General features: G+C 71.3%; 50 protein-coding genes and 1 pseudogene. 16 read left to right on the top strand and 35 right to left on the bottom strand.

Annotation, left to right across the window (positions count from 1 at the left end; translation table 11 throughout):
* The first annotated feature begins 15 nt into the window (after window positions 1-15).
* Window positions 16-576, top strand: a complete 561-nt coding sequence (locus tag GUI43_RS24120; protein ID WP_112699850.1) for a hypothetical protein — start codon at window positions 16-18, stop codon at window positions 574-576.
* A gap of 452 nt (window positions 577-1,028) precedes the next feature.
* On the opposite strand, the gene GUI43_RS24125 is transcribed toward GUI43_RS24120, so the two are convergent.
* Window positions 1,029-1,868 (bottom strand): GNAT family N-acetyltransferase, encoded by an 840-nt coding sequence (locus GUI43_RS24125; protein WP_112605905.1) that lies wholly within the window; start codon window positions 1,866-1,868, stop codon window positions 1,029-1,031.
* Window positions 1,798-3,138, bottom strand: a complete 1,341-nt coding sequence (locus GUI43_RS24130; RefSeq protein ID WP_112699868.1) for an MFS transporter — start codon at window positions 3,136-3,138, stop codon at window positions 1,798-1,800. The genes GUI43_RS24125 and GUI43_RS24130 overlap by 71 nt, the downstream gene beginning before the upstream one ends.
* Before the next feature lie 112 nt (window positions 3,139-3,250).
* Here GUI43_RS24130 and GUI43_RS24135 point away from each other — a divergent pair, with 112 nt between their 5' ends.
* Complete coding sequence (locus GUI43_RS24135) at window positions 3,251-3,838, top strand: PadR family transcriptional regulator (RefSeq protein ID WP_091400331.1); 588 nt, start codon at window positions 3,251-3,253, stop codon at window positions 3,836-3,838.
* 140 nt (window positions 3,839-3,978) lie between these two features.
* Here the strand turns inward: GUI43_RS24135 and ispG are convergent, their stop codons facing one another.
* The 7 genes from ispG to GUI43_RS24170 all read right to left on the bottom strand — a co-directional run bounded on the left by ispG (window position 3,979) and on the right by GUI43_RS24170 (window position 14,220).
* Window positions 3,979-5,151, bottom strand: a complete 1,173-nt coding sequence (gene ispG, locus GUI43_RS24140) for a flavodoxin-dependent (E)-4-hydroxy-3-methylbut-2-enyl-diphosphate synthase (RefSeq protein ID WP_112588507.1) — start codon at window positions 5,149-5,151, stop codon at window positions 3,979-3,981.
* Window positions 5,152-5,160: 9 nt separating this feature from the next.
* Window positions 5,161-6,411, bottom strand: a complete 1,251-nt coding sequence (locus GUI43_RS24145; RefSeq protein ID WP_112605908.1) for a M50 family metallopeptidase — start codon at window positions 6,409-6,411, stop codon at window positions 5,161-5,163.
* A complete protein-coding gene (dxr, locus tag GUI43_RS24150; protein ID WP_112605911.1) occupies window positions 6,411-7,622 on the bottom strand; it encodes a 1-deoxy-D-xylulose-5-phosphate reductoisomerase in 1,212 nt (403 codons plus the stop codon). Before dxr ends, GUI43_RS24145 begins: the two co-directional genes overlap by 1 nt.
* Before the next feature lie 43 nt (window positions 7,623-7,665).
* Entirely contained in the window at window positions 7,666-8,313 is a 648-nt protein-coding gene (locus GUI43_RS24155; protein WP_112699851.1) for a Uma2 family endonuclease, read from the bottom strand.
* A gap of 128 nt (window positions 8,314-8,441) precedes the next feature.
* Entirely contained in the window at window positions 8,442-8,894 is a 453-nt protein-coding gene (locus GUI43_RS24160; protein WP_112605914.1) for a hypothetical protein, read from the bottom strand.
* 353 nt (window positions 8,895-9,247) lie between these two features.
* Window positions 9,248-13,219, bottom strand: coding sequence for a CARDB domain-containing protein (locus tag GUI43_RS24165; protein ID WP_112699852.1), 3,972 nt, complete (start codon window positions 13,217-13,219; stop codon window positions 9,248-9,250).
* 431 nt (window positions 13,220-13,650) lie between these two features.
* The gene (locus tag GUI43_RS24170; RefSeq protein WP_112605921.1) at window positions 13,651-14,220 is read right to left on the bottom strand and encodes a GNAT family N-acetyltransferase; all 570 of its coding nucleotides are present in this window, start codon (window positions 14,218-14,220) and stop codon (window positions 13,651-13,653) included.
* A 51-nt stretch (window positions 14,221-14,271) separates the two neighbouring features.
* On the opposite strand from GUI43_RS24170, the gene GUI43_RS24175 reads away from it, so the two are divergent.
* The gene (locus tag GUI43_RS24175; protein ID WP_112699853.1) at window positions 14,272-15,114 is read left to right on the top strand and encodes a YhjD/YihY/BrkB family envelope integrity protein; all 843 of its coding nucleotides are present in this window, start codon (window positions 14,272-14,274) and stop codon (window positions 15,112-15,114) included.
* Between the two features lie 72 nt (window positions 15,115-15,186).
* Here GUI43_RS24175 and GUI43_RS24180 read toward each other — a convergent pair whose 3' ends face one another.
* From GUI43_RS24180 to GUI43_RS24195, 4 genes are read right to left on the bottom strand one after another with little or no spacing between them, the layout of a single operon-like run.
* Window positions 15,187-16,377 (bottom strand): ABC transporter permease, encoded by a 1,191-nt coding sequence (locus GUI43_RS24180; protein ID WP_112699854.1) that lies wholly within the window; start codon window positions 16,375-16,377, stop codon window positions 15,187-15,189.
* Window positions 16,374-17,063 carry an ABC transporter ATP-binding protein gene (locus GUI43_RS24185; RefSeq protein ID WP_211326753.1) on the bottom strand — a complete coding sequence of 230 codons (690 nt, stop codon included), beginning with the start codon at window positions 17,061-17,063 and terminating at the stop codon, window positions 16,374-16,376. The genes GUI43_RS24180 and GUI43_RS24185 overlap by 4 nt, the downstream gene beginning before the upstream one ends.
* Entirely contained in the window at window positions 17,063-18,196 is a 1,134-nt protein-coding gene (locus GUI43_RS24190) for a hypothetical protein (protein ID WP_112699855.1), read from the bottom strand. Before GUI43_RS24190 ends, GUI43_RS24185 begins: the two co-directional genes overlap by 1 nt.
* Entirely contained in the window at window positions 18,183-18,797 is a 615-nt protein-coding gene (locus GUI43_RS24195) for a hypothetical protein (RefSeq protein ID WP_112605933.1), read from the bottom strand. Before GUI43_RS24195 ends, GUI43_RS24190 begins: the two co-directional genes overlap by 14 nt.
* A gap of 113 nt (window positions 18,798-18,910) precedes the next feature.
* Between GUI43_RS24195 and GUI43_RS24200 the strand changes: the two genes are divergently transcribed.
* The 3 genes from GUI43_RS24200 (at window position 18,911) to GUI43_RS24210 (ending at window position 23,258) form a co-directional block, all read left to right on the top strand.
* Window positions 18,911-19,606 carry a response regulator transcription factor gene (locus GUI43_RS24200; RefSeq protein WP_181518693.1) on the top strand — a complete coding sequence of 232 codons (696 nt, stop codon included), beginning with the start codon at window positions 18,911-18,913 and terminating at the stop codon, window positions 19,604-19,606.
* Window positions 19,596-21,485 carry a HAMP domain-containing sensor histidine kinase gene (locus tag GUI43_RS34970; RefSeq protein ID WP_283016241.1) on the top strand — a complete coding sequence of 630 codons (1,890 nt, stop codon included), beginning with the start codon at window positions 19,596-19,598 and terminating at the stop codon, window positions 21,483-21,485. Before GUI43_RS24200 ends, GUI43_RS34970 begins: the two co-directional genes overlap by 11 nt.
* 177 nt (window positions 21,486-21,662) lie before the next feature.
* A complete protein-coding gene (locus tag GUI43_RS24210; protein WP_112699856.1) occupies window positions 21,663-23,258 on the top strand; it encodes a phytoene desaturase family protein in 1,596 nt (531 codons plus the stop codon).
* Between the two features lie 91 nt (window positions 23,259-23,349).
* Here GUI43_RS24210 and GUI43_RS24215 read toward each other — a convergent pair whose 3' ends face one another.
* Window positions 23,350-24,930, bottom strand: a complete 1,581-nt coding sequence (locus GUI43_RS24215; protein WP_091400310.1) for a Rieske 2Fe-2S domain-containing protein — start codon at window positions 24,928-24,930, stop codon at window positions 23,350-23,352.
* Between the two features lie 198 nt (window positions 24,931-25,128).
* Between GUI43_RS24215 and GUI43_RS24220 the strand changes: the two genes are divergently transcribed.
* The gene (locus GUI43_RS24220) at window positions 25,129-25,350 is read left to right on the top strand and encodes a DUF2631 domain-containing protein (RefSeq protein WP_036412111.1); all 222 of its coding nucleotides are present in this window, start codon (window positions 25,129-25,131) and stop codon (window positions 25,348-25,350) included.
* An 87-nt stretch (window positions 25,351-25,437) separates the two neighbouring features.
* On the opposite strand, the gene GUI43_RS24225 is transcribed toward GUI43_RS24220, so the two are convergent.
* From GUI43_RS24225 to GUI43_RS24235, 3 genes are all read right to left on the bottom strand, one after another.
* On the bottom strand, window positions 25,438-26,601 hold the full coding sequence (locus tag GUI43_RS24225; RefSeq protein WP_112588480.1) for a DivIVA domain-containing protein: 1,164 nt from the start codon (window positions 26,599-26,601) through the stop codon (window positions 25,438-25,440).
* A 31-nt stretch (window positions 26,602-26,632) separates the two neighbouring features.
* The gene (gene rlmN, locus GUI43_RS24230) at window positions 26,633-27,790 is read right to left on the bottom strand and encodes a dual-specificity RNA methyltransferase RlmN (RefSeq protein ID WP_091400305.1); all 1,158 of its coding nucleotides are present in this window, start codon (window positions 27,788-27,790) and stop codon (window positions 26,633-26,635) included.
* 104 nt (window positions 27,791-27,894) lie between these two features.
* Window positions 27,895-29,283, bottom strand: a complete 1,389-nt coding sequence (locus GUI43_RS24235) for a phosphatidate cytidylyltransferase (RefSeq protein WP_112588478.1) — start codon at window positions 29,281-29,283, stop codon at window positions 27,895-27,897.
* Window positions 29,284-29,664: 381 nt separating this feature from the next.
* Between GUI43_RS24235 and GUI43_RS24240 the strand changes: the two genes are divergently transcribed.
* Window positions 29,665-30,108: a hypothetical protein gene (locus GUI43_RS24240; RefSeq protein WP_112699857.1), complete on the top strand. Its 444-nt coding sequence runs from the start codon at window positions 29,665-29,667 to the stop codon at window positions 30,106-30,108.
* A gap of 52 nt (window positions 30,109-30,160) precedes the next feature.
* On the opposite strand, the gene frr is transcribed toward GUI43_RS24240, so the two are convergent.
* From frr to GUI43_RS24265, 5 genes and pseudogenes are all read right to left on the bottom strand, one after another.
* A complete protein-coding gene (gene frr / locus GUI43_RS24245) occupies window positions 30,161-30,718 on the bottom strand; it encodes a ribosome recycling factor (RefSeq protein WP_088946658.1) in 558 nt (185 codons plus the stop codon).
* A gap of 73 nt (window positions 30,719-30,791) precedes the next feature.
* Window positions 30,792-31,559 (bottom strand): UMP kinase, encoded by a 768-nt coding sequence (pyrH, locus tag GUI43_RS24250; protein ID WP_030487501.1) that lies wholly within the window; start codon window positions 31,557-31,559, stop codon window positions 30,792-30,794.
* 161 nt (window positions 31,560-31,720) lie between these two features.
* Window positions 31,721-32,548: a translation elongation factor Ts gene (gene tsf, locus GUI43_RS24255; RefSeq protein ID WP_112588474.1), complete on the bottom strand. Its 828-nt coding sequence runs from the start codon at window positions 32,546-32,548 to the stop codon at window positions 31,721-31,723.
* Window positions 32,549-32,682: 134 nt separating this feature from the next.
* Complete coding sequence (gene rpsB / locus GUI43_RS24260) at window positions 32,683-33,603, bottom strand: 30S ribosomal protein S2 (protein WP_112588472.1); 921 nt, start codon at window positions 33,601-33,603, stop codon at window positions 32,683-32,685.
* Between the two features lie 381 nt (window positions 33,604-33,984).
* A pseudogene (locus GUI43_RS24265) lies at window positions 33,985-35,086 on the bottom strand (hypothetical protein).
* A gap of 166 nt (window positions 35,087-35,252) precedes the next feature.
* On the opposite strand from GUI43_RS24265, the gene GUI43_RS24270 reads away from it, so the two are divergent.
* The 6 genes from GUI43_RS24270 to GUI43_RS24295 all read left to right on the top strand — a co-directional run bounded on the left by GUI43_RS24270 (window position 35,253) and on the right by GUI43_RS24295 (window position 41,383).
* Window positions 35,253-35,612 (top strand): YraN family protein, encoded by a 360-nt coding sequence (locus GUI43_RS24270; protein WP_112699859.1) that lies wholly within the window; start codon window positions 35,253-35,255, stop codon window positions 35,610-35,612.
* Between the two features lie 30 nt (window positions 35,613-35,642).
* Window positions 35,643-37,163, top strand: coding sequence for a YifB family Mg chelatase-like AAA ATPase (locus GUI43_RS24275; RefSeq protein WP_112699860.1), 1,521 nt, complete (start codon window positions 35,643-35,645; stop codon window positions 37,161-37,163).
* Window positions 37,160-38,368, top strand: a complete 1,209-nt coding sequence (dprA, locus tag GUI43_RS24280; protein WP_112699861.1) for a DNA-processing protein DprA — start codon at window positions 37,160-37,162, stop codon at window positions 38,366-38,368. The genes GUI43_RS24275 and dprA overlap by 4 nt, the downstream gene beginning before the upstream one ends.
* A 198-nt stretch (window positions 38,369-38,566) precedes the next feature.
* Window positions 38,567-38,770 (top strand): hypothetical protein, encoded by a 204-nt coding sequence (locus GUI43_RS24285; RefSeq protein WP_146754573.1) that lies wholly within the window; start codon window positions 38,567-38,569, stop codon window positions 38,768-38,770.
* A gap of 400 nt (window positions 38,771-39,170) precedes the next feature.
* Complete coding sequence (locus tag GUI43_RS24290; RefSeq protein WP_112699862.1) at window positions 39,171-40,157, top strand: tyrosine recombinase XerC; 987 nt, start codon at window positions 39,171-39,173, stop codon at window positions 40,155-40,157.
* Window positions 40,158-40,201: 44 nt separating this feature from the next.
* On the top strand, window positions 40,202-41,383 hold the full coding sequence (locus GUI43_RS24295; protein WP_112699863.1) for an aminotransferase class V-fold PLP-dependent enzyme: 1,182 nt from the start codon (window positions 40,202-40,204) through the stop codon (window positions 41,381-41,383).
* Here the strand turns inward: GUI43_RS24295 and GUI43_RS24300 are convergent.
* The gene (locus tag GUI43_RS24300) at window positions 41,304-42,005 is read right to left on the bottom strand and encodes a murein hydrolase activator EnvC family protein (protein WP_112699864.1); all 702 of its coding nucleotides are present in this window, start codon (window positions 42,003-42,005) and stop codon (window positions 41,304-41,306) included. The genes GUI43_RS24295 and GUI43_RS24300 overlap by 80 nt on opposite strands.
* Before the next feature lie 244 nt (window positions 42,006-42,249).
* On the opposite strand from GUI43_RS24300, the gene GUI43_RS24305 reads away from it, so the two are divergent.
* The gene (locus tag GUI43_RS24305) at window positions 42,250-43,392 is read left to right on the top strand and encodes a sulfite oxidase (protein ID WP_112699865.1); all 1,143 of its coding nucleotides are present in this window, start codon (window positions 42,250-42,252) and stop codon (window positions 43,390-43,392) included.
* A 63-nt stretch (window positions 43,393-43,455) separates the two neighbouring features.
* Here GUI43_RS24305 and GUI43_RS24310 read toward each other — a convergent pair whose 3' ends face one another.
* From GUI43_RS24310 to proS, 12 genes are all read right to left on the bottom strand, one after another.
* Window positions 43,456-43,779, bottom strand: a complete 324-nt coding sequence (locus GUI43_RS24310) for a DUF2469 domain-containing protein (RefSeq protein ID WP_007075222.1) — start codon at window positions 43,777-43,779, stop codon at window positions 43,456-43,458.
* Complete coding sequence (locus tag GUI43_RS24315; RefSeq protein WP_112699866.1) at window positions 43,776-44,588, bottom strand: ribonuclease HII; 813 nt, start codon at window positions 44,586-44,588, stop codon at window positions 43,776-43,778. Before GUI43_RS24315 ends, GUI43_RS24310 begins: the two co-directional genes overlap by 4 nt.
* The gene (locus GUI43_RS24320; protein ID WP_112699870.1) at window positions 44,582-45,067 is read right to left on the bottom strand and encodes an NUDIX hydrolase; all 486 of its coding nucleotides are present in this window, start codon (window positions 45,065-45,067) and stop codon (window positions 44,582-44,584) included. The genes GUI43_RS24315 and GUI43_RS24320 overlap by 7 nt, the downstream gene beginning before the upstream one ends.
* A gap of 48 nt (window positions 45,068-45,115) precedes the next feature.
* Window positions 45,116-45,751 carry a signal peptidase I gene (lepB, locus tag GUI43_RS24325; RefSeq protein WP_112588428.1) on the bottom strand — a complete coding sequence of 212 codons (636 nt, stop codon included), beginning with the start codon at window positions 45,749-45,751 and terminating at the stop codon, window positions 45,116-45,118.
* A 10-nt stretch (window positions 45,752-45,761) separates the two neighbouring features.
* Window positions 45,762-46,631 (bottom strand): signal peptidase I, encoded by an 870-nt coding sequence (gene lepB, locus GUI43_RS24330; RefSeq protein ID WP_112605969.1) that lies wholly within the window; start codon window positions 46,629-46,631, stop codon window positions 45,762-45,764.
* Window positions 46,632-46,813: 182 nt separating this feature from the next.
* A complete protein-coding gene (rplS, locus tag GUI43_RS24335; RefSeq protein ID WP_030335223.1) occupies window positions 46,814-47,170 on the bottom strand; it encodes a 50S ribosomal protein L19 in 357 nt (118 codons plus the stop codon).
* A gap of 143 nt (window positions 47,171-47,313) precedes the next feature.
* Window positions 47,314-48,087, bottom strand: a complete 774-nt coding sequence (gene trmD, locus GUI43_RS24340; RefSeq protein WP_112588424.1) for a tRNA (guanosine(37)-N1)-methyltransferase TrmD — start codon at window positions 48,085-48,087, stop codon at window positions 47,314-47,316.
* Window positions 48,088-48,098: 11 nt separating this feature from the next.
* A complete protein-coding gene (gene rimM / locus GUI43_RS24345; RefSeq protein ID WP_112699867.1) occupies window positions 48,099-48,749 on the bottom strand; it encodes a ribosome maturation factor RimM in 651 nt (216 codons plus the stop codon).
* Entirely contained in the window at window positions 48,749-49,009 is a 261-nt protein-coding gene (locus GUI43_RS24350; RefSeq protein ID WP_172862164.1) for an RNA-binding protein, read from the bottom strand. The genes rimM and GUI43_RS24350 overlap by 1 nt, the downstream gene beginning before the upstream one ends.
* Entirely contained in the window at window positions 48,984-49,484 is a 501-nt protein-coding gene (gene rpsP, locus GUI43_RS24355) for a 30S ribosomal protein S16 (RefSeq protein ID WP_112588420.1), read from the bottom strand. Before rpsP ends, GUI43_RS24350 begins: the two co-directional genes overlap by 26 nt.
* Before the next feature lie 229 nt (window positions 49,485-49,713).
* The gene (locus tag GUI43_RS24360) at window positions 49,714-50,334 is read right to left on the bottom strand and encodes a ribonuclease FAU-1 family protein (RefSeq protein WP_112588511.1); all 621 of its coding nucleotides are present in this window, start codon (window positions 50,332-50,334) and stop codon (window positions 49,714-49,716) included.
* Between the two features lie 49 nt (window positions 50,335-50,383).
* Window positions 50,384-51,790, bottom strand: coding sequence for a proline--tRNA ligase (gene proS / locus GUI43_RS24365; protein WP_112588417.1), 1,407 nt, complete (start codon window positions 51,788-51,790; stop codon window positions 50,384-50,386).
* A 230-nt stretch (window positions 51,791-52,020) separates the two neighbouring features.
* Between proS and GUI43_RS24370 the strand changes: the two genes are divergently transcribed.
* The gene (locus GUI43_RS24370; RefSeq protein ID WP_112605999.1) at window positions 52,021-52,617 is read left to right on the top strand and encodes a TetR/AcrR family transcriptional regulator; all 597 of its coding nucleotides are present in this window, start codon (window positions 52,021-52,023) and stop codon (window positions 52,615-52,617) included.
* Window positions 52,618-52,703 lie beyond the last annotated feature (86 nt).

Here is a 52,703-nt window from a genome sequence, read left to right on the forward strand (position 1 = left end):
GAAGGAGCTACCCCCATGAACACGATCTTCCGTAAGAGCATGCTGTCTGTTGCTGGTCTCGCGTTCGCCGGTGGTGTGTTCGCCGGTCCGATCGCCGCCCACGCCAACCCGGTCGATGCCAAGCCCGTCGCCGTTGCTGTGCAGTCGGCAGCGCCGAAGCCCCAGGGCGAGCAGTCCCACATCAGCCTGAACGACGAGCAGACCGCCAACGTCAAGGCGATCATCGCCGCGACGAAGAAGGCCGGTCTGCCGGAGCGGGCCGCGGTCATCTCGATCGCGACGAGCCTGCAGGAGTCGAAGCTGGAGAACCTGGGCCACCTCGGCGACATGAACGACCACGACTCGCTGGGCCTGTTCCAGCAGCGCCCCAGCTCGGGTTGGGGCACCCCGGAGCAGATCACGAACCCGGAGTACTCGACGACCGCGTTCCTCAAGGGCTTGAAGCAGGTTGACGGCTGGCAGGACATGGCGCTGACCGACGCCGCGCAGACCGTGCAGGTATCGGCCTACCCGGACGCCTACGCCCAGTGGGAGCAGCAGGCCACCGACCTGGTCGGTCAGCACTGGAACAGCTGACCCCCACCACAGCAAGCCAGCACCACCGCACGACCGCGCCAAGGCAGCACCGCACACAGCACCACAGCACGACACCGACCGCTGGCCGGCACCCCCAACCCGGGGTGCCGGCCAGCGGCCTTTCCGTTGGAGCCAGACGCTGGCCGCCGGACGCTGGCCGCCGGCCGCCGGACGCTGACCGCCGGACGCCGGCCGCCGGACGCCGGCCGCCGGACGTTGGACGCCGGACGCCGGACGCCGGACGTTGGACGTTGGCCGCTGGACCCCAGACGCCGGACCCCGTTCCCAGAACGGGAGATCCCGCGGCGCCGGAGCCCTCACGGGATGTGAGTCGCGCCATCCAACCGGCATCTGCCCGCGAATCTTGGACACTTTCCGTTCAGCGCGAACGGAAAGTGTCCAAGATCTGTGGAGATGCGTCACCACACGCCGCGCGAGCCACCCCGCAGCGGTCAGAAGAGGACTGTGGCCAGGGTGCCGATCGGCTGGAAGCCGCAGCGCTCGTAGACGCGGCGGGCCGGGAGGTTGAAATCATTGACGTACAGGCTGACGGTGGGGGCGACCCGCAGCAGCGCGTCGCGGACCACGGCTGCCATGGCGGCGGTGGCGATCCCCCGGCCTCGCCACTCCGGTGCCACCCAGACGCCCTGGACCTGCGCCGTCCGCTTGGTCACCACGGCCAGCTCGGCCTTGAACACGACCTTGCCGTCGATGACGCGGGCGTACGCGCGACCGGTCCGGACCAGGTCGTTGACCCGCCGGCGGTAGCTGCGGCCGCCGTCCTCGGCCAGCGGGGAGACGCCGACCTCTTCGGTGTACATGGCGACCGCCGCCGGGAAGAGCCGGTCGACCTCGCCGGAGCGAACCTGGCGTACCTCCGGATCGGCCGGTACGGGCGGCAGCGTGTCGGTGACCAGCAGTGGCTGATTGGGGCGAACGTCTCGCGCTGGCCCCCAGGTGTCGGACAGGCGGTCCCACAGCCCGAGGACGGCATCGGCGCGGCCGACGATGGAGGAGCAGAGCCGCTCCTCGCCCGCGAGCAGGTCGGCGAAGGCAGCCACCGCGGCGTCACTGGCCAGCACCGGGGTCAGGTTGCCGCCGAGCCAGCAGAGTGACTCGAGGTTGCGGCGAGCCCCGTACCCCAGGATTCTGCCCTCGGCCCGCCACCAGGAGAGTCCGCGCGCGGCGATCCGCTCGGCGACCTGCGCGCCCGCGAACGGGTCATGATCGAGCAGTCGCTCGACCGCGCGGCGCTCCGATTCCCCCAGTTGGCGTACCGGCACCGTCAGCACGACTATCAGCCTGCCAGATCGACCCCCCGCTCCGCCGGTCGAGTGCCGAGGCCGGCACCGGTTCTGCGGGCCCACTGATCGGCCGGGTCCGCCCGGCCCACCGGACGACCGGGGGCACCAGGGCCCCGAGCAGGAGAAACAGGGCACCGAGCACGAGCCAACCAGGTACGCCCCAGCCGAGTGCGAGGCTGGTCACCACCACCGGTGCGAGCATCTTGCCCAGTTCGTAGCCCATGCCGTAAGTCCCCTGGTACTGCCCCTGGGCGTCCGCTGGTGCCAGCCCGAAGGAGATCCCCCAGCCGGCGGCGGAGTGCCACAGCTCCCCGGTGACGTGCGCGAGTGACCCGAGGCCGAGCAGGCCCACCGCGCCAGCGGTGGGCACCGCGCCGCTGGCGGCGAAGAGTACGCAGGCCAGGGCGATGGCCACGCCCGCTCGGCGGGCGGCCCGGGCGGCTCCGGGCAGGGTGGCGGCGGTGCCCGCGGCCCGTACCTGAAGGAGCACGACCAGCACTGTGTTGACCAGCGTCAACGCGGAGATCATCCAGGCGGGGGCCCGGGTGTGGCCGGCGATCCACAGCGGCAGGGCGATGGTGAGCAGGCTGAAGTGCATCGACATCAGCCCGTCGACCAGTGTGAAGGCGAGGAACGGGCGGTCCCGTAGGGCGACCAGCCGAGGGCCGTGCGTCGGGGCGGCGACCGGGGCGACGGCGGGCAGTCGGAGAAACACCACCGCTGCGGCCAGTGAGGTCGCCGCCGAGGCCAGGATCAGCGCGACGTAACCGGTTCGGGTGTCGGCGGCGATGGCGAAGCCGCCGAGGACGGCGCCGACGGAGATCCCGACGTTGGTGGTGGCGCGTAGGTAGGCCCGGGTGCGGACCCGCTGGTCGGCTGGGACGGCTCCGGCGATCAGCGCGCCGCGGGCACCGCGCTCAACCGCGTCGGCGAGCGCGGTCGCCGCTCCCACCAGCACGAACGTGGGGAACGACCGGACGGCGATCAGGCCGATGGTCAGGGTGCCGGCGACGAACAGCGCGCCGACCTGCACACCGCGTGGGCCGACGCGGTCGGCCAGGTAGCCGCTCGGGGCGCTGGCCAGGACACCGACCAGGGCAGAGATGGTCAGCCCGATGCCCACCTGGGTGGCCGACAGGCCGACCGACCGGGTGAGGAAGAGCGCGCTGGCGACGAGCCAGAGGCCCCGCCCGACGGTCTTGACCAGAGTGCCGAGGGTGAGGACCCGGGCCGGACCCGGCGGGGGAAGCAGGCGCATGACCGACACCGTAGCAAGACGTACGTACGGTTTGGTAGATCGGGGTTGTCGGCGATGCATTGCCGATATATCGTTGATGCATCAGCGATAGTCCTACGGAAGGAAGAACCCGATGAGGTTCCACCGACAGCACCACCCGATGCACGAAGCGCGGATGCGGGGGTTCGGCTTCCCGCCGGTTCCGCCCGGTCCGCACGGCCACGAGCACGGACACGGCGGCCCCTGGGGCGGCCGGGGCCGTGGACGGGGTCGGGGCCGACGCCCCAACGTCCGAGCCTCCGTGTTGGCCCTGCTCACCGAGCGGCCGATGCACGGCTACGAGATGATCCAGGAGATCGACTCCCGCACCGGCGGTGCGTGGCGGCCGAGCCCCGGCTCGATCTACCCCACCCTCCAGCTACTGGAGGACGAGGGCGTGATCGTCGCCAGCACCGAGGAGTCCGGTGGCGGGCGGAAGCGGTTCACTGTCACCGAGGCCGGTCAGGCGGAGGCCACCGAGGCCGCGCAGACCCCACCGTGGGCGGACGTCGCCCAGGGCACGGTGAGCAGCTGGCACGACATCCGTGACTCGGGCGCGCAGGCGATGAACGCGCTGCGCCAGGTGATGATGAACGGCACCGACGACCAGCGTGAGCGGGCCGCCCAGGTGCTCGACGAGACCCGGCGCAAGCTGTACGCGATCCTCGCCGAATCCGAGTGACGCCGGGCCGGCGCCACGGCACACCAAGGCACGGCGCAGCACTCACGGCACGGGCAGCACAGCGCGAGAGCGCAGGATCAGCACAAACGCACAGCGGCCGTTCCCCGCACGGGGAACGGCCGCTTTTTCCAAACGGAAAATCAGTGCACGGTGACGGTCGGGCCGGTGACCAGCCCGCGCAGCTCCTCGGGGAGCTCGGCGCCCATCTCGTCGGCGATCCGCAGCGCCTCCTCGATCAGCGTCTCCACGATCTGCGCCTCGGGCACCGTCTTGACGACCTGCCCCTTGACGAAGATCTGGCCCTTGCCGTTGCCGGAGGCGACACCGAGGTCGGCTTCCCGGGCCTCGCCCGGACCGTTGACCACGCAGCCCATAACGGCGACCCGCAGCGGCACCGGCAGCCCTTCCAGGCCGGCGGTGACCTCCTCGGCGAGCTTGTAGACGTCCACCTGGGCCCGGCCGCAGGACGGGCACGAGACGATCTCCAGGCCCCGCTCACGCAGGCCGAGGGACTCCAGGATCTGGTTGCCGACCTTGATCTCCTCGACCGGCGGGGCGGACAGCGACACCCGGATCGTGTCGCCGATCCCCTCGGCCAGCAGGGCGCCGAAGGCGACCGCCGACTTGATGGTGCCCTGGAACGCCGGCCCGGCCTCGGTGACGCCGAGGTGCAGCGGGTAGTCGCACTGCTCGGCGAGCTGCCGGTACGCCCGGATCATCACGACCGGGTCGTTGTGCTTGACCGAGATCTTGATGTCACGGAACCCGTGCTCCTCGAACAGCGAGCACTCCCACAGCGCCGACTCGACAAGCGCTTCGGCGGTGGCCTTGCCATACTTGCTCAGCAGGCGCTTGTCCAGCGATCCGGCGTTGACGCCGATCCGGATCGGCACCCCCGCCGCCCCCGCGGCACGAGCGATCTCCTTGACCTTGTCGTCGAACTGCCGGATGTTGCCCGGGTTGACCCGGACCGCCGCGCAGCCGGCGTCGATCGCGGCGAAGACGTACTTGGGCTGGAAGTGGATGTCGGCGATCACCGGGATCTGCGACTTCTTGGCGATCGCGGGCAGCGCCTCGACGTCGTCCTGGGACGGCACCGCCACTCGGACGATCTGGCAGCCGGACGCGGTCAGCTCGGCGATCTGCTGAAGGGTCGCGTTGATGTCGGAGGTGAGGGTCGTGGTCATCGACTGCACGGACACCGGCGCACCACCACCGACCGGAACCGAACCGACCATGATCTGGCGGCTGGCCCGACGGGGAGCGAGCGGCGGGGGCGGCACGGCGGGCATACCGAGACTGATAGCTGTCACTTCAGGCACTCACCTTGAGAAGAGCGTGATGGGGTTGACGACGTCCGCGGCGATGGTCAGCAGCGTGAACGCGCCACCGATCAGGATCACCACGTACGTGAAGGGCATCAGTTTGAGGTAGTCCACCCGGCCGGGGTCGGCCCGGCCGATCCGACCGTAGACCCAGGAGCGGGCCCGTTCGAACCAGGCGATGGCGATGTGGCCGCCGTCCACCGGGAGCAGCGGCAGCAGGTTGAACACGCCGATGAAGAAGTTCAGCGACACGAAGAGCATGAAGAAGACCAGCCAGGCGTTGTTCTCCACCGCCTCGCCGCCGAGTCGGCTGGCGCCGACCACACTGATCGGGGTGTCGACGTCCCGCTCGCCGCCGGTGAGGGCGGTCCACAGGGCGGGAACCTTCTGCGGGAGGCGCTGGAGCGCCTGGGCGGTGCCGACGGCCAGCTGACCGGTGAAGTCGGCGGTGGCGCCGAAGGCGCCGACCGGGCCGTACGTCACGCGGGTGGGCGTGCTGGGGACGAGCCCGACACCGAGCGCGGCCACCGGCGCGGCGGCGCCCTTGGGGTCGTCCAGCGGCGGACGCTGGGTCTGCGCGAGCACCGTGCTGGTGGTGCCCGGCTGCCCGTCGCGGACGTACGCGATCTGCGCGGTGTCGCCCGGCTTGAGCCCGCGCAGCGTGGTGAGCAGGTCGCCGTAGGAGTTGATCGGGGTGCCGTTGACCGAGGTGATCCGGTCCCCGTTGCGCAGTTGCGCCTGGGCGGCCGGGCTGGCCGCGTCGGCCGGGGTGCACGCCCGCACCGCGTTCTCCGGAACCACGCACTCACTGAGCTGGATGACGGCGGGCTCCTGGCGGGCCTGCGCGTCGGTGGTCGGGAAGTCGGGGTTGGGCAGGCCGGCGGAGACGGCGAGGATCCAGATGGTGACCAGGGCGAGCGCGAAGTGCGTGATCGACCCGGCGGCCATCACGATCGTCCGCTTCCAGACCGGGTAGCGCCACATCACCCGCGACTCGTCGCCCGGCTCGACGTCGTCGTCCTGCGGGGTCATCCCGACGATCTTGCAGAAACCGCCGAGCGGAATGCCCTTGACGCCGTACTCGGTTTCGCCGCGCTTGAAGGACCAGAGGGTGGGGCCGAAACCGACGAAGTACTTGGTGACCTTCATCCCGAACATCTTGGCGGTCAGCAGGTGCCCCGCCTCGTGCAGACTCACCGAGATGAGAATGGCCAGGGCGAAGAGGACCACCCCGAGCAGGTACGACATCAAGCTCCTTCCACCGAACCCGCGATGATCTCCTGCGCGTGCGCGCGTGCCCACGACTCGGCCGCGAGCACGTCCTCGACGGTACCTGGTTCGTCGAAGTCCGGAGCCTCCTCCAACACGCGTTCGAGGGTGTCGACGATGCCGAGGAACGGCAGTCGGCCCGCCACGAACGCGGCCACGCACTCCTCGTTCGCCGCGTTGTAGATCGCCGGGCGGCTACGCCCGGCCTCCCCGGCGGCCTTGGCCAGCGCGACGGCCGGGAACGCCGCGTCGTCGAGCGGCGCGAACTCCCAGGTGTGCGCAGCCGTCCAGTCGACGGCGGTGGCGGCCTCGGGCACCCGGTCCGGCCAGCCGATGCCGAGCGCGATGGGCAGCCGCATGTCCGGTGGGCTGGCCTGGGCGATCGTCGACCCGTCGACGAACTCGACCATCGAGTGGATCACCGACTGGGGGTGCACCATCACGACGATGTCGGCGTAGGGCACGTCGAACAGCTCGTGCGCCTCGATCACCTCAAGCGCCTTGTTGACCATGGTCGCGGAGTTGATCGTGACGACCGGCCCCATGTTCCAGGTCGGGTGCGCGAGGGCCTGCTCGGGTGTGACCTGCGTCAACTCGTCGCGCCGTCGACCCCGGAACGGGCCACCGCTGGCCGTGACGATCAGTCGACGCACCTCACCGCGCGAACCCGAGCGCAGACACTGGGCCAGCGCCGAGTGCTCCGAGTCGACCGGAACGATCTGCCCCGGCCTCGTCACAGCGGCCTTGACCAGCGGGCCGCCGGCCACGAGCGACTCCTTGTTGGCCAACGCGAGAGTACGACCACCGCGCAGCGCGGCCAGCGTAGGAGCAAGGCCCAGCGAGCCGACCACCCCGTTGAGCACGATGTCGCACGGCCACTGGGCCAGCTCGGTCATGGCGTCCGGGCCCGCCACGATCTTGGGAAGCTTGAAGTCACCGGTGGCCCACCCACGCCGGCTCGCCTCGGCGTAGAACGCGAGTTGCAGATCCTGCGCGGCGGAGGCCTTCGCCACCCCGACCGCCTCGACGCCCAGTTCGAGGGCCTGCGCGGCGAGCAGCTCGACGTTGCCGCCGCCCGCACCCACGGCGACCACCCGGAACCGGTCCGGGTTGCGCCGGACGATGTCGATGGCCTGGGTGCCGATCGAGCCGGTGGAACCGAGCAGAACAAGGTCGCGGGGGGTAGTCACCCGGCCATTCTTCCCCACCCTCGCTGCACGCTCGCTGGGAGCCTCAGCCCTCCCCCTCCGACGACGCTTCGGGCAGTGCCTCCTCGCCCAGCAGGTCGGCCGGATCAATGGAGAACTCGAACGGCTCCCGCATGACGAAGCGCGTCCCGGCCGCAGCGGCAGCCACCGGCCGGTACTCCCCCTCGGTCAGCTCGTACAACGCGATGGTGGGCACCCGATTGCGCAGGTCGACCCGGAGGAAGAAAGGCACGCGTGCGGCGGCGTACTCACGCGGGCGGTCGATAATGTCCTTGCGTCGGTTTCCGGGGGAGACGATCTCCCCGAGAAGCACGGCGTGCCCGATGTCCATCGTCGTGCGACCGCCGCCGGGCGCCTCGAGAATGACGATGTCCGGGATGAAGAGATCCTGGCCCGAGACGATGTTCGTCTCAAGATAGAGCCACAGCTTCGCCCGACGGGCCGCCTGCTTGAGGAGATAAGCCAGGCCCAACTCCGCGTCCTGATGGTCGTACCCGGCATGTGGTGTCACGACCACGCTTCCGCTCAGGACCTCAACCTTGGGGCCGTTGGTCTCCGGCAACAGGTCGAGGGCGAGCTGCGCAGTCCAGGGTTCGTCGTGCCACCGCAGTACGTCGAACGACGGCTCGGTGTGCTGCGGCGCCGGCTCCGGCGCGAACGCTGCCTGGGTCATCCGGGCTCACCCCCTCAGCGGACCATCCTGCTCACCTCAGCCTAGTCGCGCCGCCCCGCCCGGTACGGCATCGCACACACGGTGCGACAGATTGGGATATCGGCCTGATCCCCAGGTTCCGGCGGCGTTCAGACCGGGGCGACGCAGAACACGACGTCGAGGTAGTCGGAGCGTTTTGTCCAGTTCGAGTAGTGGTAATCCATGAAGCCGGGTGCCTGGGCCTCGCACACCGCATCGGCCTGCGCCTCGTCGGCGACGGCCTGTTCGATGCGAGCCAGCACGCGCCACGTCCCGGGACCACACGGGGAAATCTCGTACACCACGGTGGCCGCGCCACCGACGTTGCGCACACACTGGCCGGCCTGCACGAACTGCTCGTCGCCGCTCGCCGTGGCGGTGGGCGTGGCCACTGTCGGGCTCGCTCCCGCGCTGCTCCGCGCCTCTGGCGTGCCGCGCGAACCGGCCCATTCGATCACCTGGAACACCACGCCCACGATGCCGGCGATCGCGGCAGCGGCACCCAACCAGCGCAGTAGGGCCCGCAGCGGCCGGCTTGTGGTGGACCCGGTTTCGTCATCCATGCTCGCCTCCGACCCTGCTGCCGGGCAGCCACCGCGATCGCGGCTCCGATCCACCTTCCACATTGACAGGTCGGCACGAGGCACGTCACGCACCCTGGATCGCCACCAGAGGCAGCACGACTTCCGCTGCCCGACCTGTCGAACCAGGTCAACTGCCGTCCTCGACGATCATGACCGGTTCTACCCGTCGGCGGCGGCGTCGGATGTCCGACTAACGCCACTACCCGGCAATGATCGACTCGGGTTCACAGAAGTCGGGGTGTCCGCAGCGTGCAGACACCCCGACTTCACTGAATCCTGTTGATCAAGCGCGATCGTCGATCGGGGACCGCCGGAGCGGCCCCCGATCAGGGCTAGCCGCCGTTGATGACGAACTGCGAGCCCGGCTGAATGACGATGTTGCCGTCGGCCGAGTTCGTGATGGTCACGTTCGTCAGGTTGGCGTTGCCGCGCGCGCCGCTCATCGCGAGGATGCCGGCACCGTTGACGGACCTGTCGATCCGCACGTTGGTGATGGCGACGTTCGGCATGTTGCCGCCGCCGTTCTTGAACTGGATGCCGTCGTACGTGGAGTCGATGATGTCGGTGTCGCGGATGGTGACTCCGACGATGTCTCTGGTGGAGGGGAAGAGGGTGATGGCACCGAACTCCTGGTCCTCGTTCCAGAAGGCGCCGCCGGTGCGGTAGAGCCCGTTGTTGGCGATCAGCGTCGTGCCGGAGAACGGCAGCGGGTCGTGGTCGGTCGCCAGCATGATGCCCGGGTAGTTGGCGGTGTCGTAGATCAGGTTGTTCTCGATCGAGTTGTCGTAGCCGCCGTAGATGGCGATGCCGTTGGCCCGCCAGGGCAGCTGGATGGTGTTGTTGACGAAGTGGTTGTCGTGGGCGATGTCGACGTTGCGGTCCTTGACGTACGGGTTGGCCCAGACGGCGAGCGCGTCGTCACCTGTGGTGCGGAAGGACGAGTTGAACACCCGCGAGTTACGCGTGCCGTTGCTGAAGTTGATGCCGTCGGCGTACGTGTTGCGGATCCGCATGCCGGTGAACTCCAGCCCGTCGGCCGGCCCCCACAGGTCGGGGATGTTGTCGTAGTCGCGGCCCACCCAGACACCCACGTTGGCGTGCTCGATCCAGACGTTGCTGATCTTCGTGCCGGTGCCGAAGCGACCGTTCAGACCAACGCCACCCTCGGCGTTGCCGTCACCGCCCCGGATCCGACCCGAGCCGAAGATGGCGATGTCGGAGATCTGGGTGTTCTTGTCGATGTCGAAGCCGAAGTTGCCCTCGTGCGGGTGGTTGATGCCGCCCACCACGTTCTGCGGCTCGGTCAGCGTGTAGAGCTGCGAGTGCCACATCCCGGCGCCCCGGATCGTGACGTTGCTGATGCCGACCTGGTTGTGCGTGCCCCGGTTCAGCGGGTCGTCGGTCAGGATCTTCTGCTCCTGCCGCCACTGCCCGGCGGGGATCCAGACGCAGCTGATGACACCGTTCTGGTCGTCGGTCACCGCACGCTGGATCGCGGCGGTGTCGTCGATCCCGTCGTTCGGGACCGCACCGTACGAGGTGATCGAGGTGCAACCGGCCGGCTGGCTCGCCGCCGGCGCCACCTGCTCCAGATCGATCGTGTCGATGACGTAGAAGGAGGCGGTGTCACCCGAGTCGCGCTGCAACTTGAACCGGGTGCCGGCCGGGTACGACTGCGCCAGCAGCGCGTTCGACTCGTCGAAGAGCCGTCGGGCGTCGGCCTGCGGGGTGTTGGTCAGCGCCTCCGGCCCGTCGGTGTTGCCGTAGAGCCAGCTGTGCTTCGACGACAGTGTCAACTTCCGGGAGAAGACGTCGTTGACGTAGAGGCTGATGGTCGCCTCGATGCCGCCGCCACCGGGGGCGTCCGGGATGGAGTTACGCACGACTATGGAGTTGGCCTGGTTGGCCGAGGTGAACTCGACGAACTGACCGGTGCTGCTGAGTCGTACCGACTTGCGGCCCGAGGACTCGCTGGCGAAGTTGGTGTGCCCGAAGGTGCGCAGCGGGTCGGCCTCCAGCAGCGTGCCCTGGTAACGGCCGGCCTCCGCCTCGTAGGAGACGTACGGGACGGCGGCCCCACGACCGACCACTATCGACTGACTGAACGAGTTGTTGGTCTCGTTGGTTTCGGCGACCACGTTTGTGGCGTCGGCGGTGGCGGTGATGGTGGCGCCGCCACTGGTGGCGGTCCAGCTACCGCTGACCGCCACGGTGACCGTCGCGCCGGCGGCGATCGAGGCGGTGTTGGTGTTGAGCGTGGTGCTGCCCGCCACCAGCCGGGTGACAGTTGCCGCGCCGGTCGCGGTGGTGCCCCGGTTGCGAACCGTCACGGTGAAGGTGACGGACGCCCCGACGGCCGGGTTCGGCGGGTTCGAGGCGATGCTGAGCACCTGGAGGTCGGGGCCCGGGGCCTGCGCCACCACCAGCGGCGACGCGGCCGTGAAGCTGTTGTTGCCGTTGTTCTGCTCGACGATCGTGTTCGCCGGGTCGACCACCGCCGAGACGGCGTAGCTGCCCATCGGCCGCGTACCCGCGTTGAACGACACTGTGGTCGAGGCGCCCGCGGCGAGCGTGCCCACCGAGGCGCTGCCGACGACCGCGCCGGCCAGGCTGAAGTTCACAGTGGTCGCACCGGCGGCGGCCGAACCGATGTTCTGCACCACTGCCGAGAGGGTGACCGGGGAGACCTCACTGGGCGACGTGGGCGACCAGGTCACCGAGCTGACGACCAGATCCGGGTTGGGTGCCGGGGTGCCGCACACCTCAAGCTCGGCCACCTGGCCGGACGGGGCACCGGTGTTGCCGGTGAACCGCAACTGCACGTCCGCGGTGGTCGCGCTGACCGGGATGGTCACCACGTTGCTGCCCTGGGCGAACTGGTAGGCCGCCGCCGACACCAGACTGGTGTACGAGGACGACGCCTGGTCGCGACCGAGCACCTGGATGGTCTGGGTACGGGTGCCCCAGGCCGGGTCGGGGTTGAGCTTCACAGTGACACCGGATATGGAGTGGTTCGCGCCGAGCGCCACGGTCAGGTTCTGCGGGTAGCTCGCCGCGCCCTCCCAGTAGGTGGTGAGCTGCCCGTCGTTCGCCTTGTCAGGGGTGAAGCTGAAGGTGGAGCCGCTCGCCGTCATGCTCTTGCCCTGCGCCACGTTGGTGCAGGCCGGCGGGTTGCTGCCGGTGCGGGTGACGGTGTTGCTGTTGCCGGAGAGGTTGCCGGCGCCGTCGCGGGCCCGGACGTAGTAGGACACGGTCGCCGTCGCCGGTTGGGTGTCCTGGTAGGTGAGGACGGTGCCGAGCGTGGCGATCAGACTGCCGCCCCGGTAGACGTTGTAGCCGGCGAGCCCGCTGCCACCGGAGTCGGTGGAGGCCCCCCAGTTGAGCGTGATCGTGCTTCCCGACGTGCTGTGCGACAGCGTCCCCGGGACGCTCGGCGCGGTGGTGTCACCGCTGCCGGTACGGGTCACCGTGTTGCTGTTGCCGGAGAGGTTGCCGGCGGCGTCACGGGCCCGGACGTGGTACGACACGGTCGCCGTGGCCGGCTGGGTGTCGTTGAAGGTGGTCACGTTGCCGATGGACTGGAGGAACGCGCCGTTGCGGTAGACGTCGTAGCCGGCGATGCCGCTGCCGCCCGCGTTGTCGGTCGACGCGACCCAGTTGAGGCTGATGGTGGTGCCCGACTGGGTGTAGGACAGGTTGCCGGGAACGCTCGGCGCGGTGGTGTCGGGGGTGGTGCCGCCGCTGCCGTACACCTCCAGCTCGGAGAGCTGCCCGGCCGGCCAGCCGCTGTTGGCGGTGATGGTGATCCGGACGTAGCGGGTGGAGGTCGAGCTGAAGTTGATCGTGACGGTGCTGCCGCTGGCGGGGTTGAAGGTGTACGTCTGCGACCCGACCAGATCGGTGAAGGACGAACCGTTGGTGCTGCCCCGCACGCTCAGCGTCTGCGTCCGGGTTCCCCAACCGGAGGTCGGCAGCTTCAGCACTACCTGGTTGACGCTCTGCGATGAGCCGAGATCGACCTGCACCCACTGCGGGAACGCGTTGTTGACGCTCTCCCAGTAGCTGCCCGCGTTGCCGTCGACGACCTTCGACGAGTCGTAGACGTCGGCGTGGCCGCTCTCCTGGGTGGGACGGCCCTGGGCGAGGTTGGTGGCCGCCGGTGCGAAGCCGGTGCTCGGTGCGGCGGCCGGGTCGGCCGGGCGCGCGGCGGCGGCCGGGTTCGCGAGGGCCGTCGCCCCGGCCGTCGCGATCAGCGCGGCGGCGGCCGTGGCCGCCACCATCCTGAACAGATTCGTTCGTCTCATCACTGTCCTTGTCGTCGGGGGACGGTTGCCGCGGTGGCTGGACCACGGGGGTGGAGGTGCGGCGGTGCAGCGCCGGCCGACGCGAGCGGGCCGGTGTGGGGAGAGACGGGGTGGTACGCGCGGCGCGGGGGCGCCGCTCGTCCTGGAAACACCAGATGGGTACGACCATCAACGGGCCTCCCCAGGAGGCCCGTTGAATCTTCCGAGAGCATGCACAGAACCGTGCACTTCTTTGTCGAAATCTTGCGTTACTTTGGCCCAAAGGTTACTGACGTGCTACGAGAGCGTCAACACTTCGACCACCGTGACTATTGACGGACTTGTCTGCCCTGAGGGCCGCCACCCCTGCCCACCTGCCCACAATTTCGGGGAAGGTGCCGCCTCCCGACGACTGGAGGCCACACCTTCCCCGAAGTTGCACGGATCTTGCGTCAGGTCGTGCGGGAACGATCAGGCATCTGTGCGGTCAGCACGAAGGTCTCCAGCAGCTCCCCGCCATACCAGTCGGTGCGCTGACCGACATGTCTCATGCCCAGCCTCCGAGCGACCGCCATCGACGGCTCGTTGCTCGGCGACACGACCGCGTAGATCTCCCGGGTACCGGCGGCGAACTCCCGGGCCACCGCCGCGTGGGCCGCCTCGGTGGCGTAGCCGTGGCCCCACGCGTCCGGGTGCAGGTGCCAGCCCACCTCGATGTCGTCGGTCCGGCGCGACTCGTCGCGCCCCGGCAGCGGCTTGAGCAACACGGTGCCCACCACCTGACCCGTCTCGCGTACCTCGATCGCCCAGGTGCCGTACCGACCGCCGTCGTCGGCGTGCCGCTCCTGCCAGATCCGCAACCGCTCGACGGCCTGGGCCGGGTTGGTCATCGGCAGACCGGACGCCATACCCAGATAGCGGCTGACCTCGGGACGCGAGTAGATGTCGTAGATCCGGGCCAGATCGGCCGGATCGTCGGTCCAATCGCGCAGGATCAGGCGTTCGGTGGTGAGAACAGTCATGACCGGCGATCTTAAGGAGTGACGGCCCCGGCGACAGGGAAGGAGGATCCGATGGGCAACGGATGGCAGCGCGCGAAACGGATCACCACTGCCGCGTTCCGTCCGGTGCGCGGACGGGACCTGTCGCTGCACGCCGCCGCGATCACCTTCTACGGGGCGATCGCCGTGGTGCCGGTCGCCCTGCTGGCGATCTGGCTCACCGCACTGGTGGCCGGCGCGGACCGGGTACGCCGGCTCACCTCGTACGCCGTGGAGGCCCTGCCCACCGCGATCGGCGCGCCCCGGGCGGTGGAGGCGCTGGTCGACGCCGGGGTGGGGTTGACCCCGTTGCTGGCGCTGGCCTCCCTGCTGCCGGCCTCGCTGTACGGCGAGGGCCTGCGCCGGGCGTTCGTCTCGGTGGCCGCGCCCCGCTCCGACGAGCACCTGGTCGGCTGGCGGGGCCGGCTCCTGCTACTGCCACTGCTCGCGCCGGCCCCCGCGCTGCTGCTGTCGATCCTGCTGGCGCTCCCGCTCACCACCCGCCTCGTACGCCAGGGCGGTTGGCTCGGTGTGCTCGGCGTGGTGCTGTCGTTCCTGGGGGTCTGGCTGGTGCTGACGCCGGTGCTGATGTGGGTGTTCCGGGTCGTCGGGCCGGCCTCACCGGACTGGCTCTCCACCCTCGGGGTCGGGTCGTTCACCGCGGCGAACCTCTCCGGCTTCCTGCACGGCTTCGTGCTCTTCGCCTCGCTCCCGCTGGACCTGGGAGTGCCCTTCGGCGGCTTCGACGACATCGGCGCCGGCGTGGCCGTCCTCCTCTGGCTCTACCTGTTCCACGTGATCGTCCTGGCCGGCTACTCCGCCACCCTGGCCCTCTCCCACTGGCGCACCACCCCCACCCCCACCCCGCCGGGTTGATCAAGAGGTTTGCGTCACCGGGAGGGCACTCCTTGACGCAAACCTCTTGATCACCGGGGGTGGGGCAGGGGGTTAGGGGGTGGAGAGGGCTTCGGTGGGGGTTAGGCGGGCGGCTCGGATTGACGGGTAAACGCCGGCGATCACCCCTACCAGGAGGGCGCCGGCTATGCCGCCTACCACCGCGGTCAGTGGAATCGTGGGCGGCCAGCCCTGGTAGCTGGCGTAGCCGACAGTGGCGAGCACCCCCAGCGCCGCCCCGGCGGCACCGCCGAGGACGCTGAGCAGCACCGACTCGGTGAGGAACTGCACCCGGATCTGGCCGCGGTTCGCGCCGAGCGCCCGGCGCAGGCCGATCTCCCGACGGCGCTCCAGCACCGAGATGACCATCGTGTTGGCCACGCCGATCCCGCCGACCAGCAGGGCGACCGCCGCCAACCCGAGGAACAGCGCGGAGAAGCTGTCCTCGGTGGCCCGTTTCGCGGCGAGCGCGTCGGAGGGGCGGCTGACCTGGACCAGCCCGGGCAACTGCGGGTTGAGGGTGGCCGGCAGCACGGCACGGACGTCCTCCAACGCGTCCTCCCTGGCCCGCAGGTAGACGACAGTGGGGTGACCGTCGAAGCCGAGCATGGCCTTGGCGGCGTCCCACCCGACCAGCACCGAGCGGTCGAGATCCGGGGAGAGCGGCAACGGGTCCAGGATGCCGATCACTGTGAACCAGCGCTCGCCGATGAACACCTGGGGTGGTTGCCGGGGGTCCACAGTGGCGAAGCCGAGCCGGCTCGCCGCGACGTAGCCGAGGACGGCGGTCGGCAGCCCGGCCGAGCCGGCGTCGAGGGCCCGCCCGCTGCGGATCCGGCCGTTGACAGTCCCCAACAGGTCCGGCCGGGACGCGAGCACGGTGAGCCCGGACGTGTCGTACCGGTCCAGCAGGTCGTTGCGGCGCACGGCGGTGTGGGTGTTCGCGACCGCGCTCGCCGTGTGCACCGGCCCGATCCGCGACGCCATGGCGGCGGCGTCCTCGGGCAGGAGGACTGGCGGGTTCTGATCCGGCACGGGCTCGGCCCGCAGCAGGTTGGTGCCGAGGGCGGAGAGCTGGTCCATCAGGTCGCGCTGGCTGGACGCGGGGATACCCACCACGACGACCAACGTGGCAATGCCGATGGAGATGCCCAGGGCGGAGAGGACGGCCCGCATCCGGCGGGTGGTCAGGCCGAGCAGACCGAGCCGGAGTACGTCGGCCGGGGCGAGCCGGGTCGCGCTCATGCCCGGCTCCCGGTGACGGTGTCGGCGACGATCCGGCCGTCGCGGATCTCCACCTGTCGAGGCGTACGGGCGGCGAGATCGCGGTCGTGGGTGATCACGGCGATGGTGGTGCCCTCCGCGTTGAGGTCTGTGAGCAGGGCAAGGACAGCCTCCCCGTTGACAGTGTCGAGGGCGCCGGTCGGCTCGTCGGCCAGCACCAGCGCGGGCTCGTTGACCAGCGCCCGAGCTATCGCCACCCGCTGCCGCTCCCCGCCGGAGAGCTGCTGCGGCAGGTGGTCGACCCGGTGCGCCAGGCCGACCCGGGCCAGCGCCTCGATAGCGGTGCGGCGACGGCGACGGCGGGGCACCCCGGCGTAGAGCAGGCCGGTGGCGACGTTCTCGGCGGCATCCAGCCCGTCGGTGAGGTGGAACTGCTGGAAGACGAAACCGAGCCAGCGGCCCCGCAGCGCGGAGAGCCGACGGTCGGACAGCGCGGTTACCTCCTGCCCGGCGACGCGTACCCGACCGCTGGTCGGCAGGTCGAGGGTGCCCATGATGTTCAGCAGCGTGGACTTGCCGGACCCGGAAGGCCCGACGATGGCGAGCATCTCGCCCGCCCGCACGGTCAGTGAGACGTCGTCCAGGGCGGTCACCCCGCCGGGGTACGTCCTGCTCACCCCCTCGACGTTCAGCACCGCTTCGGCGATCACGAGGCCGTCACCACGTCGAGGCCCTCGGTCACACCGGTGCCGCTGACCTCGACCAGGCCCCGGGCGAACATCCCGGTCTCCACGGCCACCAGCCCACCGTCGGGCAGTTGCAGCGCATGCCCGCCCTCGCGGAGCGCCACCAGTGCGCCGACCGGCACCGCGAGCACGCCCTTGTGGACGGCGGTGGTGAAGCGGACCTGCACCGTGGCCGCGTCCAGCTTGGCCACGTCCGCCGCCCGGGTCGGTGCGACGAGGACGTCCACCGTTGGCGGGCTGCTCTGCCCGGTGCCGCCGTCCGACCCGCCGCCGCGAACCGTCTGCGAGATCGAGACGACAGTGGCCGGGATCTCGGAGCTGTCCGGCAGGGCGACGACGACGGCGGCACCCACCGTGATGGTGCCGACCTCGGTGGCCCCGACCGGCACGGTGACCAGCTTGACCTTCTCGGTGACGGCCAGCAGCTCACCGGCCACCGGGTCACCGGGCAGCGCCTTCACCGCGCTGACCCGGGCCGGTCCGGTCAACACGGCGACCTGCCCGACCCCGATCGCGCCGGTGGGCTCCAGGCCGAGGGCCTGCTGCCACTTCTTGATCGCGCCGACCAGGGACTCGGTGAGTAGAGCCTGACCCGTGCCGATCTTCGTGCCGTCCTTGCCTCGGGACGGCTGCGACCCGGTGCCGAATCCCAACGCTCTGAGGTTGTCCGACACAATCCGCACGTCACTGCCCACCAGTCCGGGTTTGTCGAGCGTGCGGAAGAGCGGGGTCCCGCCGAACAGCACCGGCACCGGTCGGTCGTCTACCCAGTAGAGCGACTTGCCCCGGGCCACCGTGTCGCCCACCTTCGGCAGCCGGGTGACGACGCCCTCCCCGGCGCCCTTCACCAACCGCTCCGGGCCGAAGCCGAGCGTCCCGTTGAGCGAGCGACTGTCCGACAGGTCGGCCCGGGTCACAGTCGTCGTGGTCACCGGCGGCGGGGCGCTCGCGACATCACCGCCGGGGTGACGCCGCAGCGCCAGCGCCCCGACGCCGGCACCCACGGCGACCACCAGGGTCACCACCGCCACCACGATCGCGGTACGCCGGGTCGTCCGCCGACCAGGATCGTCGGTCGGCTTACTTCTGGGCACCGAAGATCTCCATCGTGCATTCCCTCTCGACAGTGGCCAGGGCGGGACCCTCAAGGCCGCCGGCGGGGTCGGCGACCCCGTCGTCGTAGGTCCAGCCGGAACCGTCGGGCAGCGAGTGGATCTTCATTCCTCGTCCACGCAGGCACTGGACGTAGTCGTTCCACTGGCTCACGTAGTTCGGGTTCTTCTCCGGGTCCAACTCCGGCGGCTGGAGCGGCAGCTTGTTCGCGCACGCCACGTACGCGGCCTTCGGCTCCCCGCTCTGGTCGAGGGACAGGCCCGTACCGTCGCCCACCGGGCCGGGTTGTGACCGGCCGTCGTTCAGCTTCACGCCGTTGTCATGCAGGCAGATGTTGTACGCCCCCCAGAGCCGCTCCTCCTCCTCGTCGGTCATGTCCAGGCGTAGCTGCGGTCGACCGTTGGCGGCACCACCCGCGGGGGTGGCGCTCAGCGGGGCGGACGGGGTGACGAGCGACGCGACGTCACCGCTGGCGGCGTCCTTGTCGGCGCTGGACGCACCGCCGCCGCAGCCGGTGAGGGCCACGGCGAGCACTGTGACCGCGGCGAGCCCGGCGGCGACGCGATGGGTTGAGTTGGTCATGGCGTGCAGCTTCACGGCCGGGTGTCAGAGACCTGTAAGAAACCGGTCGTCATCCGATAGCCCCAGCTCAGCGGCCGTACTGGAACCCGTCGGGGCCACGTACAGTCGCTGCCGTGTGTGCGTACGTGCTGGTAGCCGAGGACGACCGGAAGCAGGCGGAGCTGGCGCGCCGGTATCTGGAACGCGAGGGGCACGAGGTGGTCGTGGTGGCCGACGGGCGGGCCGCCCTGGAGCAGATCCGGCAGCGGCCCCCGGCGCTGCTGGTCCTCGACGTGATGATGCCGAAGGTCGACGGTCTGGACGTCTGTCGCATCCTGCGCCGGGAATCCGACCTGCCGGTGCTCATGCTGACCGCCCGGTCGACGGAGGACGACCTGCTGCTCGGCCTCGACCTGGGCGCGGACGACTACATGACGAAGCCGTACAGCCCGCGTGAGCTGGTCGCCCGGGCCCGCAGCCTGCTGCGCCGGGGCCAACGGACACAGGCGGACCCGGTGCTGCGGGTCGGCGCGGTGCACGTCGACCCGGTGCGCCACGAGGTACGCAGCGACGGACGCCTCGTCGACTGCACACCTGGTGAGTTCCAGCTGCTCCAGGCGATGGCCGCCCAGCCCGCCCGGGCGTTCACCCGGGATCAGCTCCTGGGCTACCTGCACGGGTTCGACAGGTACATCACCAACCGGACCGTCGACGTGCACGTGATGAACCTCCGCCGGAAGATCGAGCCGAACCCGCGCAAGCCGGCCCGGTTGGTGACCGTGTACGGCATCGGATACAAGCTGGTCGAAGAGTCACCCCGTGTCGGGTGAGGTCCCGCTGCGCCGCAGCCTGCTGCTCCGGCTGCTGGCGCTGGCCGTCCTCATCGCCGTCGGCTCGATCGCGGCGACCGCGTGGCTGGCCGTCCGCACCACCACCGGGGCGATCCGGCAGGAGCAGGGGCAGGCGCTCGCCGACGACGCGCGCATCTACGACACAGTGCTCGCGTACGCGGCGACCCACCCGAACTGGGACGGGGTCGACGCGGCCCTTCGGCCGCTCGCCCAGGACGTCGGCCGGCGGATCGCCCTGACCACCGAGACCGGTGCGCCGATCGCGGACTCGGCCCCCGGCGCCGGCCCGTTGCCGGCGACGTCGTCCGCGATCGTCGACGCGCTCGCCGTCGACACCGCCCTGATGCCCGGCACCACACTGCCGGGCAGCGGTGACGGCGGCACCAGTCGTATCGACCCGCGCACCACCGGGCCGTACCTGCTCCCGCCCGAGGAGCGCGCCGCGCTGCGCGACAAGGCGGCCACGGCGGTCCAGTGTCTGCGGCTGCGGGCGCAGATCGACGCGGCCGTCGTGGACGGCCCCACCGGCCGTCCACGGATCGACACCCCGGGCACCGACCTCGCCGACAGTGCCGTCTGCGGCCAGCCGAGAGAGGAGCTCGCGACCCGTACGGCCACCGAGGGCAAGGCGCTCGCCCAGCTCAACGCCCTGGTGAACACCTGCCTGGCGCGGCGGCGCCTGCCCGCCGTGCAGGTGGACCTGAACTGGACCTGGACGAGGCAGCCGGCGGCCAGCGCACCCGACTCCCGCAGCGCGGCCGGTGTCGACCAGGAGCACAACCGGGCGATCAGTGCCTGCGTCGGCACCAGCCGACGCGAACAACTCCTCCCGTACGTCGCCCCGGCCGCGACCCTCTTCGTCACCGACCCGGGCGGTCGTCCCTCGACCACCTTCGACCTCTCCCCCGCCAACCAGACCCGCATCGTCGCGGTCGCCGGTCTCGTCCTGCTGGTGACGATCGGCTTCACCGTCCTCGCCGGCATCCGGCTGACCCGGCCGCTGCACGCGCTGACCGGGGCCGCCCAGCGGATGCGCGACGGCGACGGCACCGCCCGGGTCCGGGTGACCGGCCGCGACGAGATCGCCCGGCTGGCCGAGGCCTTCAACGACATGGCCGAACGGCGCGAACGGCTGGAGCAGCTACGCCGGGCCATGGTCAGCGACATCGCCCACGAGATGCGTACGCCGGTGAGCAACATCCGGGGCTGGCTCGAAGCGGTCGAGGACGGCGTCGCGGCTCCCGACCGCAGGCTGCTCTCCTCACTGCTGGAGGAGGCGACAGTGCTCCAGCACGTGATCACCGACCTGCAGGACCTGGCCGAGGCCGACGCGGGCGCGCTGCGGCTGCACCGTGAAGAGGTTTACCTCACCGACCTGCTCGCCCAGGTCGCGGAGGCGCACCGGGCCCAGGCCGACCGGGTCGGCGTCACCATCACGGTACGCACCGAGGCCGACCCGCAGGTGGACGCCGACCCGGTGCGACTCCGCCAGGCAGTCGGCAACCTGGTCGCCAACGCGGTACGACACACCCCGTCGGGCGGGCGCGTGACGCTCAGCGCCAGCGCGACCGACGCCGAGGTCATCGTCTCGGTGACCGACACCGGCAGCGGTATCAGCGCCGAGGATCTGCCCCGGGTCTTCGACCGCTTCTGGCGGGCCGAGAAGTCCCGGAGCCGGCAGACCGGCGGCAGCGGCCTGGGCCTCGCCATCGTGCGCAAGCTCGCCGAGGCCCACGGCGGCACGGTCAGCGCCACCAGCATCCCCGCCCAAGGCTCCACCTTCACCCTCCACCTACCCCCACCCCCACCCCCAGCCCCCACCCCAGCCCCCGCCCCAACCCCCGCCCGACTCCGGTGATCAAGAGGTTTGCGTCACCAGCAGGCCGCCGAATGACGCAAACCTCTTGATCACCGGGAGCGGAGGCAGGGTGGGGCAGGGGCGGGGCGGGGCGGCAGGGGAAAGGCGGGTGGGGAAGGGTGGGTGGGGAGCGGAAGGGGTGACCTGGGCTGGTGGGGCGGACTAGGCTGCCGCGGCATGAGCAGTGAGATTCCGGCCCGCGCCGACGTCGTGATCGTCGGTGCCGGGCACAACGGTCTGGTCTCCGCGGTCCTGCTGGCCCGCGCCGGCCTGGACGTCCTCGTGCTGGAGGCCGCCGACGTCATCGGCGGCGCGACCCGCACCGAGAACCCGTTCCCGAAGGTGCCGGGGCTGCGCCACTCCACCGGGTCGTACCTGCTCGGGCTGATGCCCCCGGAACTGCTCGCCACGCTCGACGTACGGATCCCGGTGCTGCGCCGCGACCCGCACTACTTCCTCCCCACCCCGGGCGGCCTCGGCTCGCCGTACCTGCTCTTCGGCAGTGACACCGCCGCCACCCGGGCGCAGCTCGCCGAGTTCTTCTCCCCCGCCGACGTGGCCGCCGACGACGCCATGCAGGCCGAGCTGGCCGCGCTGCGGGAAGACCTCGCCCCGGCCTGGCTGGCCGAGCCGCTGAGCGTCCAGGAGACCGCCGAGCGGCACGTCCGCCCGGCCCTGCGCCAGGTCTTCGTCGACCTCGTGCAGGGCTCGGTCGCCGACTACCTGGCCCGGTTCGAGTTCCGCTCCGAGCTGCTGGTCAGCATGTACGCGGTCACCGACGGCCTGTCCGGGCTCAACGCCGGCCCGGACGACCCCGGCACCGGCCACAACTTCCTCGTGCACAACATGTGCCGACTGCCCGGCTCCGGCGGCACCTGGATGATCGCCGAGGGTGGGATGGGCACCGTCTCCCGGACCTTCGCCGAGGCCGCGCGCGCCGCCGGAGCGACAATCCTGACCGGTACGCCGGTGCAGGCGGTGACAGTGGACGGCGGCGCGGCGAGCGGAGTGGTGCTGACCGACGGTCGGGAGGTCGCCGCCCGGGTGGTGCTCGGCGCGTGTGACCCGTACCGGTTGATGGACCTGTTGCCCGACGGCGCGCTCCCGGCGCGGCTCGGCGAACGGATGGCGGCGGTCCGCCGGCCCGGCACCACCCTCAAGCTCAACCTGGCGCTCACCGGGCTGCCGCGCTTCTCCTGCCTTCCGGACGGCACGCCGAGCCCGTTCGGCTCGACCATCCACCTGCTGCCCGGGTCGGCGTCGCTGGTCGGCGGGGCGGAGGCATCGCCGATGACCGCGCTGCGCGCCATGTGGGCGGACGTGCAGGCCGGGCTGCTGCCGGCGGAGCCCACCATCGAGTGGTACCTGCACACCACCGTCGACCCGTCGCTCTCCGACGCCGCCGGGCACCACTCGTCGGCGCTCTTCGTCCAGTCCGTCCCCTACGAGTTGGCCGGCACCACCTGGGACGCGGAGCTGCCCGGGTACGTCGACCGGCTGATCGGGATCGTCGAGCGGTACGCCCCCGGCACCGCCGACCTGATCGCCGACGCGGTGCCGCTGCCCCCGCCCGGGATCGAGGAGCACTTCGGGATCACCGGCGGGCACATCCACCACGTCGACAACACCGTCTCGTTCACCGACCGGATGCCCTACGCCACCGGTATCGACGGTGTGTACGCGGGCAGCGCCGGCTGCCACCCGGCCGGCAGCGTCATCGGCGCCGCCGGCCACAACGCCGCCCGCCGCATCCTCACCGACCTGTCGGCCTAACCGGGACCCCCCAGACCTCCGTTGATCATGAAGTTATTGCCTGCCATGGCGGCGTGTCGGGGCAATAACTTCATGATCGACGAGGGCGGGGTCAGATCACGGCCTCGCCTGCGGGGGCGGGGGTTTCCGCGTCTACCCGGTGGGCTCGCACCTTGTGGCCGACGCTCGTCAGGCAGCGGCCGCTGGGGAGGTCGAAGCGCCAGCCGTGCAACTGGCAGGTGAGCTGGTCACCGTCGACGATGCCGAAGCGGGTCAGGTCCGCCTTCAGGTGCGGGCACCGCCGCTGCACCACCCAGTCGCCCAACGTGATGTCCTCGGCGTCGGTGCTGCGTTCGTGCTCGTCGTACCAGCCCTCGGCGTACTGGAGCCGCTCCTCGGAGAGGCACTTGAAGAACGCGTAGACGAACTCGTTGTACTGGCCGATCCGGGCCGCCGAGAACCGGCAGGACAGGAAGAGCGAGTTGACCCAGTCCACCTCGTCGATGAAGAGCAGGTGTTCGATCAGCGACCGCTCGGTCCGGAACCGGTAGCGCACCTTCTCGTCCGCGTACGGCCGGACCTCCTTGCCGGGGAAGTCCACCACGATCGACTCGACGCTTTCGCCGTCATACCCCACCAGGTCGAAACGGACCGGGCCGCCGACCCCCTTGGCCAGGTAGATCGACTCGTCGAGCAGCGGCTCGATCCGACGCTTCATCTCGCCGAGCACGTCCACTTCGGGGTGCCGCCAGGACGCCTTCTCCGCCTCGATGATCGGGCGCTTGCGCTCCCGCATCTCCTCCAGGTGCGCGACCTTGTTCGCGAAGAACTCCTGCACCGGCACCGGGTGGGTGGTGCTCGCGCCCTCGGTGGTGACCTCGGCGACGCTGCCCGGCAGCAGCACGATCCCGTTGGTGCCGCCGACCTTGGCGTACTCCGACAGGAAGACGGACTGGTCGGGGAAGATGTTGCCCTCGTCGCCGTGGATGTCGTTGAACTGCCACAGGGCGTCGTCGAGGAAGCACGGCGGGCCGGCGATCGGGAAGACGTGCGACGCCTTCAGGTCGTCGATGTACCGCCAGGTCCTGTCGAACTGCCGGTCACGCTTCTGCTTGCCGAACGCGGTCTTCGCCGCCTGCGGCAGTTCGTAGACCATCGGGTACCAGATCGCACCGGAGAACTGGAGCAGGTGCGCGTGCACGTGCCCCAGTTCGGCGAAGACGCTCAGGTCGGTGGGGCGGGCGTCGTTCTGGTTGAGCAGCCGCACACCCTCGTACTCGACCCAGAGCGAAGAGTCGCCGATCGGCCCGTCGGTCGGGCTGGTCAACGCCTGAATCATGATCTTCAGGCCGCCGGGCAGCTCCACCACCTGCTCGTTGGGCGCCTTCAGGAACTTGGTGAAGCCCAGCGCCCGGAACTCGTCCTCCATCTCTGAGGTGGGGAACTCGGGGAGCAGGACCGTGGCGTCCTTGGAGACGAAGTCGCGCAGGTGCTTCGCGTCGAAGTGGTCCCGGTGCAGGTGGGAGACGTACAGGTAGTCGACCTGGCCCAGGCTCTCCCAGTCCAGCAGTGAATTATCCGGGAACGGGAACCACGACGCGAAGTAGGCCGGGTTGACCCACGGGTCGCACAGGATGCTGCCCGCGGCCGTGTCGATCCGCATGCTGGCGTGCCCGGTTCCGGTCACTCGCACCGCACAGTCCCCCTCAAACAGACAATCAGGTGTACGCCAAACGCTACCGGAGCGAGTCTGACCGCCGCCCCGCGACGCCGGTAGTGCCGTCCAGCCCGTGTGGGGCAGGGCCGATGGCCAGGAAACCCCCACCCCACCGCACCGGGTACGAGGCGTGCCAGACTAACCAAAGATCCGATCGCGAGGGAAGGACCGACAGTGGCAGGAAGCGAGCCGGTAACGTCGCCAGACCAGCACAAGCCCGGGCACCGCAAGGCCGGGCAGATCGGCGCCGTGCTGTCCGCACTGGCGCTGCTGGCGATGATCTGCGGCAACCACGAGGGCAGGGTCGAGGACATCTGGCTGATCGGCCTGGCCGCGCTGCTGCTGATCATCGTGATCGGCGACATCGTGTTGCGGCGCAGCGGCCTGCGCTCCTGACCCGACCCACCGCCGGACGACCGGCCGACGTACGCCGAGGGCCCGCCCCCACCCGGGGGACGGGCCCTCGTCCGTATCGCGTCGGGGTCAGCGCCCGAAGAGGATGTCCTGCACGTCCTTGAGCGCGGCGTCGACCTCGGCCTCGAAGTAGCCACCCGGCACCAGGCCGAACCGGAGCGTGTCCAGGTCCTTCGGGTCGACCGGCATCGGGTTGCGGCGCTGCATGCCACCGAGCAGGGTGTCGAAGAACCGGTCCACCTGGTCGGGGTCGTACCCGCTGCCGAACCGGCGCACCTGGAAGCTACGACGGATCTGGTCCACCCGGTACAGGTCGCTGCCGGGCGGACCGGCCATCGGCGGACCACCCATCGGCGGGCCACCCATCGGGGGGCCGGCCACCGCGGGCGGACCGGCCATCGGCGGGCCACCCATGCCCTGCTGCGGCAGCGGAGGCGGACCGGCCGGACCACGGCGCATGTCGCGCAGATCCCGCTCCGGCATCCGGATCTCGGCCGTCATGTCGGCGCGACCGTGTCGCCCGGCCTCGAAGCCGTCGAAGCGCGGCTCCTCCGGCGGCGGCGGATAACCGCCGGGCGCGCGCTGGTCGTCGGCGCCGTACCCGCCGCGCTGATCATCCTGGCCGTAGCCACCGGGTGAGCGCTGGTCGTCCGGGGGGCCGTACCCGCTGGGACCGGCGGGCAGGCCGCGCTGCGGCATGCCGTGGCCACCCATCGGGCCGGGGCCCATCGGGCCACCGGGACCCATCGGGGGGCCGGCCGGGCCACGTGGCGCGTCGTAACCACCGCCGCGGGGGGCGTCGTACCCACCGGCGAAGGCACCGGTCGGCTCGTCGTAGCGGCCGTAGGGCGGGCCAGCCTGCGCGGGCATCGGCCGGGGCGGCATCGGCTGCGGGACCATGCCCCGGTCATCACGCATCGGCGGACCCATCCGGTCCGGTGGGCCCATCCGGTCACCCATCCGGGGGTCGCCACCGCGTCCGGCGCTGTTGCGCTCCTCCAGCTCGGCCAGCTGCCGCTCGACCCGGTCCAGGTGCAGGTCGACCTGCCACTCGTCGTAGCCGTTGAAGCGGACCCGGAAGACGACGTCATGAACCTCCTGGGAGGCCACCGGGGCACCGACCTGTCGGCCGTCGAGCGTCGCCTCGACCCGGTCGAGGAAGGCATCCACCTCGTCGACCTTGTATCCCCGGCGGAGCGCCTTGCGCCGGAAACGCTGACCCTGACTCGCCACTATGTCTCCTGGTCTCGTTCGCCACGCCCGGTCACGCCGGTGCCTCTCCGGCGCGGTCGGTATTGGTGTCGTTGTCTTCGGCGGCGGCAAGCTGGCCACACGCGCCGTCGATCTCGCGACCTCGGGTGTCCCGAACTGTGGTGGACACCCCGGCGTCGCGCAACCGCCGGACGAACTCCCGCTCGACCGGCTTCGGGCTCGCGTCCCAGCGGCTGCCCGGCGTCGGATTGAGCGGAATGAGGTTCACGTGGGCCAACTTGCCGGCCAGCAGCCGCCCGAGCAGGTCGGCTCGCCACGGCTGGTCGTTCACGTCCTTGATCATCGCGTACTCGATCGACACGCGGCGGCCCGTCCGGGCGGCGTAGTCCCACGCTGCGTCCAGCACCTCGGCTACCTTCCAGCGCTGGTTTACCGGCACGAGTTCGTCGCGCAGATCATCATCGGGCGCGTGCAACGACAACGCAAGGGTCACTGAGAGGTCTTCGCTGGCCAGTCGGTGGATGGCCGGAACCAGGCCGACCGTGGAAACGGTGATGTGCCGCTGGGACAGGCCGAGCCCCTCCGGAGCCGGGCTGACCAGCCGACGGATGGCCGCGATCACCCGGTTGTAGTTGGCCAGCGGCTCGCCCATGCCCATGAAGACGACGCGCGACAGCCTCGGCGGGGAACCCGCCACCACGCCGGAGGCCGCCACCCCGGCCATGTACACCGCCTGGTCGACGATCTCCGCCGTCGACAGGTTGCGGGTCAGCCCGGCCTGGCCGGTCGCGCAGAACGGACAGGCCATGCCGCAACCCGCCTGGCTGGAGATGCAGACTGTCACCCGGTCCGGGTAACCCATCAGCACGCTCTCCACCAGCGCACCGTCGTGCAGCCGCCAGAGCGCCTTGCGGGTCGCGCCGTCATCGCAGGCCAGCTCGCGCACCGGGTTGAGCAATGTCGGCAGCAACTGGTCGGCCAGCCGCTCCCGGGTCGCAGCGGGCAGATCGGTCATCGCCTGCGGGTCGCGGACCAACCGCCCGAAGTAGTGGTTGGAGACCTGCTTGGCGCGGAAGGCCGGCTCACCCAGCCCGGTGACCAACGCCTGGCGGCCGGCCAGGTCCAGGTCAGCGAGGTGCTGAGGGGGCATGGAGGCCCGGCGCGCGGCGGGGGCGACCGAGATGGCGGGGATCAAGGGCAGGCTCGTCATGGCTGGTCCAGTGTGTCACGCCGTCGGCGGCGGCTGCCGGTCCGGAGGTGTCGAACGGGCCGCGACCGCCGGAGCCGGATGACCAGGTCGCCGTGATTCATACCTCAGCTCACCACCGGCACGAAGACCGCCAACAGCAGGTAGGCCGTCGGCACCGCGAACAGGATCGAGTCCAGCCGGTCCATCAGACCGCCGTGGCCGGGCAGCAGGTTACTCATGTCCTTGACGCCGAGATCCCGCTTGATCATCGACTCGGCCAGGTCGCCGAGGACCGCCGCGCAGGAGACGGCCACCCCGAACAGCGCGCCCCACCAGGGGGCCACCTCGAACATCAGCCACAGCAGCACCGCGCTGCCCAGGGCCGCCGCGGTGACCGAGCCGGCGAAGCCCTCCCAGGACTTCTTCGGGCTGATCGACGGGGCCATCGGGTGACGGCCGAAGGAGACCCCGGCCGCGTACCCACCGGTGTCGGAGAGGACCACCCCGATCAGCGTGGCCAGGATGCGCAGGTGCCCATCGCCGGGGGCCGCCGCCAGCAACGCCGCGAAACCGGCGAGGAACGGCACGTAGACGGCGATCAGGGTGGCCGCGGTGAGATCCCGCTGGAAGCCGGCCGGCCCGTCACCCAACCGCCAGATCATGGTGCCCAGCACGGTGACCAGCAGCCCCAGGCTGAGCGCGTCCGGGCCGGCGTACCAGGCCAGACCCACTGTCAACACGCCACCGGCGATCAGTGGCACCAGCGGCGGGTGTGCACCGCTGCGTCGTACCGCGCGGGCCATCTCCCAGATGCCGATGGCGACCGCGGCGGCGATCACCGGCAGGAAGGCCAACGGATAGAAGGCCAGCGGCACCACGATCAGCGCGCCGAGGCCGAGCCCGACCCCGATCGCCGCGGGAAGGTTGCGCCCGGCCCGCCCGGTGCCCACCTGCTGGGTGGCCGGTCGGTCGAGGCTGGCCCGACGTCGCCCCTTCGACCGTCGACCGGTCGTCGGAGCCTCGTCCGGCACCACCTCCGCCCGGACGGGCGCGAGCTGCTCGGTCGGGTACCCCGGGTCGTCGAAGCGGACGGGAGGGCCGTCGAGACGGCTCGGCTCGTCGAAACGCCCACGGTCCGGACCGTCGTAACCGGGCGGCCCCTCCCCCGCGGGAGGTCGATCCGGGTAGCGGTCACCGCGACCCCGGTCGTCGTACCGGTCGGGCTGGTTGCGGTCGTCGACGTGCCGGTCCCGGTCGTCGAAACGATCGTGCCGGTCGCGGTCGTCGAAACGGTCGTCCGGGCGGACCGGGCGGCCACGCTCGTCGTACGGGTCCGCTGGGTGCGGGTCGGCGTACGGCCGCGCGTGCGGGTCGGCGTACAGCTCAGGGCCGGCAGCCGGACGGCGGCTCCACTGGCCGGCCTCCAGCTCCTGCTCCGGCCAGGGCAGCGCCACCGGGCGCTCCGGCCGGTCCCAGCCGCGAGGCTCGCTGCCGTAGGGGTCGGGGTGGGACATCACGCACCGCGAAGCGGCACGAGATCCACCACATGACGCAAGACCACAAGCATCCCCTACACGTGCGATGTTCCTCCGATTGACCGCCCCGACGGTCGGTCGATCCCCGGTGTTCACCACCCGGTGGCCGGGAATCCTGCCGAGCCTACTGCACACGCCGGATCGGCACGGCGGACGAGGCACGCCCACGGACACCACCCGCGCCGCCGGCCCGCCGGCCAGCGACGCCCACCCGTTCAGTACGGCAGACCGGAGGCAATCCGCAGCCGTCGATCCGACTCGTCCGGTGCGCGATCGAGTACTGACCGAACCCGCCCGGCGTGGTCCGCTGGTGCCGCGCCGGCGCCAGCCCGCGCTTCGCAACGGGGGAAGGGCACTCACATGTACAAGTTCGGTCTCGCGGTGTTGACGGTGGCCGCCATGGTCCTGGGAGCAGGGTCACCGGCCGCCGCCACCACGGCACGGACCAGGATCACCATCGACCGCCATACCAGCGAGCTGTTCCCGTTCGAGCCGCCCGTCGGCGAGCCGGGAGTGACGTACCCGGCAGCAGGGGTCACCGCCACCGCCCGGAACTGCCCGGCCGGCATCGTCCTCATGTCGGCCTCGCTGGTGCAGGACGGCCTGCCGACCCTCTGGGCCACCGGGGGACACGGCGCCGGCGAGATCCTCTGCGACGGCGGCACTGTCGAACTCGGGATGGCGTTCGCCCGGATCGCTCCGGCGCTGCACCCCGGTCGGGCCACCGCCCACTTCTCGCTGCGCGACTGGGACACCAGCGAGCAGTTCGCCGAGAGCACCAGGACCGTCTGGATCCCCTGCTGACCTATGGAACGAGGCCCGTCCCCGACGTCGGGAACGGGCCTCGAAGCATGGGTCACACCTCGAGCAGCTCGGTTTCCTTGTGCTTCACCAGGTCGTCGATGCTGGCCACGTACCGCTGGGTCAGGTCGTCGAGTTCCTTCTCGGCGCGGCGACCGTCGTCCTCGCCGGCCTCGCCGTCCTTGACGATCCGGTCCAGCTCTTCCTTGCCACGGCGGCGGACGTTGCGGATCGCCACCTTGGCCTCCTCGCCCTTGTGCCGAGCCACCTTGATCATGTCGCGGCGGCGTTCCTCGGTCATCTGCGGGAGCAGGATGCGCAGCTGGTTGCCCTCGTTGTTCGGGTTCACCCCGAGGTCCGAGTCGCGGATCGCCTTCTCCATCGCGTTGATCTGCGAGTTGTCGTACGGCTTGATGATGGCCATCCGCGGCTCGGGGACCGCGATGGACGCCATCTGCGTCAGCGGCGTGGGCGTGCCGTAGTAGTCGATGATGACCTTGGAGAACATGGCGGCGTTGGCGCGACCGGTACGGATGGCGCCGAACTCCTCCTTGGCGTGCTCAACCGCACGCTCCATCTTCTCCTCGGCCTCGAGGAGGGTGTCGTCGATCACCGGTCTCCTCGCCTCCTTCTGTGCTCGTGGTGGGCTCTGCTGAAAGTCGTCAGACCGTCGCCGTCGGCGGGACTCAGGCGGTGATCAGGGTGCCGATCTTGTCGCCACCCACCGCGCGGATGATGGTGTCGTCACCCTGCGCGCCAAAGACCAGCATCGGCAGGCCGTTCTCCATGCAGAGGCTGAACGCTGCCGCGTCGGCCACCCGCAGGTTGCGGCGCAGCGCCTCGGAGAAGGTGATCGAGTCGAGCTTACTGGCGGTGGGGTCGATCCGCGGGTCGGCGGTGTAGACACCGTCCACGCCGTTCTTGCTCATCAGCACCACGTCGGCCCGGATCTCCAGCGCCCGCTGGGCGGCCACCGTGTCAGTGGAGAAGTACGGCATTCCGGCACCGGCGCCGAAGATGACCACGCGGCCCTTCTCCAGGTGCCGGATGGCCCGCAGCGGGATGTACGGCTCGGCGACCTGGGCCATCGTGATGGCGCTCTGCACCCGGGTCTCGATGCCCTCCTTCTCCAGGAAGTCCTGGAGCGCGAGGCAGTTCATTACGGTGCCGAGCATGCCCATGTAGTCGGCGCGGGCCCGGTCCATTCCACGCTTCTGCAGCTCCGCGCCGCGGAAGAAGTTGCCTCCGCCGACCACCACGGAGACCTGCACGCCGCGGCGGACCACTGTGGCGATCTGCCGGGCGATGGCCTGGACGACGTCCGGGTCGACGCCGATCGCGCCGCCACCGAAGACCTCACCGGAGAGCTTCAGCACCACCCGGCGGGCACGCCCCGGCGGCGGTGCCGTCGGATCGTCCAGCTCCAGCGTCCGGTCACTCACAACCTGCGTCATCCGCCCCGCCCTTCCCCACGCGCACGCCCCGTGCGGCGCGTACCGCGAACCTGCCGCTGCCGACCCTATGTGACGAGGAGGCCGCGGTGCCTGTCACGTACACCGGCGGCCTCCTCGTTGATGTCTCCTGCCCACGGGCGCCAACGGCGCCCGGTGGCGGCTCAGGCCTGGCCGACCTCGAACCGCACGAAGCGGGTGACCTCGATGCCGGCCTCGGCCAGCAGCTGCTTCACCGACTTCTTGTTGTCAGAGACGGACGACTGCTCGATCAGGACGAAGTCCTTGAAGAAGGAGTTGACCCGACCCTCGATGATCTTCGGCAGAGCCGCCTCGGGCTTGTTCTCCTCGCGGGCGGTCTGCTCGGCGATGCGCCGCTCGGACTCGACGACCTCAGCCGGAACCTCGTCCCGGGTGAGGTACTTCGGCCGCATCGCGGCGATCTGCATGGCCACACCACGGGCGTCGGCGTCGCCGGCCTCGTCGGTCTTGCCGGTGTACGACACCAGCACGCCAACGGCCGGCGGCAGGTCCTGGGCCTTGCGGTGCAGGTAGACGGCGGTGGTGCCCTCGACCCGGGCGAACCGGTTGAGCACCAGCTTCTCGCCGATCTTGGCGGACTGCTCCTGGATCAGGTCCGCGACGACCTTGCCGTCGAGCTCGGTGGCGAGCAGCTCCTCGGCGGAGTTCACGCCGGCGCGCTCACCGTGCTCGACCAGCTGCTGGCCCAGCGCGATGAACGACTCGGTCTTGGCGACGAAGTCGGTCTCGCAGTTGAGCTCGAGCAGCGCCTTGCCGGAGTGGGCGACCAGGCCGTTCGCGGCCGTACGGCCGGCCCGCTTGCCAACATCCTTGGCGCCCTTGACGCGCAGGATCTCGACGGCCTTGTCGAAGTCGCCCTCGGCCTCGGTCAGCGCCTTCTTGCTGTCCATCATGCCGGCGCCGGTGAGGTCGCGGAGCTTCTTGACGTCCGCGGCGGTGATTTGGGACATGGCTCTCTCTTCGGTGTTGAGACGGCGTGTGGATGGTCAGAGGTGCCGGTTACCCGGATCCGGGCGGATCGTGCCCGGCGTACCATCGCTGCCCGCCGTTCGCGAAAACGGACGGCGGGGCAGCGACGGTGCGATCACTCCGCGGTGGCGGCCGCCGGCTGCTCGGTGGCGGCCTGCGCCGGCTGCTCCGGGGTGGTGGGCTGCTCGGCGGCGGCAGCGGCGGGCTGCTCGGCGGGGGCGGCCGCAGCGGCCGGGGCAGCCGACTCGTCGGCCTTCTTCGGCTCGAGCAGCTCGCGCTCCCACTCGGTCAGCGGCTCGTCGCTCGCGACACCCTCGGGCTTCTCGTCGTTGCCCCGGCGACGGCCGGAACGCGCGATCAGACCATCCGCGACGGCGGCGGCGACGACCTTGGTCAGCAGCTCCGCCGAGCGGATCGCGTCGTCGTTACCCGGGATCGGGAAGTCGACCTCGTCCGGGTCACAGTTGGTGTCCAGCACCGCGATCACCGGGATGCCCAGCTTGCGGGCCTCGTCGACGGCGATGTGCTCCTTCTTGGTGTCGACGATCCAGACCGCGGCGGGAAGCTTCTGCATGTCCCGCAGGCCACCGAGGGTGCGGGTCAGCTTGATCTTCTCGCGGGAGAGCTGCAGGGTCTCCTTCTTGGTGTAACCGGCGGCGGTGCCGCTGAGGTCACCCAGACCCTCCAGCTCCTTCATCCGCTGGAGCCGCTTGTAAACGGTCTGGAAGTTGGTCAGCATGCCACCGAGCCAGCGGTGGTTGACGTACGGCTGGCCGACCCGGGTCGCCTGCTCGGCAATCGCCTCCTGGGCCTGCTTCTTGGTGCCGACGAACAGGATGCTGCCACCCTCGGCGACGGTCCCACGCACGAACTCGTACGCCTTCTCGATGTACTCGAGGGTCTGGCGCAGGTCGATGATGTAGATGCCGTTGCGCTCGGTCATGATGAAGCGCTTCATCTTCGGGTTCCAGCGCCGGGTCTGGTGCCCGAAGTGGACACCGCTCTCCAGCAGCTGACGCATGGTCACGACGGCCATGGTTGGGGTACTCCTCAAGGTCCCTGGTTGTCACGCCCGGCCGGTGGCCGGGCGTCCTGGCGCCTGGTCGCCGACCCATGGTGGACCCGATCAAGATCGGGACCAGGGAGGCCGTCGCTCCACGACGATTCGTGAAGAGGGCGCGCGAGGTCGACCGCACGAGGCGGTCGCCAGTTGGCCAGTGTACGCCCCTCACCCGTTCAGCCGCCCCGGGGTGCGCGTGGGGTGCTGCTCCGCCGCTCCCCCGCTCGCCCGCGAGTCGCTGGGAAGATCGCGCTGGTTCGTGGAAATAGTGGCCTCCGCGTCGCCGGAGGCCACTATTTCCTGGTTGTTGTCCGAACCGTCAGCGCGCGCGACAGGCCGGCGGCGGGTCGGGCCGGGTCAGCCGGCGGCGAGCGCGGCAGCCAGGAAGAGCACCAGGCCGACGGTCAGGTAGGCCGTCGGTGGGCGCAGCCAGCCCCGACCGTTGTCGGCGAGCGCCAGACCTCCGGTTCGTAGCCCGTACAGCCCGGTCGCGAAGATCGGCAGGCCGGCGACCAGGGCGATACCCACCACCACGTTCCCGGCGTCCACCGGGTCGCCGGTCACGCCCGCCAGCAGCACCCGCAACGCGGGGACCTCGAAGACCAACACCAGCAGAGCGAAGAGTACGGCCAGCACCGGTCGACGGGTCCGATAGACGCCGTCGGCGGCCGGCGGATACATCGGCGGCTCGCCTGCGGGCAGGTCGGGTCGCGGGCCGATCCCCGGCATCGGGCCGGTCGGCATCTCCAGCGGGTGCGGCGTGTCGCCGCCGCCACGGGTCGGCTCGATGATCGGGTACCCAGCGAGCGGAGCAGGCCGAGCCTGGTCAGCGAGCACGGTCGCCGGCGCTGTCGACGTGCTGTCGCGGGACGTCTCCGGCGGGGCGCTGGTCACCGGAGATCCCGCCGTGGTCGTCTCGCGGGCGGCCCGCCGTCCGGGCAGCTCACCGGAGGTCTCCGAGGGGTCCCGGTCCGCCCGCCGCGATCGGGTGGCCCGGTAACCGTCCGCCTCCGACCGCCCGGCACCCAACGGGTCCACCGCACCGAAACGCCCCGAATCAGCCTCGCTCCCCCCGAACCGACCGGTCTGAGCGTCCAGGGCGCCGAAGCGACCCGAATCCGGCTCGGGCGCACCGAAGCGACCCGCGTCCACAGCGCTCAGGCGACCCGAGTCCGACTCCGGCGTACCGAAGCGTCCCGCGTCGACGGCGCCGAAGCGTCCCGAGTCCGGCTCGCGGCGGCGGCCGACTCCCGTGTCCTCGACGGAGCGGCCGTCTTCCGCGCCACGCGGCTCGGGAATCTCACCGTCCCGGTACCGCGGTTCGCCCGCGCCGCGCCACTCCGACTCGCCGTAACCGCGACCCCGCTCGTCGGGGTACCAGCGCGACTCCTGATCTTCCGGAAAACTCCGTCGTCCGTCCACGTCAGGCACCGTATGCGACCGGCCACGCCCGCGCCATTTCAACCCGGCCGACCGCGCCGCCGATCGTCCGGGCAGCGCGGACACGAGTCGCGCCCTAGCACAGCGCGGGCATGATCATCTGACTGTCCACAGCACCCCCGTTGTCCACAGTTGGGCTGCTGCCGGGTCGCGGCGATCACCCTCCGGCGGGCACCGTGCCGGCCATGACGAAGCGGAACCAGGCGGTTGGCGCGTACGGCGAGCGGTGCGCCGCCCGGCACCTGACCGAGGCGGGGCTGCGCCCGATCGCCCGAAACTGGCGCTGCCCGGCCGGGGAGATCGACATCATCGCGTGGGACGGGCCCGTGCTCGCCTTCTGCGAGGTGAAGACCCGCCGGGGTGAGGGCTTCGGCACCCCGGCCGAGGCGGTCGTACGGGCCAAGGCCCGCCGGCTGCGAGGGCTCGCCGCACGGTGGCTCACCGAGACCGGTACGACCGCCGAGGAGGTGCGCTTCGACGTGCTGTCGGTGCGGCTGCCCGACTCCGGGCCGGCGCAGGTCGACCACCTCAAGGGCGCGTTCTGACATGCGTACCCGGAGGATCGGTGACGTGCCGTGAGCTACGCGAAGGTGCTCTGCGTGGGTCTGGTCGGAGTGACCGGCCACCTCGTCGAGGTGGAGGCCGACCTGGCCGCCGGTCTGCCTGCGGTGGTGATCTCCGGTCTGCCGGACACCGCCCTGCACGAGGCCCGCGACCGGGTCCGCGCCGCCGTGGTCAACTCCGGCCAGCGCTGGCCCAACCGGCGGATCACCCTCAACCTGCTGCCCGCCACGCTGCCGAAGTTCGGGTCGGCCTTCGATCTGGCCATCGCCGCAGCCCTACTGGGTGGCTCGGGTGAGCTGCCGCTGCTCCCTCTGGAGGGGGTGGTGGTCCTCGGCGAGCTGGGGCTCGACGGGACGGTCCGGCCGGTGCGCGGCGTGCTCCCGATGGTCGCCGCCGCAGCCCAGGCCGGCGTCACGCGGGTGATCGTTCCGGTCGGCAACGCCGCCGAGGCCGCCGTCATCCCGGGGATACGGGTACGGGCGGTGGACACCCTGCACCGGCTCGTCGCCTTCGTTCGGGACGGGACCCCGCTGATCGAACCACCGGCGGACATCCCGGAGCCGCTGGCCGGTGGGCCGGATCTCGCCGACGTCGCCGGGCAGCAGATGGGTCGACGCGCCCTGGAGGTCGCCGCAGCCGGCGGGCACCACGTGGCACTGCTCGGCCCTCCGGGCGCCGGCAAGACGATGCTCGCCGAACGCCTGCCGTCGATCCTGCCCGAGCTGGACGACGACGCGGCGCTGGAGGTCACCGCGCTGCACTCGGTCGCCGGGCTGCTGCCGCCGGGTGGTCGCCTGCTGCGTCGCCCGCCGTTCCAGGCGCCGCACCACACCGCGACCGTGCCGTCGCTGGTCGGGGGTGGCTCGGGGCTGGCCCGACCCGGTGCGGTGTCGCTGGCGCATCGCGGGGTGCTCTTCCTCGATGAGGCTCCCGAATTCAGCAAGGGTGCGCTGGAGGCGCTGCGCCAGCCGCTGGAGCACGGCCGCATCCAGCTGAGCCGCAGCGGAGGCGGCACCGTGTACCCGGCCCGCACCCAGTTGGTGCTGGCGGCCAACCCGTGTCCGTGCGCGAAACCGGCCGGCGATGCGCACTGCGAGTGTTCGCCGCTGGTTCGCCGCCGCTACCTGGGAAGGCTCTCCGGGCCGCTGCTGGACCGGATCGACGTCCAGGTGCGGCTGATGCCGGTGCGGGCGGCCGAGCTGATGGCGACCGACGGCGATGTCGAGCCCTCGGCGACGGTCGCCGCCCGGGTGGCGGCGGCCCGGCAGGCGGCGGCTGCCCGCTGGGCCGACCTCGGCCGACGGCTCAACGCCGAGGTGGAAGGGCCGCACCTGCGCCGACCGCCGTGGCGGCTACCGGCCCGGGTCACCGTGGAGCTGCGTGGCCGGCTCGACTCCGGCTCGCTGTCGGCGCGCGGCTTCGACCGGGTGATCCGGATGGCCTGGACCATCGCCGATCTGGACGGTCGCGACCGACCTGACCGGGACGACGTCCGGGAAGCGCTTCAACTACGGACGGGGGAGGCGACGTGAGCGCCGAGGAGGAACGCAGGCTGGCCCGGGTCGCCCTGACCTGGCTGGCCGAGCCGGGTACGCGCGCGGTGCATCACCTGGTCGAACGGCACGGCCCGGTGGAGACCCTGGATCTGCTGCTCGACGGTGGCAGCCCGGCCGGCTGGCTGCACACCACTGTCGCCGCACGCTCGGCGGCCGGCGACGCACGGGCGGTGGCCGCGGAGGCCCTGGAGCGGGCGGACCGACTGGGTGCCCGGCTGGTCACGCCGGACGACGAGGAGTGGCCAGCCCAGGTCGCCAGCCTGGCCGCACTGCGGCTGCCGGATGTCAGCCGCCGGGTGGATGGTGAGACCGCCCCGCCGCTCTGCTTCTGGGTACGCGGAAGCTGGCCGCTCGGTGAGGCTCTGGATCGCTCGGTGGCCGTGGTGGGGGCCCGGGCGGCCACCGGTTACGGGCAGCACGTCGCGACCGAGCTGGGGTACGGCTTGGCGGAGCGGGACTGGACGGTCGTGTCCGGTGGCGCGTTCGGCATCGACGCCGCCGCCCACCGGGGCGCACTCACCGCGGGGGGTCTGACCGTCGCAGTGCTCGCCTGCGGGCTCGACCGTCCGTACCCGATGGGCAACGCCGCGCTCTTCGACCGGATCGCCGAGACGGGGCTGCTGGTCAGTGAGTGGCCGCCCGGTGCCGAGCCGCTGCGACCCCGGTTCCTGATCCGCAACCGGGTGATCGCCGCAGGCACCCGGGGCACCGTCGTGGTGGAGGCGTCGGCGCGCAGTGGCGCGACGCAGACCGCGCGGCGAGCCATCCACTCCAATCGGGTGGCCATGGTGGTGCCGGGGCCGGTGACCTCGGCGATGTCCGTCGGCGCGCACGAGTTCCTGCGCGAGCACTCCAAGGCCCGACTGGTCACCGGGGTGGCGCACGTGCTGGAGGAGGTGGGTCGGATCGGCGCGGACCTGGCCCCGTTGGCGCGTGGACCGCAGCGGGCCACCGACGCGCTGGACGACGAGGCGCTGTCGCTGCTGGAGGCGCTGCCCCGCCGAGGCGCGATGGGCGTGGACCGGCTCTCCGCCCGCGCCGGCGTCGACCTACGGACCGCGTTGCGCAAGCTGTCGCTGCTGGAGGAGCTGTCCATGGTGGTCCGTCGCGACGATGGCTATGCCTTGGCCCCACCCGCCAAACCCAAGCGTGCTGCGGCGGAGACGCCCGCGTCGACATGAGGTGTGCCCACGCGGCCCCGGCAGACGTCCCGGCATTCCAAACACCGTCTCAAGGCCAGCGAGCACAGTGGATATGACAACCACCACAAAAGCTTGCCAAGCCTCTGCACGGCCACCAGGGTGCTCTTGGCGGGTCCCCTCTAATCCCGCTCGACGAGGTCACCTCCAAGAGGAGGAGTCCGTCGAGTGGAGGATGAGATGGGAAGTCAGTTCCCCGTTCGCCTACTGTGCCTCACTATTGTCGCCCTCGGGTCGAGCCAGGTCGCGACGATCGCCAGTTGGATCACATGGTCGATGGACCCGAGCGTCGGCAAGGCCCTGATCGCCGGGGCTGCGGCGTTCGCCGGCTCGGCTCCCCTCATCTTCGGGGCTCTCAACTACCTCATGCGGCACGACGCCTGATACCCCGGTGTCCGGGCGATCCCTGGCGAGGGCTGGGGTCGCCCGGACACTGAGGGCCGTCACGGCAGCCAAGCGTGTGACGGCCGCGAAGACGTCCGGGCCGGCCTGAGGTGCGCTCGCGCGGGGCAACGGCCTGCCACTACGACCGGTACGGTGCCCGGTCATGGGTGCAATCAAGCCGTGGCACATCAGCGTGCTCTGCTGTCTCGTCGTGACCGCCGTGCTCGTTGTCGGCCTGGTCGTATTCCTGAGCAAGAGGAACAACCGCCGGTAGCCGGGGGTGGACACCGGCACCGTCATGTCCGGTGGCGTAGACGGACCGGCCGTAGGCTGGTGCCGTGCCAGCTGTGATCGAGAGCGCCGGGGCCGACGAACCGGCAAGCACGCCGGCGCGGCCACGATGAGCCGACCGGACCGGGGCACCCGGGCCATGCACCAGGCACTCCCGCCAGCGTTGCGCGACGCGGTCGACGACTTCGCCGAGCACCTGTCCCGGGTCCGTAACCGGTCGGCGCACACCGTCCGCGCGTACGTCACCGATCTGGTCTCGCTGCTCGACCACGCCGTCCGAATGGGCTGCGTCGACCTCGCCGAGCTGGACCTGTCGGTGCTGCGCAGTTGGCTGGCGCGGCAGCGCACCACGGGTGCCGCCCGCACGTCGTTGGCCCGACGGGCCGCATCGGCGCGGGCATTCAGCGCCTGGGCACACCGGGCCGGGCTGCTCCCCGCCGACGTGGGCGCCGCACTGGCCAGCCCCCGCGCGCACCGGGAACTACCCAGCGTGCTGCGCGCCGACCAGGCCGCCGCCCTGGTCGAGGCACCGGCCCGGCAGGCACCGCCCCCGAACCCGCCGTCGGAGTCGGGCCCGAGCGAAGCGGCCGAGGCGGTACGGCTGCGGGACCGGGTGCTGCTGGAGCTGCTCTACGCCACCGGCGTACGGGTCAGCGAGGCGTGCGGGTTGGACGTCGGGGATGTCGACCACGGCCGGCGGGTGATCCGGGTGTTCGGCAAGGGCGGGCGGGAGCGCTCGGTGCCGTACGGGGTGCCCGCCCAGCGGGCGTTGGACGACTGGCTGCGCCACGGCCGCCCGGCGATGGTGGGCGCCCGCTCCGGTGACGCCCTGCTGCTGGGGGCTCGGGGTGGTCGGCTCAACCCGACGACAGCACGTCAGATCGTCGGTGCGTACGCCGAGACCGCCGGGCTGCCCCGGACCAGCCCGCACGATCTCCGCCACTCCGCGGCCACCCACCTCCTGGAGGGTGGCGCGGACCTGCGCGCCGTGCAGGAGCTGCTCGGCCACTCGTCCCTGGCGAGTACGCAGATCTACACCCACGTCTCGGTCGAGCGGCTGCGCGCTGCCTACCGGCAGGCGCACCCCCGCGCCTGATCAAGGGCCGCAGGGCGCGCACGCGTGGCGGTTACGATCATCAAGTGAGCGTCCCGAATCCCCCTGAGCCGATCCCGGGCGCCCGCCTGCTCTTCTCCCTGGACCCGGCGGTCAGCCACCTCAACCATGGCTCGTTCGGCGCGGTGCCGATCGGCGTGCAGCGCGCCCAGCAGCGGCTGCGCGACGAGATGGAGGCGAACCCGCTGCGCTTCTTCACCCAGGGGCTGGTCGACCGGATCGCGCACACCCGTCGGCACCTCGCCGGGTTCCTGGGCGCCGACCCGGACGGCAGCGCCCTGGTGGGCAACACCACCACCGGCGTCGCCGTGGTGCTCCAGTCGGTGGGTCTCAAGGCCGACGACGAGGTGCTGAGCACCGACCACGGGTACGGGGCGGTGAGCCTGGCCATCCAGCGCGAATGCCGCCGCACCGGCGCGGTCAGCCGGGTCCTGCCGATCCCCCTGGCCGCCACCGACGAGCAGATCGTGCAGATCATCCGCGCTGGCCTGCGCCCCGGGCGGACCCGACTGCTCGTCGTCGACCAGCTCACCTCGGCCACCGCCAAGCTCTTTCCGACCGCCGCCGTCGCCGGGGTGGCCCGCGAACACGGCGTGCCGGTCCTGGTGGACGCCGCGCACGCCCCGGGCATGCTGCCCACCCCGGTGGCCGGCATCGGCGCGGACTTCTGGGTGGGCAACCTGCACAAGTGGGCGTACGCCCCGCGCGGGACCGCCCTGCTGGCGGTGGCACCGCAGTGGCGGGACCGGATCGAGCCACTGGTGGTGTCCTGGGAGCAGGAGTCGGGTTTCCCGGCCCGGCTCGAGTGGCAGGCGACGCTCGACTACACGCCCTGGCTGGCCGCCCCGGCGGGCCTGTTCACGATGCGCAGTCTCGGCGTCGACCGGGTGCGGGCGCACAACGCGGCGCTCGCCGCGTACGGCCAGCGGGTGGTGGGGGACGCCCTGGGGGTGGCCCCCGCCAATCTGCCCGACCCCGGCGGACCGGGGGTGGCGCTGCGTCTCATCCCGCTGCCGGCCGGCACGGGCACCACGATCGACGCGGCGCGGGCGTTGCAGGCGCGGATCGGTGAGCGGCTCGGCGCGGAGGTGGCGGTGATGAGCTGGAACGGCCGAGGGTGGTTGCGGCTCACCGGTCAGGTCTACAACGCCGCCGACGAGTACGAGCGGCTGGCCGCACGGCTGCCGGCACTGCTCGCCCAGCGCTGAGCGGCCGGCCGGGAGCGGACACCGGGACCGGACCGACCGGGAGCAGGCGTACCGGGCCGAGGCCGAGCAGGGCGAGCGGGTCGAGATACTCCTCGCCCCGGCGCAGGCCCCAGTGCAGGCACGCCTCGGCCGGGCACCCCGGATGCCCGGGCAGCAGCTCGCCCAGCGGTGCGCCGGCGGTGACCGGCTGACCGGGACGTACGGCGGGTTGGACCGGCTCGTGGGTGGTCCGCAGCCCGCCGGCGTGCCCCACGGTGACCACCGGTCGACCGGCCACCAGGCCGGCGAAGAGCACCGTGCCCGGCCCGGCGCTGCGGATCACCGCTCCGGCCGGGGCGGCCAGGTCGACGCCGCGATGGCCGGGCAGCCACGGTCGCGGCGGCCTGTCGAACCGGCGCACCGGACGGGGTGGCCCGTCGACCGGCCAGCGGAACCGCCCGGCGGGCGCTGCGGCGACGACCGGCTCCGCCAGGGCCGCGACCGGCACGGTCGGGGTCGGTGATTGACCGGGCACCGCCGCGACCAGCACCGCCAGCCCGCAGAGCTGCACGGTCAGTGCGAGCGGGAGCGCGGTGCAGAGCAGCAGCGTGCGGCGGATCGAACGGGCGGGTGGCGGTCGCATGACGGCAGCTTCCGGCTGACGCCGGGTCGTCCGCCGGCCCGGACGCCTGGGCTGTGGACAACCGGAGGTGCTGTGGACGACCACCCAACGCCCTCGATGATCTGCTATGCCCGGTACGGCGGGACGCTGTCCACGACCCGCCGCGCGGACGCCGCCGTACCCTCGGTGCCGTTTTCGGGCCGACACGGAGGGCCTAGGCTGGGCCGCGTACGGCGGGTGCCGCCGTCTGTACCGGGGAGGCCGCATGACCACTCTCGATGACCGGACGTCGTACCCCACCGGGCCGACGGTGGCCGACGTGAGCGGCCCGCCCCGGCTCGCGGAGCCGGACGAGACGATCAGCGCCGAGGAGTTGCAGCTCGCGGCCCGCAACCACGGCATCCCGTTGGAGGCGCTGCGCTACGACGTCACCCCGGCCGGGTTGCACTACCTGCTGATCCACTACGACATCCCGGAGCTCGACCCGGCGACGCACACGTTGACCATCGGCGGTGCGGTGGACCGTCAGTTGGCGGTCACCCTCGCCGACCTGCGCGAACGCCCCCGCGTCACCCGGCAGGTGACACTGGAGTGCGCCGGCAACGGGCGGGCCCTGCTGCACCCCCGGCCGGTCAGCCAGCCCTGGCTGGTCGAGGCGGTCGGCAACGCGGAGTGGACCGGCACCCCCCTCGCGCCGCTGCTGCGGGAGGCGGGCGTCGACCCGGACGCGGTGGACGTGGTCTTCACCGGCGCCGATCACGGCGTGGAGCGCGGGATCGAGCAGGACTACCAGCGGGCGCTTCCGGTCGCCGACGCGCTGCGCGAGGAGGTGCTGCTGGCGTACGAGATGAACGGTGCTCCCCTGCTGCCGCAGCACGGTGCGCCGCTGCGGCTGATCGTGCCGGGCTGGTACGGCATGGCGCACGTGAAGTGGGTCCACTCCATCGAGCTGCGGACCGAGCCGTTCGAGGGGTACCAGAACGCGGTGGCCTACCGGGTACGCCGCGACGCGGACGACCCGGGCGTGCCGGTCACCCGGATCGAGCCGCGGGCGCTGGTCCGCCCGCCCGGCTTCCCCGACTTCATGTCGCGCCGTCGGGTGCTGCGACAGGGCTCGTGCACGCTGGATGGTCGGGCCTGGTCGGGGCACGCCCCGGTGGTCGCCGTGGAGGTGACCACCGACGGAGGGCAGAGCTGGTCGCCGGCCGAGTTGGACCCGGCGGACGCGGGGGACTTCGCCTGGCGGCGCTGGCGGCACGAGTGGGTCGCCACCCCCGGCCGGTACGTGCTCGGCGCGCGGGCTACCGACGCGTCCGGGCGGACCCAGCCGGTCGAGCAACAGTGGAACCGTGGCGGCTTCGCCAACAACATGGTGCAGCGGGTCGAGGTCGTGGTGCCGGCCGAGTGATCGGCGGTGGGTGTCACGCCACGGGTGGGGGCCCGTGGCACGGCCCCGGGGGCTCGGGTGCGCTCAGCCGCCGAAGCCGGAGTCGGCGGGCAGTGAGATGTCGGGCTTCTCCAGCTCCTCGACGTTGACATCCTTGAAAGTCATCACCCGGACGTTCTTCACGAAGCGGGCAGGACGGTACATGTCCCACACCCAGGCGTCGTGCATCTCGACCTCGAAGTAGACCTCGCCGTCGGAGTTCCGCACGTGCAGGTCGACCTGGTTGGCCAGGTAGAACCTGCGCTCCGTCTCCACCACGTAGGAGAATTGGCGGACAATGTCGCGGTACTCCCGGTAGAGCTGCAGCTCCATCTCGGTCTCGTACTTCTCGAGATCTTCCGCGCTCATCGCACTCCGCCTTCCATGGCCACATCTTCCCCCACCGGCGTCGGAGGCCGAGGCTGCTCGCCCAACGCCACGCCGACGGTACCCCCTGACGCCCACGAGCGCTCCATCGGCTCATCCGGGCCGTGGCCGCCGGGCCGTCGGGCGCGCGGCGGCCGGCCGTCGCGGCCGGAGACCGCGGCGACATTGACGTACGAGAACCGGTGCTCCCGGCACGGCCCGTGCTCCCGCAGCGCCGCCGAGTGCTCCGGGGTGATGTACCCCTTGTGCTCGGCGAAGCCGTACGCCGGGAACACCCCGTCCAACTCCACCATGAGCCGGTCCCGGGTGACCTTGGCCAGCACACTGGCCGCCGCCACGCACGCGGCCACCCGGTCGCCCTTCCACACCGCCAGCCCGGGCACACCCAGGCCGTCCACGCCGAACCCGTCGGTCAGCACGTACTCCGGGCGGGTGGTGAGCGAGGCGAGCGCCCGGCGCATTGCGGCCAGGTTGCACACGTGCAGACCCCGAGCGTCGACCTCCTCGGCTGGGATAACCACGACGGCGTACGCGAGCGCGCGGTCCACGACCTCCGCGTACACCCGTTCCCGGCTGGCCGGGGTGAGCAGCTTCGAGTCGGCCAGCCCCTCGATCTCGCCACGCCGCCCCTCGGGCAGCACTGCCGCGGCGGCGACCAGCGGACCGGCGCACGCCCCCCGGCCCGCCTCGTCGGCGCCGGCGACGTGCCGGAAGCCACGCCGCTGCAACGCCCGCTCCAGGGCGTACAGGCCGGCCTCGCGGCGCACCACGGTGCGCGGCGGGGTCAGCACGACGCCTCGTCCTGGCCGGCGGTGGTCGACTGCCCCAGCCGGGTCAGCAGGGTGGGCAGTTCGGGCGGGTAGAACCGGTCACCGCTGGCCGCCAACTCGTCCGGAACCCACCAGCGGTGGTCGGCGATGCTGCGTCGCTCGATGTCGTTGAAGCCCGTGGTGTCCACTTGCCAGGAGTCCACCCGGAAGAGGAAGAAATCCTGCTCCTGGCGGTACCAGATGCCGTCGAAGGAGAACTCGGTCGCGTCGGACCAGACCGGCTCGCCCAGCTGGGACGGGTCGAGCCGCAGGCCGGTCTCCTCGGCCAACTCCCGGGCCGCGCCCACTGCCGGCACCTCCCCCGGATCGAGCCCACCGCCGGGGGTGAACCAGTATCGGTGCCCGGGTCGGGCCGGGTCGAAGCCCTCGAACAGCAGGACCCGGCCGGCCGCGTCGACGAGCAGCACGCGGGCCGCGCGTCGAGGGGTGTAGACGGTCACCGCACCAGCCTGCCAGACCGGGGACGGATCGCCCACGCCCCGTACGGCCTACGGCTTGGGAATGCCGTCGAACCCGTCGGGCACCGTCAGCCAGGTGGCCCGGCTGACCGGCCAGAAGACGGTGAACGCCCGCCCGACCACGTCGTCCTCGGGGATCGTGGCCTCGGTGATGTTCTGCTGGGACTGCTGCCAGTGCTCCAGCGAGTCGCCGGAGGCCGACCGGTGGTCGCCCATCACCCACAGCCGGCCCTCCGGCACGGTGATGTCGAACTCCTGGTCGGCGGGCTTGTCGCGAATCCCGTCCATGGAGAAGATGTACGGCTCGTCCAGCGACTTGCCGTTGATCATCAGCCGTTCCTCGGGGTCGCAGCAGACCACGTGGTCCCCGGGGATGCCGATCACCCGCTTGATGAAGTCCTCACCGTCGGGGTTGCCGCTCCACGCGGTCGGAGCCTTGAACACGATCACCTCGCCGCGGTGCGGTGACCGGAAGTCGTAGACCAACTTGTTGACCAGCACACGGTCATCGATCTTGAGGGTGTTTTCCATGGACGGGGAGGGGATGAAGAAGGTCTGCAGCACGAAGGCGCGGACCAGCACCGCGACCAGGATCGCCACACCCAGCAGGATCGGCAGCTCCTTCCAGAAGGAGCTGCGCGGCTTGTCGGTCTGCTCGTCAATCACGCCAAGGAGCCTACGTTGCCCGGCTGGACGGCACCGTCCGGAACGCGCGGGAACCACGTAGCGCGGCTGCCAACGGAAGCATCAGCAGCACCCCGCCCTGTGGAGTCGGTCGCGCCGGAGTCGCACCCGGCGACGCCGTGGCCGGCCCGGAGACGTCCTCGAACGTGGACGGCACCGACAGCGCACTCCACCGCGACGACGGCCAGACCACCATGAAGGCCCGGCCGACCACGTTGTCGATCGGCACCGGCCCCTGGCAACGCGCGTCCTGGGAGACCTCGCGGTGGTCACCCATCACGAAGATCTGACCGGGCGGCACGACGATCTCGTCGAAGCGTCGGGAGCGACACTCCGCCGGGTTGGGCGGCAGGTCCAGGGGGGAGTCCCGCAGGACGTACGACTCGTTGAGCGGGGTGCCGTTGACTGTCACCCGGCCCTGACTGTCGCAGCACTTGACCCGGTCACCGGGGAGACCGATCACCCGCTTGATGAAGTCCTTCTCGCCGGGGCGGCTCACCCCGACCAGGTCGCCGACGGTGCGGCCGAGCCGGCCGGCGACGCCGGGCTTCGGCTGCTCGTCGACCTGCGGCGCCCAGCGGTCGGTGCCCCGGAAGACCACCACCTCGCCGCGCAGCGGGTCACGAACGTCGTAGACGACCTTGTTGACCAGCACCCGGTCACCGACGAGGAGGGTGTCCTCCATCGAGCCGGACGGAATGAAGAACGCCTGGAGCAGGAAGGTGCGGATCAGCACCGCGAGGCAGAACGCGACCACCAGCAGCAGCGGCAGCTCCTGCCAGAGAGGCATCTGCCGGCGGGTGCGGCGAGCCCGTCGGCGCCACGGATCGACGGTGCCGTCCTCGTCAAGCGTCTGCACCACGCCACTCCCCGGTCCGCAGAAACACCACCGCCCGGGAGCCTCGTCGAGGCTCCACGGGCGGTAGTGGACAACTGCCCGCCACCTGGGCGGGACCGCCGCCTCGCTGCGCCCGTACCGACCAGGGTAGTGCGCTCTGGTCGGTACGGCATACGCGCAGCTCGGGCGGCGTGGCGAGCGGGAAGTCAGCTGGGCTGCTTCTCCCGCTTCTCCTTGATCTTGGCCTTCTTGCCGCGCAGCTCGCGCAGGTAGTAGAGCTTGGCGCGACGCACGTCACCGCGGGTCACGACCTCGATCCGGTCGATGCCCGGGCCGTTGAGCGGGTAGGTCCGCTCGACGCCGACACCGAAGCTGACCTTGCGGACCGAGAAGGTCTCGCGCAGACCGTCACCCTGGCGGCGGATCACGACGCCCTGGAAGATCTGGACACGGGACCGGTTGCCCTCGACGACGCGGGCGTGCACCTTGACGGTGTCACCGGCCCGGAAGTCGGGAAGGTCGGTCCGCTTCGACTGGGCGTCAAGGGCGTCCAGGATGTTCATCGCTGCGTCCTCGTAAGGCTCACGGCGCACCGTCACTCGGTGCGCGGGTGGGTGATTCTGATTCCCGGGTGGTGATCGGCGGACCGACCCCGGTCGGGGATCCTCGCAGCCGACCGCGGGCGCGGACGGATGCGGCAACCCCCCTACTTTGCCACATCCCCCGGTGGAGGCTGAAATCCGGCCTGGTCCAGGGCCGCGATGTCCCGTTTGTCGAGCCGATCGGCCGGCAACGCGGCCAGCAGGTCCGGCCGGCGGGCGGCCGTGCGCAGCAGACCCTCCTCGCGCCGCCAGCGGGCGATCTTGCCGTGGTCACCGGAGCGGAGCACCTCCGGCACGTCGTGCCCACGCCAACTCGGCGGCTTGGTGTAGATCGGCGCCTCCAGCAGCCCGTGCGCGTGCGACTCCTCGTCCAACGAGCCCGCGTTGCCCAGCACCCCCGGCAGCAGCCTGGTGACCGCCTCCAGCATCACCAGGACCGCGACCTCGCCGCCGAAGAGCACGTAGTCACCGAGCGACACCTCGGTGACCGGCATCCGGGTGGCGGCGTGCGCCAGGACCCGCTGGTCGATCCCCTCGTAACGGCCGCAGGCGAAGAGCAGATGCGACTCGGCCGCCAACTCGTACGCCATGGCCTGGGTGAAGGGGGCACCGGCCGGCGACGGCACCAGCAGCCTTGGCGGCGGGGCGTCGAGCGGCGCGAGAGCGTCCAGAGCCTCACCCCACGGCTCGGGGCGCATCACCATTCCCGGCCCGCCACCGTAGGGGGTGTCGTCGACAGTGCGGTGCACGTCGTGGGTCCAGGTCCGCAGGTCGTGCACGGCGAGCTGGAGTACGCCGTTGGCCCGCGCCCGTCCGATCAGCGACAGGTCCAGCGGGGCGAAGTACTCCGGAAAGATCGACACGACGTCGACGCGCATGCGGGCTGGTCCTAAAGGTCGAGCAGTCCGGCTGGCGGGTCGACGATCACACGTCCGCCAGCCAGGTCGACCTCCGGAACGATCGCCCGGACGAACGGGATCAACGCGGTACGCCCCTCGGGGCGCCGCAGCACCAGCAGGTCGGACGAGGGCGCGTGGTCGATGCGGGCGACCTCGCCCAGGCGTTCGCCGGCCGGGGTCACCACGGCCAACCCGACCAGCTGGTGGTCGTGGAACTCCTCCGGGTCATCCGGTGGGGTCACGTCGGCGCTGTCCACCACGAGCAGCGTCCCGCGCAGCGCCTCGGCGGTGTTGCGGTCCAGGATGCCCTCGAACGCGATCAGCACCCGACCCTGGTGGAAGCGGGATTCCTCGATGGTCAGCTCCGCGGGAACCCGGAACGGCACCCCGGGCTCATCGCTGGCTGGCGGGGGTGTCGCCCCCGGCTCAGTGCCCAGCACAGTGTTGCGCGCAGGCGGGGGCGTCGCCCCCGGCTCAGTGCCCAGCACAGTGTTGCGCGCAGGCGGGGGCGTCGCCCCCGGCTCAGTGCGCAGCACTGTGCCGGGGGCGAACCGTGCCTCGGGCTCATCGGTCCGCACTTCCACGGTGACCTCACCGCGGACACCGTGCGGCTTGCCGATCCTGCCGACGACGAGCTGCATCAGTACGAGTCGACGATGTCGACGCGAACCCCGCGCCCGCCGATGGAGCCGATCACCTGGCGCAGCGCCTTGGCGGTCCGGCCGGACCGCCCGATCACAGTGCCGAGGTCCTCGGGGTGCACGCGGACTTCGAGCCGCTTGCCCCGACGGGAATCGACCATCCGCACCCGGACGTCGTCCGGGTGGTCGACGATGCCCTTGACCAGGTGCTCCAACGCCGGACGCAGTGGCATGTCAGGCCTGCTCACCGGCGTCGGCAGCGGCCGGGGCCTCGGCCGGAGCCTCGGTCTTCGGCGCCTCGGCCGTCGGAGCCTCAGCCGGAGCCTCGGTCTTCGGAGCCTCGGCAGCCTTGGCGGCCTTCTTGGCCGGCTTGGCCGGGGTCTCCGGGGCGAGCCCGGCGGCGGCCTTCGCCTCAGCCTCGTACGCCGCCTTGCGGTCGGCCCGCTCGGGGGCGACCAGGAGCGGCGGCGGGGCCGGCAGGCCCTTGTACTTCTGCCAGTCACCGGTCAGCTCCAGCAGCCGCTGCACCGCCTCGCTCGGCTGAGCGCCGACGGACAGCCAGTACTGGACCCGCTCCGACTTGACCTCGATGATCGAGGGGTCTTCCTTGGGCTGGTAAACCCCGACGAACTCGATCGCCCGGCCGTCGCGCTTGGTGCGCGAGTCGGCGATGACGATGCGGTACTGCGGGTTGCGGATCTTGCCCATCCGCAGGAGCCGGATCTTTACGGCCACAGTTGTTTCGCTCCTGTTGCGATCTCACCGGCCCAAGCGGGCGGTGTGCATGGGTGAGCGCCGACCGGCACAGTGGGGTTGGGCCGGAGACTACTCGGTGGACTGGCGACGTGCCCGGGTTAGAGGGCGCCGGACGCGCGCCGGATACCAGCGACCTATTCTGCCAGATCCGATGCCGATCTCCCGCATCGGACCCGTACACCGCACTGTCGGTGACCTGGGGTACCGCTCAGCGCACCGGTGGACGATCCCATCCCGGTGGCAGTTTGTCTGGTATGCCCCACTCCGGAGGGGGTGTGAAGTCACACCAGGTGCCATCGAACGGGAACTCGCCGGCCTCGGCGAGCGCGATCACCCGCTCCCCCTCGGCGCGGACCGCCTTCTCGTCGGTCACCCAGTAGTCGGCGCCGAAGGCGAGCCGCTCGACGAACTCGCCCTCGTCCTTCCACTCCCAGCTGCGGTCCGGCCACACCACCACGTCCAGGTCCTGGTCCACCACGTCGACGCCGGCCACCGGGCCGTCGTCCCAGCGGACACCGGGCTCCTCAAGGTTGACGTACCAGTGGGCGAACCGGCCCTGGGCGTCCCGGAACCACCAGACGGAGTGCGCCGCCCCCGTGGGCAGGAACTTCAACAGCGGCGGGCCGTTCCAGCGCCCCTGCGCCAACCGGTACGTCGACGAGATCCACTCGGCGAACGGCATCGCCCGCATCCCCAGCCCGGCCTCGGTCACCTCGTGGGCCACCGGCGAGTTCCGGGCGATCCAGACCAGCAACCCTCGATCGTCGTCGCTGACCACGCGGGCCGGCCGGGCCCACCCGATCCGGCCGTGCCGCACGTTCCGATGCATGATCAGCCGACCCGGCTCGAACCGGTCGACGGGGTTGCCCGGCCGCACCTCAGTAGGCGCGGGCGAGGATGGCGACCAGATCCGGCTCGTCCTCCGAGTCCGGTACCGAACCGTCGGCGCGCAGCAGGCAGCGCACCGTGACGCCCTGACCGTTCGCCTCGGCCTCACCGGCCACGCCGACCGCCGACCACGGCACCCGCGCCCAGCCGGTCGCGGCGGCCTCGATCGCCTCGGCCAGGGTCGCCACCTCCACGGTGCGCGACTCGCGGTTGGCCAGCGCCTGGTCGTGCAGCACCTGCTGGTCGGTCTCCAGGGCGGCCAGCACCGCGGTGACCACGTCCGCCACCGGCGTCGGAGTCTTCGAGCCGTCGGTCCGACGCACCACCGTCGCGTTGCCCACGGCCAGGTCACGGGGGCCAACCTCGACGCGTACCGGATAGCCGCGCAGCTCGGCGTCGACGGCCCGGCGGCCGAACGGGGTGTCGGTCCGGTCGTCGAGCGCGACCCGGACACCGGCGTCGCGCAGGCCGTCGCGCAGCTTGGCCGCCGCCTCGCCGACGCCGTCGCCGTCCTTGACGATCATGACGTACGCCTGGATCGGCGCGAGCCTCGGCGGCACGCGCAGACCGTTGTCGTCGCCGTGCGCCATGATCAGGCCGCCGAGCATCCGGGTGGACGTGCCCCAGGAGGTGGTCCAGGCGTGCTCCCGGCCGCCCTCCTTGGAGGAGTAGCTGATGTCGAACGCCTTGGCGAAGTTCTGGCCCAGCTCGTGGCTCGTGCCCAGCTGCAACGCCTTGCCGTCGCCCATCATGCCTTCGCAGGTGTACGTGGCCGTCGCCCCGGCGAAGCGCTCGCGCGTCGTCTTCAGGCCGACCACCACCGGAATGCCGATCACGTTGACCATCAGGTCCTCGTACGCCTCGTGCAGGATCCGCCGCGCGTACGCCCGGGCGTCCTCACGGGTGGCGTGCGCGGTGTGCCCCTCCTGCCAGAGGAACTCGCTGGTACGCAGGAAGATCCGCGGACGGAGCTCCCACCGGACCACGTTCGCCCACTGGTTCAGCAGCAGCGGAAGGTCCCGGTACGAGTCGATCCACTTGGCCATGAACTCGCCGATGACCGTCTCGCTGGTCGGACGCACCACGACCGGCTCGGCCAGCGGCTTGCCACCACCGTGGGTGACGACCGCCAGCTCCGGCGAGAAGCCCTCGACGTGCTGCGCCTCGCGCTTGAGGTAGCTCTCGGGGATGAACAACGGGAAGTACGCGTTCTCCGCACCCGCCGCCTTGATTCGAGCGTCCATCTCAGCCTGCATACGCTCCCAGATGGCGTAGCCGGCCGGTCGGATGACCATGGTGCCGCGAACCGGGCCGTTGTCGGCCAGCTTCGCCTTGGCGATCAGGTCCTGGTACCAGCGGGGGAAATCCTCCGCACGGGGAGTGAGCACGCGTGCCATGACCGCACATCCTATGCGCCGCTCGTCAGGGCGGTGCGCTCGGGCGCGGCATCATTGGCATCCGCCGTCAAGGCCTTCCTCGATCCGCACCCCGAAGCGGCTCCAGCCCCGAGCCCGAGGCCCCCGATATGGCACACCTGGCGGCGAGCTGGGTGCGCTGGGCCCGGCAGCCGACCAGCCCGATCGCCGACCGCCCCCGGGCCGGCACGCCGACTTACACTTCGACCACCATGATTGAGCAGAGGGAGCCCACCCCGGTACGGACCGGCATCGTCGACGCCGCCCGCGCGCTGACCGTCGCGACCGGATGGGACGGCGTCCGGATGGGTGCCGTCGCCACTGCCGCCGGGGTGAGCCGACAGACCGTCTACAACGAGTTCGGCAGCAAGGCCGGGCTGGCCGAGGCGCTCGCCCGCGCCGAGGTGGACCGTTTCGTCGGCGCCGTCCGGGCCGCTCTGCTCGCCCACGGCACCGACGTACGGGCCGGCGCGTACGCGGCTATCGCGCACACCCTCACCACGGCGGGGGAAAACCCGCTGATCAAGGCGATCCTGACCAGCGCCCGGGGCGGCTCGGACGAGCTACTGCCGTACCTCACCACCCGGGCCGAGGTGGTGCTCACCGAGGCGTCCGGCGCTCTGATCGACTGGGCCGGCGACCACCTGCCCGGAGCGGACCACGCCGCGCTGGCCTTCGCCGCCGACACCATCGTCCGCCTGGTGGTCAGCCACATCGTGCTCCCCCGCGAACCGATCGAGCAGACCGCCACGGCCCTCGCCGACCTTGCCGTACGCCTCTTCAGCGCCGCCGCCCGCCCAGCCCACTAGCCCCCGCACCCCGCGCCCCGCGCCCCGCCCGTGCGCCCCCTCCGCCCCGCCCGCCCGTGCGCCCCCTCCGCCCTGCCCGCCCGTGC

The organism is Micromonospora noduli, assembly GCF_003264365.1.
Taxonomy (GTDB): domain Bacteria; phylum Actinomycetota; class Actinomycetes; order Mycobacteriales; family Micromonosporaceae; genus Micromonospora; species Micromonospora noduli.

Excerpts from the sequence above, each read along its gene's own strand:
- GUI43_RS24285 (WP_146754573.1), top strand. The coding sequence starts at position 38,567 with ATGGGAAGTCAGTTCCCCGTTCGCCTACTGTGCCTCACTATTGTCGCC.
- GUI43_RS24145 (WP_112605908.1), bottom strand. The coding sequence starts at position 6,411 with ATGTCGTACCTGCTCGGGGTGGTCCTCTTCGCCCTGGCCATTCTCATC.
- GUI43_RS24195 (WP_112605933.1), bottom strand. The coding sequence starts at position 18,797 with ATGACCAACTCAACCCATCGCGTCGCCGCCGGGCTCGCCGCGGTCACA.
- GUI43_RS24180 (WP_112699854.1), bottom strand. The coding sequence starts at position 16,377 with ATGAGCGCGACCCGGCTCGCCCCGGCCGACGTACTCCGGCTCGGTCTG.
- GUI43_RS24170 (WP_112605921.1), bottom strand. The coding sequence starts at position 14,220 with ATGACTGTTCTCACCACCGAACGCCTGATCCTGCGCGATTGGACCGAC.
- GUI43_RS24210 (WP_112699856.1), top strand. The coding sequence starts at position 21,663 with ATGAGCAGTGAGATTCCGGCCCGCGCCGACGTCGTGATCGTCGGTGCC.
- rlmN (WP_091400305.1), bottom strand. The coding sequence starts at position 27,790 with ATGACGAGCCTGCCCTTGATCCCCGCCATCTCGGTCGCCCCCGCCGCG.
- trmD (WP_112588424.1), bottom strand. The coding sequence starts at position 48,087 with ATGCGCGTCGACGTCGTGTCGATCTTTCCGGAGTACTTCGCCCCGCTG.
- GUI43_RS24235 (WP_112588478.1), bottom strand. The coding sequence starts at position 29,283 with ATGTCCCACCCCGACCCCTACGGCAGCGAGCCTCGCGGCTGGGACCGG.
- GUI43_RS24360 (WP_112588511.1), bottom strand. The coding sequence starts at position 50,334 with ATGCATCGGAACGTGCGGCACGGCCGGATCGGGTGGGCCCGGCCGGCC.
- GUI43_RS24305 (WP_112699865.1), top strand. The coding sequence starts at position 42,250 with ATGACCACTCTCGATGACCGGACGTCGTACCCCACCGGGCCGACGGTG.
- tsf (WP_112588474.1), bottom strand. The coding sequence starts at position 32,548 with ATGTCCCAAATCACCGCCGCGGACGTCAAGAAGCTCCGCGACCTCACC.
- GUI43_RS24175 (WP_112699853.1), top strand. The coding sequence starts at position 14,272 with ATGGGCAACGGATGGCAGCGCGCGAAACGGATCACCACTGCCGCGTTC.
- rimM (WP_112699867.1), bottom strand. The coding sequence starts at position 48,749 with ATGCAGCTCGTCGTCGGCAGGATCGGCAAGCCGCACGGTGTCCGCGGT.
- pyrH (WP_030487501.1), bottom strand. The coding sequence starts at position 31,559 with ATGACGCAGGTTGTGAGTGACCGGACGCTGGAGCTGGACGATCCGACG.
- GUI43_RS24290 (WP_112699862.1), top strand. The coding sequence starts at position 39,171 with ATGAGCCGACCGGACCGGGGCACCCGGGCCATGCACCAGGCACTCCCG.
- rpsB (WP_112588472.1), bottom strand. The coding sequence starts at position 33,603 with ATGGCCGTCGTGACCATGCGTCAGCTGCTGGAGAGCGGTGTCCACTTC.
- GUI43_RS24370 (WP_112605999.1), top strand. The coding sequence starts at position 52,021 with ATGATTGAGCAGAGGGAGCCCACCCCGGTACGGACCGGCATCGTCGAC.
- GUI43_RS24155 (WP_112699851.1), bottom strand. The coding sequence starts at position 8,313 with ATGACCCAGGCAGCGTTCGCGCCGGAGCCGGCGCCGCAGCACACCGAG.
- GUI43_RS24135 (WP_091400331.1), top strand. The coding sequence starts at position 3,251 with ATGAGGTTCCACCGACAGCACCACCCGATGCACGAAGCGCGGATGCGG.
- GUI43_RS24120 (WP_112699850.1), top strand. The coding sequence starts at position 16 with ATGAACACGATCTTCCGTAAGAGCATGCTGTCTGTTGCTGGTCTCGCG.
- GUI43_RS24270 (WP_112699859.1), top strand. The coding sequence starts at position 35,253 with ATGACGAAGCGGAACCAGGCGGTTGGCGCGTACGGCGAGCGGTGCGCC.
- GUI43_RS24130 (WP_112699868.1), bottom strand. The coding sequence starts at position 3,138 with ATGCGCCTGCTTCCCCCGCCGGGTCCGGCCCGGGTCCTCACCCTCGGC.
- GUI43_RS24165 (WP_112699852.1), bottom strand. The coding sequence starts at position 13,219 with ATGAGACGAACGAATCTGTTCAGGATGGTGGCGGCCACGGCCGCCGCC.
- rplS (WP_030335223.1), bottom strand. The coding sequence starts at position 47,170 with ATGAACATCCTGGACGCCCTTGACGCCCAGTCGAAGCGGACCGACCTT.
- proS (WP_112588417.1), bottom strand. The coding sequence starts at position 51,790 with ATGGCACGCGTGCTCACTCCCCGTGCGGAGGATTTCCCCCGCTGGTAC.
- GUI43_RS24310 (WP_007075222.1), bottom strand. The coding sequence starts at position 43,779 with ATGAGCGCGGAAGATCTCGAGAAGTACGAGACCGAGATGGAGCTGCAG.
- GUI43_RS24300 (WP_112699864.1), bottom strand. The coding sequence starts at position 42,005 with ATGCGACCGCCACCCGCCCGTTCGATCCGCCGCACGCTGCTGCTCTGC.
- GUI43_RS24160 (WP_112605914.1), bottom strand. The coding sequence starts at position 8,894 with ATGGATGACGAAACCGGGTCCACCACAAGCCGGCCGCTGCGGGCCCTA.
- GUI43_RS24240 (WP_112699857.1), top strand. The coding sequence starts at position 29,665 with ATGTACAAGTTCGGTCTCGCGGTGTTGACGGTGGCCGCCATGGTCCTG.